At 69.7% G+C, this 57671-nt stretch carries 48 protein-coding genes, 1 other RNA gene and 2 pseudogenes (1 of these 51 running past the window's edge); 22 read left to right on the top strand and 29 right to left on the bottom strand.

Annotated features, from left to right (window positions below; all coding sequences use genetic code 11):
* From D473_RS0107090 to D473_RS0107070, 5 genes are all read left to right on the top strand, one after another.
* Positions 1-136: the end of a multifunctional oxoglutarate decarboxylase/oxoglutarate dehydrogenase thiamine pyrophosphate-binding subunit/dihydrolipoyllysine-residue succinyltransferase subunit gene (locus tag D473_RS0107090; RefSeq protein ID WP_033352889.1), read on the top strand. 3503 nt of this gene lie to the left of the window's left edge; the window shows 136 of its 3639 coding nt (coding positions 3504-3639); its start codon lies off the left edge, out of view; it ends in the stop codon at positions 134-136.
* A gap of 19 nt (positions 137-155) precedes the next feature.
* Positions 156-335 carry a DUF6104 family protein gene (locus D473_RS0107085; protein ID WP_017608382.1) on the top strand — a complete coding sequence of 60 codons (180 nt, stop codon included), beginning with the start codon at positions 156-158 and terminating at the stop codon, positions 333-335.
* 197 nt (positions 336-532) lie between these two features.
* Positions 533-1384 carry a DUF4097 family beta strand repeat-containing protein gene (locus D473_RS0107080; RefSeq protein ID WP_017608381.1) on the top strand — a complete coding sequence of 284 codons (852 nt, stop codon included), beginning with the start codon at positions 533-535 and terminating at the stop codon, positions 1382-1384.
* Positions 1385-2362 (top strand): PadR family transcriptional regulator, encoded by a 978-nt coding sequence (locus D473_RS0107075; protein WP_017608380.1) that lies wholly within the window; start codon positions 1385-1387, stop codon positions 2360-2362.
* Positions 2363-2486: 124 nt separating this feature from the next.
* The gene (locus D473_RS0107070) at positions 2487-2687 is read left to right on the top strand and encodes a hypothetical protein (RefSeq protein WP_017608379.1); all 201 of its coding nucleotides are present in this window, start codon (positions 2487-2489) and stop codon (positions 2685-2687) included.
* 70 nt (positions 2688-2757) lie between these two features.
* Here the strand turns inward: D473_RS0107070 and D473_RS0107065 are convergent, their stop codons facing one another.
* A complete protein-coding gene (locus D473_RS0107065; RefSeq protein ID WP_017608378.1) occupies positions 2758-3954 on the bottom strand; it encodes an NAD(P)-dependent malic enzyme in 1197 nt (398 codons plus the stop codon).
* A 377-nt stretch (positions 3955-4331) separates the two neighbouring features.
* Between D473_RS0107065 and D473_RS0107060 the strand changes: the two genes are divergently transcribed.
* From D473_RS0107060 to D473_RS0107030, 7 genes and pseudogenes are all read left to right on the top strand, one after another.
* Entirely contained in the window at positions 4332-5186 is an 855-nt protein-coding gene (locus D473_RS0107060; protein WP_017608377.1) for an ABC transporter substrate-binding protein, read from the top strand.
* 120 nt (positions 5187-5306) lie between these two features.
* Positions 5307-6266, top strand: coding sequence for an amino acid ABC transporter permease (locus D473_RS0107055; protein ID WP_017608376.1), 960 nt, complete (start codon positions 5307-5309; stop codon positions 6264-6266).
* On the top strand, positions 6266-7084 hold the full coding sequence (locus D473_RS0107050) for an amino acid ABC transporter ATP-binding protein (RefSeq protein ID WP_017608375.1): 819 nt from the start codon (positions 6266-6268) through the stop codon (positions 7082-7084). Before D473_RS0107055 ends, D473_RS0107050 begins: the two co-directional genes overlap by 1 nt.
* A 138-nt stretch (positions 7085-7222) precedes the next feature.
* Positions 7223-7815 (top strand): annotated as a pseudogene (locus tag D473_RS25565) (class I SAM-dependent methyltransferase).
* 83 nt (positions 7816-7898) lie between these two features.
* The gene (locus tag D473_RS0107040; protein WP_026126688.1) at positions 7899-8390 is read left to right on the top strand and encodes a GNAT family N-acetyltransferase; all 492 of its coding nucleotides are present in this window, start codon (positions 7899-7901) and stop codon (positions 8388-8390) included.
* A 124-nt stretch (positions 8391-8514) separates the two neighbouring features.
* Positions 8515-8940 carry an ATP-binding protein gene (locus D473_RS0107035; protein WP_017575160.1) on the top strand — a complete coding sequence of 142 codons (426 nt, stop codon included), beginning with the start codon at positions 8515-8517 and terminating at the stop codon, positions 8938-8940.
* A gap of 41 nt (positions 8941-8981) precedes the next feature.
* Positions 8982-9740 carry an RNA polymerase sigma factor SigF gene (locus D473_RS0107030; RefSeq protein WP_017608372.1) on the top strand — a complete coding sequence of 253 codons (759 nt, stop codon included), beginning with the start codon at positions 8982-8984 and terminating at the stop codon, positions 9738-9740.
* 605 nt (positions 9741-10345) lie between these two features.
* Here the strand turns inward: D473_RS0107030 and D473_RS0107020 are convergent.
* A complete protein-coding gene (locus tag D473_RS0107020; protein ID WP_017608370.1) occupies positions 10346-10747 on the bottom strand; it encodes a hypothetical protein in 402 nt (133 codons plus the stop codon).
* 45 nt (positions 10748-10792) lie between these two features.
* Here D473_RS0107020 and D473_RS0107015 point away from each other — a divergent pair, with 45 nt between their 5' ends.
* Positions 10793-11725: a diacylglycerol/lipid kinase family protein gene (locus D473_RS0107015; protein WP_017608369.1), complete on the top strand. Its 933-nt coding sequence runs from the start codon at positions 10793-10795 to the stop codon at positions 11723-11725.
* A gap of 260 nt (positions 11726-11985) precedes the next feature.
* Positions 11986-12243 carry a WhiB family transcriptional regulator gene (locus D473_RS0107010; RefSeq protein WP_017608368.1) on the top strand — a complete coding sequence of 86 codons (258 nt, stop codon included), beginning with the start codon at positions 11986-11988 and terminating at the stop codon, positions 12241-12243.
* Between the two features lie 129 nt (positions 12244-12372).
* Here the strand turns inward: D473_RS0107010 and D473_RS0107005 are convergent, their stop codons facing one another.
* Positions 12373-13923, bottom strand: a complete 1551-nt coding sequence (locus tag D473_RS0107005) for a sensor histidine kinase (protein WP_017608367.1) — start codon at positions 13921-13923, stop codon at positions 12373-12375.
* 88 nt (positions 13924-14011) lie between these two features.
* Here D473_RS0107005 and D473_RS0107000 point away from each other — a divergent pair, with 88 nt between their 5' ends.
* A complete protein-coding gene (locus D473_RS0107000) occupies positions 14012-14776 on the top strand; it encodes a GntR family transcriptional regulator (RefSeq protein WP_017608366.1) in 765 nt (254 codons plus the stop codon).
* Here D473_RS0107000 and D473_RS0106995 read toward each other — a convergent pair.
* From D473_RS0106995 to D473_RS0106980, 4 genes are all read right to left on the bottom strand, one after another.
* Positions 14751-16013 carry an HD-GYP domain-containing protein gene (locus D473_RS0106995; protein WP_017608365.1) on the bottom strand — a complete coding sequence of 421 codons (1263 nt, stop codon included), beginning with the start codon at positions 16011-16013 and terminating at the stop codon, positions 14751-14753. The two genes, D473_RS0107000 and D473_RS0106995, sit on opposite strands and share 26 nt — an antisense overlap.
* The gene (locus D473_RS0106990) at positions 16010-17302 is read right to left on the bottom strand and encodes an HD-GYP domain-containing protein (RefSeq protein ID WP_193373262.1); all 1293 of its coding nucleotides are present in this window, start codon (positions 17300-17302) and stop codon (positions 16010-16012) included. Before D473_RS0106990 ends, D473_RS0106995 begins: the two co-directional genes overlap by 4 nt.
* An 809-nt stretch (positions 17303-18111) precedes the next feature.
* Positions 18112-18420, bottom strand: a complete 309-nt coding sequence (gene rsrA / locus D473_RS0106985) for a mycothiol system anti-sigma-R factor (RefSeq protein WP_017608363.1) — start codon at positions 18418-18420, stop codon at positions 18112-18114.
* Entirely contained in the window at positions 18420-19085 is a 666-nt protein-coding gene (locus D473_RS0106980) for a sigma-70 family RNA polymerase sigma factor (RefSeq protein WP_017608362.1), read from the bottom strand. Before D473_RS0106980 ends, rsrA begins: the two co-directional genes overlap by 1 nt.
* A 363-nt stretch (positions 19086-19448) precedes the next feature.
* On the opposite strand from D473_RS0106980, the gene D473_RS0106975 reads away from it, so the two are divergent.
* Positions 19449-20270, top strand: a complete 822-nt coding sequence (locus D473_RS0106975; protein ID WP_017608361.1) for a class I SAM-dependent methyltransferase — start codon at positions 19449-19451, stop codon at positions 20268-20270.
* Between the two features lie 54 nt (positions 20271-20324).
* Here the strand turns inward: D473_RS0106975 and thiC are convergent, their stop codons facing one another.
* The 8 genes from thiC to D473_RS0106935 all read right to left on the bottom strand — a co-directional run bounded on the left by thiC (position 20325) and on the right by D473_RS0106935 (position 33998).
* Positions 20325-21992, bottom strand: a complete 1668-nt coding sequence (gene thiC / locus D473_RS0106970) for a phosphomethylpyrimidine synthase ThiC (RefSeq protein ID WP_017608360.1) — start codon at positions 21990-21992, stop codon at positions 20325-20327.
* Between the two features lie 220 nt (positions 21993-22212).
* Positions 22213-23061 carry an SOS response-associated peptidase gene (locus D473_RS0106965; RefSeq protein ID WP_017608359.1) on the bottom strand — a complete coding sequence of 283 codons (849 nt, stop codon included), beginning with the start codon at positions 23059-23061 and terminating at the stop codon, positions 22213-22215.
* Positions 23062-23071: 10 nt separating this feature from the next.
* Positions 23072-24142 (bottom strand): DUF3068 domain-containing protein, encoded by a 1071-nt coding sequence (locus tag D473_RS0106960; protein ID WP_017608358.1) that lies wholly within the window; start codon positions 24140-24142, stop codon positions 23072-23074.
* On the bottom strand, positions 24139-28629 hold the full coding sequence (locus D473_RS24320; RefSeq protein ID WP_017608357.1) for an alpha-(1->3)-arabinofuranosyltransferase: 4491 nt from the start codon (positions 28627-28629) through the stop codon (positions 24139-24141). The genes D473_RS0106960 and D473_RS24320 overlap by 4 nt, the downstream gene beginning before the upstream one ends.
* Entirely contained in the window at positions 28626-29957 is a 1332-nt protein-coding gene (locus D473_RS0106950; RefSeq protein ID WP_017608356.1) for a glycosyltransferase family 4 protein, read from the bottom strand. Before D473_RS0106950 ends, D473_RS24320 begins: the two co-directional genes overlap by 4 nt.
* A 284-nt stretch (positions 29958-30241) precedes the next feature.
* Positions 30242-30382 carry a hypothetical protein gene (locus D473_RS27615; RefSeq protein ID WP_017608355.1) on the bottom strand — a complete coding sequence of 47 codons (141 nt, stop codon included), beginning with the start codon at positions 30380-30382 and terminating at the stop codon, positions 30242-30244.
* Positions 30379-32205 carry a hypothetical protein gene (locus D473_RS0106940; protein WP_017608354.1) on the bottom strand — a complete coding sequence of 609 codons (1827 nt, stop codon included), beginning with the start codon at positions 32203-32205 and terminating at the stop codon, positions 30379-30381. Before D473_RS0106940 ends, D473_RS27615 begins: the two co-directional genes overlap by 4 nt.
* The gene (locus D473_RS0106935) at positions 32205-33998 is read right to left on the bottom strand and encodes a GDSL-type esterase/lipase family protein (protein WP_033352905.1); all 1794 of its coding nucleotides are present in this window, start codon (positions 33996-33998) and stop codon (positions 32205-32207) included. The genes D473_RS0106940 and D473_RS0106935 overlap by 1 nt, the downstream gene beginning before the upstream one ends.
* A 220-nt stretch (positions 33999-34218) precedes the next feature.
* Between D473_RS0106935 and D473_RS0106930 the strand changes: the two genes are divergently transcribed.
* A complete protein-coding gene (locus D473_RS0106930; protein ID WP_017608352.1) occupies positions 34219-35148 on the top strand; it encodes a hypothetical protein in 930 nt (309 codons plus the stop codon).
* 55 nt (positions 35149-35203) lie between these two features.
* Here the strand turns inward: D473_RS0106930 and D473_RS0106925 are convergent, their stop codons facing one another.
* A complete protein-coding gene (locus D473_RS0106925) occupies positions 35204-35719 on the bottom strand; it encodes an NADPH-dependent FMN reductase (protein WP_017608351.1) in 516 nt (171 codons plus the stop codon).
* Between the two features lie 638 nt (positions 35720-36357).
* On the opposite strand from D473_RS0106925, the pseudogene D473_RS25560 reads away from it, so the two are divergent.
* The 3 genes and pseudogenes from D473_RS25560 (at position 36358) to D473_RS0106910 (ending at position 38762) form a co-directional block, all read left to right on the top strand.
* Positions 36358-37441 (top strand): annotated as a pseudogene (locus tag D473_RS25560) (N-acetylglucosamine-6-phosphate deacetylase).
* Between the two features lie 103 nt (positions 37442-37544).
* Positions 37545-37853: a hypothetical protein gene (locus D473_RS0106915; protein WP_026126685.1), complete on the top strand. Its 309-nt coding sequence runs from the start codon at positions 37545-37547 to the stop codon at positions 37851-37853.
* Positions 37854-38003: 150 nt separating this feature from the next.
* Entirely contained in the window at positions 38004-38762 is a 759-nt protein-coding gene (locus tag D473_RS0106910) for a helical backbone metal receptor (protein ID WP_017608348.1), read from the top strand.
* 202 nt (positions 38763-38964) lie between these two features.
* Here D473_RS0106910 and ssrA read toward each other — a convergent pair.
* The 13 genes from ssrA to D473_RS0106845 form a co-directional block, all read right to left on the bottom strand.
* Positions 38965-39340, bottom strand: a transfer-messenger RNA (tmRNA) gene (ssrA, locus tag D473_RS26380).
* Between the two features lie 365 nt (positions 39341-39705).
* A complete protein-coding gene (locus D473_RS0106905; RefSeq protein ID WP_017608347.1) occupies positions 39706-41646 on the bottom strand; it encodes a penicillin-binding transpeptidase domain-containing protein in 1941 nt (646 codons plus the stop codon).
* Between the two features lie 23 nt (positions 41647-41669).
* Positions 41670-42134 carry an SsrA-binding protein SmpB gene (smpB, locus tag D473_RS0106900; RefSeq protein WP_017608346.1) on the bottom strand — a complete coding sequence of 155 codons (465 nt, stop codon included), beginning with the start codon at positions 42132-42134 and terminating at the stop codon, positions 41670-41672.
* A gap of 76 nt (positions 42135-42210) precedes the next feature.
* Positions 42211-43122, bottom strand: coding sequence for a permease-like cell division protein FtsX (gene ftsX / locus D473_RS0106895; protein ID WP_017608345.1), 912 nt, complete (start codon positions 43120-43122; stop codon positions 42211-42213).
* A gap of 79 nt (positions 43123-43201) precedes the next feature.
* Positions 43202-43891, bottom strand: coding sequence for a cell division ATP-binding protein FtsE (ftsE, locus tag D473_RS0106890; RefSeq protein ID WP_017575189.1), 690 nt, complete (start codon positions 43889-43891; stop codon positions 43202-43204).
* Positions 43892-44243: 352 nt separating this feature from the next.
* Positions 44244-45353, bottom strand: a complete 1110-nt coding sequence (gene prfB / locus D473_RS0106880) for a peptide chain release factor 2 (RefSeq protein ID WP_017608344.1) — start codon at positions 45351-45353, stop codon at positions 44244-44246.
* A 134-nt stretch (positions 45354-45487) separates the two neighbouring features.
* Complete coding sequence (locus D473_RS0106875) at positions 45488-50356, bottom strand: NAD-glutamate dehydrogenase (RefSeq protein WP_017608343.1); 4869 nt, start codon at positions 50354-50356, stop codon at positions 45488-45490.
* 335 nt (positions 50357-50691) lie between these two features.
* Positions 50692-51384, bottom strand: coding sequence for an HAD family hydrolase (locus D473_RS0106870; protein ID WP_017608342.1), 693 nt, complete (start codon positions 51382-51384; stop codon positions 50692-50694).
* A 180-nt stretch (positions 51385-51564) separates the two neighbouring features.
* Positions 51565-52017, bottom strand: a complete 453-nt coding sequence (locus D473_RS0106865) for a DUF6912 family protein (protein WP_017608341.1) — start codon at positions 52015-52017, stop codon at positions 51565-51567.
* 48 nt (positions 52018-52065) lie between these two features.
* Positions 52066-52728 (bottom strand): HAD family hydrolase, encoded by a 663-nt coding sequence (locus D473_RS0106860; protein ID WP_017608340.1) that lies wholly within the window; start codon positions 52726-52728, stop codon positions 52066-52068.
* A 109-nt stretch (positions 52729-52837) separates the two neighbouring features.
* Positions 52838-54505 carry a glycoside hydrolase family 3 protein gene (locus tag D473_RS0106855; protein WP_017608339.1) on the bottom strand — a complete coding sequence of 556 codons (1668 nt, stop codon included), beginning with the start codon at positions 54503-54505 and terminating at the stop codon, positions 52838-52840.
* A gap of 95 nt (positions 54506-54600) precedes the next feature.
* Positions 54601-55089 (bottom strand): PTS sugar transporter subunit IIA, encoded by a 489-nt coding sequence (locus D473_RS0106850; protein WP_017608338.1) that lies wholly within the window; start codon positions 55087-55089, stop codon positions 54601-54603.
* 94 nt (positions 55090-55183) lie between these two features.
* On the bottom strand, positions 55184-55420 hold the full coding sequence (locus D473_RS0106845) for a glucose PTS transporter subunit EIIB (RefSeq protein ID WP_017608337.1): 237 nt from the start codon (positions 55418-55420) through the stop codon (positions 55184-55186).
* Between the two features lie 233 nt (positions 55421-55653).
* Between D473_RS0106845 and D473_RS0106840 the strand changes: the two genes are divergently transcribed.
* Both D473_RS0106840 and D473_RS0106835 read left to right on the top strand, forming a co-directional pair.
* Positions 55654-56793, top strand: coding sequence for a Kelch repeat-containing protein (locus D473_RS0106840; RefSeq protein ID WP_017608336.1), 1140 nt, complete (start codon positions 55654-55656; stop codon positions 56791-56793).
* Positions 56794-56954: 161 nt separating this feature from the next.
* Positions 56955-57671 (top strand): NAD-dependent epimerase/dehydratase family protein (locus D473_RS0106835; RefSeq protein ID WP_017608335.1); only part of this gene is annotated, 717 nt, incomplete at its 3' end.

The raw sequence follows: 57671 nt of genomic DNA, 5'->3' as shown, positions 1-57671 counted from the left end.
CTTCTCCGAGCAGCTCGACCGTCCGTTCACCCGGATCTCGCGTCCGGCCTCCTCCTCGCCCGCAGCCGGTTCGGCCAAGCGGCACGAGGCCGAGCAGCGGGCCCTGGTGGACACGGTCTTCCCTCCCGCCGAGTAGCCGGCGAAGGGACCGGAACATGTACTACACCGACCGCGGGATCGAGGAGTTGGAGAACCGTCGCGGCGACGAGGAGATCAGTTTCACCTGGCTCTCCGAGCAGTTGCGGGTCTTCACCGACCTGAACCCCGAGTTCGAGACCTCGGTCGACCGGCTGGCCACGTGGTTGGCCCGGTCGGACGACGAGGACGAAGAGTAGGCGAATGCCGGGTCAGGGCCCGGGGCCGAGCACTGGGAACCATGTGTTCGGCCCCGGGCCCTTCCGTGTGTCGGGGGTCCCCCGGAGGCGCCCCCGAGACACCCCGGAGCACCCCCTGAGGATCCGCGACATATCTTGAGATCACTCCACTCGCGACATATCGTGAAGGGGACGGAGCGAGCGAAGGGACCTCACAGATGTCACACTGGACCGTCGACACGCCGACGACCCAGACCTTGGACGGCATCGTCGCGTTGCGCGTCCGGATCATCGGCGGCCATGTCAACATCCTGCCCACCGACGACCCCGTGACCTTCGAGATCACCGACATCATCGGCGAACCGGTCACGGTCTCCCAAGAAGCGGGCATCCTCACCATCCACTACGAAGACCTCACCGCCCAGGGCCTGCTCGACCGGCTCAAACCCGTGCAGCTCAGCACGTACAAGGGCGTGGGTTCGCGCCGGGCCACGATCAACCTGCGGGTCCCGGCCCAGTGCCCGGTCGAGGTCACGACCGCGAGCGCTCCGGTCGTTGCGGCCGGCCTGACCGCGCGGACCAACATCAGGACCGCCACGGGCGAGGTCACTCTCGACGACGTCTCCGGCGACACCGACATCAACACCGCCTCGGGCGACGTGTCCGTGCGCGGGCCGGGCGGCAGCCTGGGCTTCAACAGCGCGAGCGGACAGCTCGCCGTGGCGGGCGGTCGTCTTTCCTCCCTGCGCGCCAACACCGCATCGGGACAGATCCTGGCCGACTCGGACCTGACGCCCTCGGCCAAGGTCCGGCTCAAGACGGTCTCCGGCGAGATCGCGCTCCGGGTGCCGGCCGAGACCTCGGCCTCGGCAGAGCTGCGTTCGGTCACCGGCCGGCTCGACTCCGACTTCGGACTGGACCGCAAGACCGCGACCGCACGCAACTCACTCAGCGGCACGGTCGGCATCGGTGCCGATCCCGCCTCCATCACCACCAACACCGTGTCCGGCCGTACCGCCCTGCTGCGGCGCGCGCCCGAGGCACCTGCGGCGATCCCCGAGGGGGCCTGAATGAGCACCATCTTCGGTCACGGCAGGCTCCGCCTGTATCTACTCAAGATGCTGGACGAGAGCCCCCGGCACGGCTACGAGATCATCAGTCTGCTGCGCGACCGGTTCCTGGGGGTGTACTCGCCCTCCCCCGGCACCATCTACCCGCGGCTGGCCCGACTGGAGGAAGAGGGCCTGGTCACCCACACCGAGGAGGGCGGACGCAAGGTCTACCGCCTCACCGACAAGGGGCGCGAGGAGCTGCGCAAGCGCGAGAGCGACCTGGCCGAGCTCGAGCAGGAGATCACCGACTCGGTGCGCGACGTCGCCCGCGCGGTCAAGCAGGACGTGCGCTCCACGATCAGCTCGCTGCGGGAGGAGCTGAAGTTCTCCCAGGCCCGCCGCGAGGGGGGACCTGCGGACGGCCCGGAGAGCCCCGACCCAGCGTCCGAACGGGACGAGGGGTCCGGATCGCAGGGCCCGGAAGGATCGGGACAGGCCGGCTCGAGCCTGGCCGAGGAGTGGGGGCGTTTCGCCCGCTCCTTCACCAACCTGGGCGCTTCCTGGCGCGGTGGCACCCGGGAACACGAGGAGACCGAGAAGACCGGGGAGCACGAAGAACGCTCGTCCGACGGCGAGCGGGCCGACGAGTGCCGCAACGTCTTCGACCGGGAGCTGCGCGACTTCAGCGACCGGGTGCGCGACGTGGCCCGCGAGGCCGGCCACATCGGCGGTGCGGCCGCGGGTGACCTGCGGCGCATCCTCGACGAGACGGTGGAGGTCATTCGCCGCGACATGCGCACCTGGGGCCCGCCGCGCGAGGGGCCCGCCGACGAGAGCGGCACCGGGGAGCCCCGCCCGGACGACGGGGGCGAGCGGTCCGGACCGGAGGCCGGCAGCCGCAGCACCGACGAGGGTTCGGGCGGCGGCGGGGCCGCTTCCGGCGACCCGTGGAGCGCGGTCGCCGACGAGGACGGCGAATCCACCAAGAGGGACTGACACCGAGCCCGATCACGGAGGAGCCGGGAGGCGACGCGGGGGCGCGCCTCCCGGTTCTCCGTGTGCGGGTCGACGCAGCCCGCGAAAACAACGGTCTTCGACACACCGAAGGATTGGAGCGCCGATGACGCAGGTCCCGGCTGTCCCGTACACGCTCGAACAGGACGAGGACGGAGTCTGGTGCGCCCACGCGCAGCTTCGCCCCGGGATCGGGGCCCGGGGCCAGGGGAACGACCCCGACTCGGCCGTGGCCGACCTGCACCGGGCCCTCACAGGGCTCGTCGAAGAGTTCGGCCCGCCCCGGGAAGGACCCGCGTCCGTCTGAGGCGCCCCGGGAACGACGAAAGACGGGGCCGACTCGTCGGTCGGCCCCGCCCTGGTGTTCGTGTCCCGGGTCAGGCGACGCCGTCGGCGCGGGCCTGCTCGGCCACGGCCGTGGCGACCGCGGGGGCGACCCGCGGGTCGAAGGCGCTGGGGACCACGTAGTCGGCGGACAGGTCGTCACCGACCAGCTCGGCCAGCGCACGCGCGGCGGCCTGCTTCATGTTCTCGGTGATGTCCCGGGCGCCGGAGTCGAAAGCGCCGCGGAAGATCCCGGGGAAGGCCAGAACGTTGTTGATCTGGTTGGGGAAGTCGCTGCGGCCGGTCGCCACGACACTGGCGTACTTGCGTGCGACGTCGGGGTGCACCTCGGGATTGGGGTTGGCCATCGCGAAGACGACGGCGTTCTCGGCCATGGAGGCCACGACCGACTCGTCGACCTCCCCCGCGGAGAGCCCGATGAAGACGTCGGCGCCTTCGAGGGCGGACTCGGTGGAGCCGGTCAGACCGGACTTGTTGCTGATCTCGGCGAGCTCGCGCTTGGTCGGGGTCAACCCTTCACGGCCCTGGTGGATCAGGCCCTTGGAGTCGGCGACGGCGATGTCGCCGATACCACCGTCGACGAGCATCTTGGTCACGGCCACACCGGCGGCGCCGGCGCCGGAGACGACGGCGCGCAGGTCGCCGATGCTGCGTCCGGTCAGGCGGGCGGCGTTGTGCAGGGCGGCGACGGTCACGATCGCGGTGCCGTGCTGGTCGTCGTGGAAGACCGGGACATTCAGGCGCTCACGCAGACGCGCCTCGATCTCGAAGCAGCGCGGGGCCGCGATGTCCTCCAGGTTGATGCCGCCGAAGGAAGGCGACATACGGGCGACGGTCTCGACGAACTCGTCCACGTCGGAGCAGGTGAGAGCGATCGGCACGGAGTCGACGCCGGCGAACTGCTTGAAGAGCAGGGACTTGCCCTCCATGACCGGGAGGGAGGCCTCGGGACCGATGTTGCCCAGGCCCAGAACGGCGGTTCCGTCGGTGACCACGGCCACCAGATTGCTCTTCCACGTGTAAGTGTCGACGAGCTCGGGCCGGTCGGCGATGGCGTCGCACACGCGGGCGACCCCGGGTGTGTAGGCCAGGGACAGGCCTTCGGGGTCGTTGACGTCCACGGACGAGGTCACGTGCAGCTTTCCGCCCCGGTGCAGGGCGAAGGCCGGGTCCTCGTCCAGCTTTGCTGTGGAGGTCTCTGGATTCTGGGAATGCGGAACGGTGGTCAACTCACTCAAACCCTTCAGGTCTGTACTGCCGCCTGTCGTCGGCCATGACGGTCAGCGGTCGTCGAACGCGGCCCGCGTGCAAAGACGTGGGGTGCTAGGGGAGCTCCGCCGGCGCCGGTCGGCCATGACCGGTGGTGTCGCCGGGGAGTCGTGCTTCGCCGGACTCCTATACGAGTACTGCGCGGCCGCCTCATCGGTCGGGGATGACCCGTTACCCAATCCTCTCACAACGGTGATCGGAGAAAAATCGCGGGTCGCCAGGATGAGTCGGCACCGACGATTACCGTCACGACCCGTATGTCGCACAGATCTGGGCGGTGGACCCTCAACCCGTCTCCGACCAGTCACTTCGTGCAGAAGGAAGAAGGAGACTGCACATGGCCCTGCTCACGACGCGAGCCGCCCGCCGGTACGCCCTCGGTGCCCTGCCCCTGACCGCCGCCCTCGTCCTGGCCGGTTGCAGCAGCAACGGAGAGGGCGGCTCGGCCGCCGGCGAGACCGTCACCATCGGCGTCGAGGCGGAGTACCCGCCCGGTGAATACCTGGACACCGACGGCGAGACCGTCCTCGGTTTCAACGTCGAACTCGTCGAGGCGGCGCTGGCCGAGATGGGGTTGGAGGCCGAGTGGGAACCGGCCAACTTCGACGCCATCATCATCGGCGTGAACTCCGGTACCTATGACATGGGCTCCTCCTCCTTCACCGTCACGGAACAGCGTATGGAGGAGGTCGACATGGTCAGTTACTTCTCCTCCGGCACGCAGTGGTTCGCCCAGGAGGGCAACCCCGCGGATGTCGGCCCCGACGATGCCTGCGGCATGCGCATCGCTGTGCAGACCGGGACCACGCACGACGACGACATCGAGGCCCGCAGCGAGGCATGTGTCGAGGACGGCGACGACCCGATCACCATCGAGAAGTTCCCGAACCAGCCGCAGGCGACCGAGACCGTCGTCTCCGGTGTCAACGACGCGTCTCTGGCAGATATGCCCACCTCGGCCTACGCCCTGGACCAGACCGGCGACGACGTCCTGGAGTTCATCGGCGATCAGTACGCCGCCGCTCCCTACGGTGTCGTACTGCACCAGGACGACACCGAGCGTGCCGAGGAGCTGGCCGAGGCCTTCAACACGATCATGGAGAACGGCACCTACGACGAGATCCTCGAGGAGTGGGGGATCGACGCCGGCTCCATCGAGGCCGCCGAGGTCAACCCCTCCGTCGACGAGTAGGGTTCCCCTCCCCCGCCCCTCTTTCCCCGGCCCGGGCGGGCGCGCGCCAGGCTCGCCCGCTCTCTCCGTGACCACCGGTCGGCGGCCCGGCCGCCGAACACACGAGTGAAAGACCGATCTGTGTCCACACCGACCGAACCGGCGGAGGGCCCGGCACCGGAGAACCCCCGGCCGAGCCGTCCCGCCGAACCGATCACAGCCGTCCCCGTCCGCTATCCGGAACGATGGGTCGCCGCGGGTGTCGTCCTGGTCCTCGCCGCGATGTTCGTGCACATGCTGTTCACGAACGACGCCTTCAACTGGCCGTTCATGTGGGACAACATGTTCTCCGAGCCGGTGGTGCGCGGTGTCGGGGTGACTTTGAGCGCGACCGTGCTCTCGATGGTCATCGGCATCCTGCTGGGCATCGTCCTCGCGGTGATGCGCCTGTCCGGCAACCCTGTGCTGGTGACCGTGGCATGGATGTACACGTGGTTCTTCCGCGGTGTGCCCCGGCTGGTCCTGGCCGTGCTCTTCGGCAACCTCGCGATCCTGTACGCGACGATCCAGATCGGGTTGCCCTTCGACAACTACTGGATGCCGCTGCTGGGCCTGGAGGGCGAGGCGCGCTTCTTCGAGATCGACGTGCGCACCGCCCTGAGCGGATACATGGCCGGGCTGTTGGCGCTGTCGCTGTCCGAGGGCGCCTACATGGCCGAGATCATCCGCGCGGGCCTGCAGTCGGTCGACAAGGGCCAGACGGAGGCCGCCCAGGCACTCGGCATGAACCGCGGCAAGATCCTGCGCCGCATCACCCTGCCCCAGGCGATGCGTGTGGTCATCCCGCCGACCGGCAACGAGACCATCGCGATGCTCAAGGACACCGCGTTGCTGGCGTACGTGCCGGTGACGATCGAGTTGTTCTACCAGCTCCAGGCCATCGGCACGAGCACCTACCAGATCTTCCCGATGCTGGTGGCAGCATGCCTGTGGTACCTGGCCATCACGAGCGTGCTGATGATCGGCCAGTACTTCATCGAGCGCCGGTTCAATCCCGAGCAGCGCGGCGCCAGGATCCGGACGGCCGGAGGGGCACACTGATGAGCGAGAACAACGAGGCCGCCGTCGAGACCGCGAAGAGTCCCGGCCCGGGGACCGACGCACTGGTCGTGGCCGAGAACGTGCACAAGAGTTTCGGGCGCCTGCAGGTACTCAAGGGCATCGACCTGGAGGTGCGCCGCGGTGAGGTCATGTGCGTCGTGGGCCCGTCCGGTTCGGGCAAGTCCACGTTCCTGCGCTGTATCAACCACCTGGAGAAGCTGACCGCGGGCCGCCTGTGGTTCAACGGCGAGCTCATGGGGTTCCGGCAGAAGCGCGGACGCCTGTACGAGCTGCGCGACCAGGAGATCGCCGCTCAGCGCAGCGACATCGGCATGGTCTTCCAGCGGTTCAACCTGTTCCCGCATCTGACCGCCCTGGGCAACGTCATCGAGGCACCGATCCAGGTCAACAAGGTCCCACGGGCCCAGGCGACCGCGCGCGGCTCGGAACTGCTGGAGCGGGTGGGCCTGCCCGACAAGGCCGACGTCCACCCCGAACAGCTCTCCGGCGGGCAGCAGCAGCGTGTCGCCATCGCCCGCGCGCTGGCCATGGAGCCGAGCCTGATGTTGTTCGACGAGCCCACCAGCGCCCTGGACCCGGAACTGGTCGGTGAGGTCCTCGACGTCATGCGGGACCTGGCGCGTGGCGGGATGACGATGGTCGTGGTCACACACGAGATGGGTTTCGCACGCGAGGTGGGCGACTCACTGGTCTTCATGGACGACGGGACGGTCGTGGAGTCCGGGCCGCCGGCGGACGTGCTCAGCGACCCGCAGCACGAACGCACCCAGGCGTTCCTGTCCAAGGTGCTCTTCTGAGCCACCCCCGACCGGGCCCCGTGCGCGAGCGCGTGCGGGGCCCGGGGAGCGGCAGGGGAAACACCCTGGGTCTACTCTTGACCAGGAGACGCAGGGGAACCAGAGTCATGGTGTGGACATCCCCTTCCCAGGAGTGGCATGGCATCGCGCTCGGAGCGCAGGCGCCGGGACGACCCGGCCGACCGGCAGGACCACGGTGAACGTGTACCGGGACAACTCCTGCACCGGACCAGGGAACTCCTGTGCGCGGGCGCGCGTGGACGCACCCTCGAGGTCGGTGTGGGATCGGGCCGCAACCTGCCGTTCTATCCGCCCCAGGTACGTCTGACCGCGATCGACCACGACCCGCAGAAGGTCGAGCGGGCCCGCGAACGCGCTGCCGAGTCGGCCCTGCCGGGCCGGTTCCTCGTCGGTGACGTGCAGGACCTCGATTTCCCCGACCACTCCTTCGACACCGTCATGTGCACCCTCACGTTGGGTGCGGTCGAGGACCAGGAGCAGGGGATGCGGGAGATGTACCGGGTTCTGGAACCGGGGGGCCGACTGCTCATGGTCGACCGGGTCGGCCGGGCCCGTTCGCCTCTCCGCTTCTTCGAACAGCGCCGCCGCANCCCCGCCGCACCCCCCGCCGTCTGCCGCGCGAGGTAGCGGTGGAGGCGGGTTTTCGCGTGGGGCACCACGACCGGCTGCTGCTGGGGACGATCGAGCGTGTGGTCGCGCACCGGCCGTGACCGCCGGAGGCCCCGGTGCCGCCCCGGCCTGCGCATACCCTGGCAGGGACCGTTCGCATCCGCCCTTGACCAAGGTGATCCGTTTGATCCGCCCCGCCCGCCCCGAGGATGTTCCGGAGATCCATCGTCTGATCGGGGAACTGGCCGAGTACGAGAAGGAGCCGGACGCCGTCGAAGCCACCGAGGCGGACCTGCACCGGTCGCTGTTCGCGGACACCCCGGCGGTCTTCGCGCACGTGGCCGAACACACCGGAGAGGACGGTGCTCAGGTCACCGCAGGGTTCGCACTGTGGTTCCTGACCTACTCCACCTGGACCGGTCGGCACGGGATCCACCTGGAAGATCTGTACGTGCGGCCCGAACACCGGGGACTGGGACACGGGTTCGCGTTGTTGCAGAACCTGGCACACATTTGTGTGGAGCACGGCTACCGGCGATTGGAGTGGAGTGTCCTGGACTGGAACACACCTGCGATCCGTTTCTACGAGTCCCTCGGGTCGGTCCCGATGGACGGTTGGACGGTCCGCCGCTTGGACGGCGACGCGCTGGACTCGTTGGGCGCTTCCGGTGGCTGAGCACAACCGTTCGTCTCGTGTTCGTGCGTCGCCGTACGGACACGATCTGCTATCCCTTGCGCCAGTGGCAGGGTGAAACGAGATACATTGCTCTCAGGTGGCAACCCCGCCCCGAAGGAGGGACGTGACCGAAGAAACCGCCGTGCCCACGGCCGACGCGGCCGGTGTCCGCGACGCTGTCACCGTCAACATGCCCGCGGACAGCGCCTACCTGTCCGTGCTGCGGACGGCGACGGCGGGACTCGCCGCGCGACTCGACTTCACCCTCGACGAGATCGAGGACCTGAGGATCGGCGTCGACGAGGCCTGCGCGATGCTGCTCTCCCAGGCATTGCCCGGCACAGAACTGACCACCGAATTCGAACTGACCCCCGAGGGGATGCGCATCTCCGTGTCGGTCCTGACAGCCGACGGACGCCTCCCCGCCCGCGACACGTTCGCGTGGACGGTCCTGTCCGCGCTCGCGGGTGACGTCGACGCCGATGTCGGCCCCGACGACCGCGTCTTCATCGTTCTGTACAAGCGCCGCGGCACGCTGGAGCCGACGTGAGCGAAAGGGGGCCCGCTCTGACAGCCAAGACCGAACACGCGGTGCCCGACCGGGCACGCGCCAGAGAGTTGTTCGAACGCCTGGGTGAACTCGACCCGGAGTCACCGGAGCGGCGACGGATCCGCGACGAGCTCGTGGAGCTCCACCTTCCACTGGTGGAGTACCTGGCCCGCCGGTTCCGTAACCGCGGCGAGTGGTTGGACGATCTCACCCAGGTCGCGACGATCGGGCTCATCAAGTCCATCGACCGTTTCGACCTGGACCGGGGCGTGGAGTTCTCGACCTACGCCACGCCCACGATCGTCGGTGAGATCAAGCGCCACTTCCGGGACAAGGGCTGGGCGGTGCGGGTTCCCCGACGCCTCCAGGAGCTGAAGCTCTCGCTCACCAAGGCCGTCAGCGACCTGTCCCAACGGGAGGGGCGTTCACCGACGGTCGCCGAGCTCGCGACCCACCTCAGCATGTCGGAGGAGGAGGTGTTGGAGGGCCTGGAGTCCGCCAACGCCTACTCGACGGTGTCCCTGGACGCCCCCGACAGCGGGGACGAGGACGCCCCCGCTGTCGCGGACTCCTTGGGGATCGTGGACGAGTCCCTGGAGGGGGTGGAGTACCGGGAGTCCCTCAAGCCGCTCCTGGAGCAGCTTCCGCCGCGGGAGAAGCGCATCCTGCTGCTGCGCTTCTTCGGCAACATGACGCAGTCCCAGATCGCCCAGGAGCTGGGGATCTCGCAGATGCACGTGTCCCGTCTCCTGGCGCGGACACTCGCTCAGCTCCGGACGGCACTGACCACGGAGGACTGACCCGGCGCCGGCGGTCGCCGAGAGGCGGCCGCCGGGGGGGCGTCCCCGGTCCGGGTTCCCAACTGCGGCGTGCCCGGCCGGTAGGTACCGCCGCAGCCTACGGACACAACACGATCCCCGCTGTGGGCAGCGTTCCGTACCCGCGGATCGTCTGTCAGGCCGAGACGCACCAGGCGCATCCGGTGAAGACGGCGGGCAACGCACGCCCGGTAGCGATGTTTCGGCCCCCTCGGCCACGGAGACGCCCCGGACCCGCCCGGCTCGCGGGGCGCCGCCCCCAGGAGGTTCCGTGCATTCCTGCACGGGCACCATGAACACCGGCAGGACCACCATCACCACACTCGCTCCCCGTTCCCACGGCATCCGGTACAGGAGTTCCTCGGCCGAGCCCACCGGCGGTTGCTGAAACGGCCCGACCCCGTACAGGACGGCGCCTGCGGGGAATCACGGGCCCTGTGCCGCAAGAACGGCATCAGCACCACGGCGTGGCCCCCACGGCCGTGGAACTGCACCCCCGGCGCGCAGCAGGCGCCGGCGGGACCGACGCGGTGCGCGGGCGTGGACCACGACGTCCTCGTGTGTCCGTCATGCGCCGAGCGGGCGCCTCAGCGCTTCTTCCGCGGTTCCTGAACGGCCGGGAAGAGCGCGGCGGTCGTGGGCGGGGAGAGCACCGCGGCGCCGGCGGCCACCGCGACGGCGCCGAGCAGGACCGCGGCGGCGTACTGCTCGCCGGTGAACATGTAGTACGCGGTCACCGCGAGGAAGAGCTGGGTGAGGAAGACCGGGGTACGGGCCCAGTCGTCGAGCCGCCAGAGGCCGCGCGCGACGAACACCAGCAGCGCGCCGACGCCCAGGCCTGCCGCGGCCAGCGGGATCGCCGACATCACGTCGTTGACCTGGCCGGTGACGGCCGAGTAGAGGCTGTACAGGCCGCCCAGGGCGGCCGCCAGGCCGATCAGGGCCTGGAGGGCGGCGGCGATGACGATGGTGAAGGGACGCGAAGACACACTGCGAGCTTATCCGCGTACTCGGGATACCCCTACACTGGCCGGGTGCGCGCCCTCTTCATCGTCAATCCCAGAGCGACCACGACCACGTCCAGGTCACACGAGGTCATCGAGGGCGCCCTGCGCTCGGAGCTGGACCTGACCACGGTGGTCACCACACACCGCGACCACGCGCGCGAACTCGCCGGGGCCGCGGCCGAGCAGGGCTACGGCCTCCTCGTCAGCCTCGGTGGCGACGGCACCGTCAACGAGGTCGTCAACGGTCTTCTGGAGACCCCCTCCCATCTGCCCCGCCCGCGTTACGCCGTCCTGCCCGGCGGCAGCGCGAACGTGTTCATCCGTTCCCTGGGGGTACCGGCGGACCCGGTCGAGGCGACCGGAACGGTCCTGAAGGCCTTGCGCGAGGGCAGTGAACGCGAGATCGGCCTGGGTCTGGTCGACGACGGTGCGGCGAACCGCTACTTCACCTTCTGTGCAGGTTTCGGGTGGGACGCCGATGTCGTGCAACGGGTCGAGGACGAACGGCACAACGGCCGCAGGGCCACGCCCGCGCTGTACGCGGAAGTCGCGATGAAGCTGTTCTTCCAGGGTGATATCCGTGATCCGTCACTGAGTGTGTCCGGTGGTGGAACATCACGCGACAACGTGTATTTCGCGCTGGTCACCAACACGACACCGTGGACCTACGCGGGTGCACTGCCGCTGCAACCCACCCCGGCGTCGCGTTTCGAGTTGGGCCTTGACGCTTTCGCGTTGACGCACTCCTCGACCGCTGTGACGGGGTGGATTCTCTCTCAGATGTTCTTCCCCAAAGGCCTGCCCGAGCGGGGCGAGGGGTACCTGACCTGGCACGACGAGGGATCGCTGACGATCACGTCCGATCATCCCAGGGCCTTCCAGATCGACGGTGAATACCTGGGGGACCGAGAACAGGTCAACTGCCGATCACTACCGAATGCGTTACGAATCGTCTGCTAATTGCGCCCCGAGAACGAATTCATGAGCACTGTGACGCATGCGACACCGTGATCAGGACCTTTGCCCTCGGGACCTCTTGCATGGGTCGTTGAACCCTGCCACGCTCAAGATATCGCCGCGAGTTACGGGCGAGTTAACTTGGGCGCCCCCACACGGTCGTGGGNCCCCCTGCCGGGCTCCCGATGCACATCCGCGCACGCACACGATCGATCGTGAAAGTCTTCACAACCCCCGATCGCCTCACGTGAGGAGTGGACCGCATGGACTGGCGCCACGACGCAGCCTGCCGTGACGAAGACCCGGAACTCTTCTTCCCCATCGGCAACTTCGGCCCCGCCCTGATCCAGATCGAGGAAGCCAAATCGGTCTGCCGACGCTGCCCCGTCAGCTCGGCCTGCCTCCAGTGGGCCCTCGAGAGCGGACAGGACGGTGGTGTCTGGGGCGGCACCAGCGAGGAGGAGCGCCGCGCGCTCCGCAAACGCGGTGCAGGCCGGCGCCCGATGGCCCGCAGCCACTGAGGCCCGGCAGAGACCGCACCACGACAGCAGGCCTCCACCGAACAGACCTCGACCATGACGGCCCCCGCCAGGCGCAGCGGGGCCCTCATCCCCCCTCGGCAGGGTGACGGGACGGCCGAAACGGCCTCCCTACCTGCGGAGCGTCTCCCCTTCTTCCCGGTCCAGCGGCAGAGTGATCGCCACCTCCGTGCCCCCGCCGTCCTTGGGCTCGATCTCCAGAGACCCGCCCAACTCACCCACGATGAGGGTTCGCACGATCTGCAGCCCCAGGCTCTTGGTCCCCTCCAGGTCGAAGTCCTCCGGTAGGCCGCCCCCGTCGTCGGAGACCGCCAGCTCCAGCCGGCTCGACCCCGGGAAACCCGGTCCCGCGTCGTAGCGGCGCACCCGCACCTCGATGCGCCCCGGGCCCTGCCCCAGACCGTGCTCCACGGCGTTCTGCACCAGCTCCGCCAGCACCATCGACAACGGTGTCGCCACCAGTGCGTTGAGCAGACCGAACCCGCCGGTCCGGCGCGGGATCACCGAACCCTTCGTGGTGGAGACCTCCGCGGCCATCTGCATGACCCGGTCGGCGATGTCGTCGAAGTCCACGACCTCGTCGGGTGTGTGCGAGAGCATCTCGTGCACGATCGCGATCGAGCCCACGCGCCCGACGGCCTCGTCCAGGGCCGTGCGCGCCTCGGGCACGTCCAGGCGCCGCGACTGCAGGCGCAGCAGCGCCGCGACGGTCTGGAGGTTGTTCTTGACCCGGTGGTGGATCTCCCGGATCGTGGCGTCCTTGGTCATGAGTTCACGCTCGCGGCGCCGCAGCTCGGTGACGTCGCGGACCATGACCAGCGCGGCGATGCGCACCCCGTCGATCACCAGCGGGATGGCGCGCAGCTGCACGGTCACCCCACGCGCCTCGACCTCGGCCTCCTGCGGCGCGCGGCCGCTGGCGGTGTAGGTGAGGTTCTCGTCACGCGCCTCGCCCTGTACGGCCAGTTCCGAAGTGGTGCGGTCCAGGCGCCCGCCGACGAGGTCGGCTGTCAGACCCAGGCGCCGGTAGGCCGAGAGCGCGTTGGGGCTGGCGTAGACGACCTCGCCGTTCTGGTCCAAGCGCAGCAGCCCGTCCCCGACCCGGGGCGAGCGGACCATGAGCGGGCCCTGGTCACTGAACGGGAAGGCACCCTCGGCGATCATCTGCGCGAGGTCCCCGGCGCTCTGCAGGTAGGTCAGCTCCAGGCGGCTGGGGGTACGCGCCGAGCTGAGGTTGGTGCTGCGTTGGATGACCCCGATGAGCCGGCCCTCACGGCGTACAGGGACGGTCTCCTCGCGTACCGGGACCCCGCCGGACCAGTCCGGGTCACCGTCGCGGCAGATCCGCCCCTCCTCCCAGGCCCGGTCGATGAGCGCGCGCCGTCCCACGACCCTGGGGAGCGAGCGCGGGTCGACGCCGCTCATGTCGTCGCACAGGACGGTCTCCACCAGATCGTCCTGGAAAGCCGTGGGGCCGGTCGTGGGGCGCATCTGGGCGATGGCCACCCACCCGTCGTCTCCGCGCAGCCGGACCCACAGGACCAGGTCGGCGAAGGAGAGATCGGCCAGCAGCTGCCAGTCCGAGACCAGGGAGTGGATCCACTCCAGATCGGCTTGTTTGAGTGACGTGTGACGCCTGATGAGATCACTGAGGTGAGGCACTCACAAATCATCCCATGAAGGAAGGCATACTCAAGGGGTACGCACTCAACCAGTGGTCCATACCAATCGGTGTCGCACGAGGAGACGGATGACCGGCCGGCAGACAGTCGACGGCAACCCCAGGGTGCCGAAGTACTACCTGGTCAAAAAGCAACTGCTCGAACTCATCGAGGCGATGCCCGCGGGCAACCCGGTGCCGCCCGAGCGCGCCCTGGCCAACCAGTTCGGCACCTCGCGCACCACGGTGCGCCAGGCCCTGACCGAGATGGTGGTCGAGGGGCGGCTGCTGCGCATCCAGGGCAAAGGCACCTTCGTGGCCAAACCCAAGGTCGCCCAGGTCCTCCAACTGACCAGTTACACGCAGGAGATGCGGGCGCACGGCCTGCATCCGGCCACCCGCATCCTCGATGTGAGCTACATCAACGCCGACGACCAGCTCGCCGAACTCCTGGCGATCCGGTCGGGCGGACGTGTGCTGCGCATCGAACGGCTCCGGCTGGCCAACGGTGAACCCATGGCCGTGGAGACCGCCCACCTGGCCGCACGGCGCTTCCCGGGACTGCGCCGCCAGCTGGACCGCTACGCGTCGCTGTACGAGGCCCTCGCCAGCGCCTACGACGTGTCTCTGGCCGAGGCGGAGGCCTCCATCGAGACGGTGCTGGCGACCCCGAACGAGGCCCGACTGCTGGGTGTGGACGTGGGACTGCCCCTGGTCCTGCACTCCCAGCACAGTTTCGACGCCGACGGCCATCCCGTCGAGTGGGTGCGCTCGCTCTACCGGGGTGACCGGTACAAGTTCGTCACACGCCTGCGGCCCCCGGAGCCCCTCACATCCTCGTCAGGACCCGGGTGAGGGCGTCGACGACCTCGGGGTCGTACTCGGTGCCCGCGTCCATACGCAGGCGCTCCACGACCGCTGCCCGGCGTTCGGCCCCGCCGCCGGAGCCGACCAGGTCGTCGAAGGCGTTGGCGACCTTGATGATGCGGCTGGGCATCGGGGGCTCGCCCGCGCGGCCGTCCCCTCCCACCGGTTCGCACTGGCGCCGTACGGTCTCGGCCACGGTGTCGAGCACACCGGTCTGGCGGATGATCCCCGAGCCGAGTTCGGCGATGCGGCGCTGTTCGAGGGGCGAGGCGAGCACGGTCGCCCCGCCGGCGATGGGTTCGCTCAAGGACAGTTGGCCGATGTCGTGCATGAGGGCGGCGTACTCCAGGCTGAGCAGGTCGGCCTCGGAGAAACCCATCTCGCAGGCCACGGCGTGCGAGAGGCGGCTGACGCGGCGCGAGTGCCCGTTCTCCACATAGCCGCCGACCTCGGTGACCCGGGACAGCGCCCGCACGGTCTCCAGATAGGTGCGGCGGATCTCGGCGTAGCGGCGGAAGGCCACATGGGAGACGAGCAGCGGGGCGGAGAAGACGAGCAGTCCCACGAGCCCCGAGACGCTGCAGGCCAGTGCGATGAGCACCGCGCTGGAACCGACGACACCGCCGACCGCGAACTGGGCGCGCATCTCGTCGCGCACCGTGACCCACAGACGGGTGCGCAACCGTTCGGCGCGCAACAGGGCGGCCAGGGTGGAGTCCACGACCCAGACGGTCCCCACCAACGCCAGCATCAGGACGGCACCGGTGACCGACAGGCCCGACAGCGACAGTTCCCCGGCCATGGGACGGAAGGTCCACGCCAGGAGCATGACGGTCAGCAACCGGCGGGCGACGTCCTCGCTCCTGGGGCCGCGCCCCACGGCCACGTGCGGGAGCTGACCCATGAGCACACCGATCGCGGTGACCGCGACGACCTGGGCGGCCGAGTGCTCCAGCGCCCCCTCCCCCAGGCTGACGACGAACGCGTAACTGATCGCCCCCGCAGAGGCCACGGGGGCGACCTCGCGGTCACCGGGCAGGGTGATGCGGGCCAGCTCGCCGCCGGCCACGAAGAGGCAGAAGACGAGGGCGACGACGGGTTCCTCGACGCCGTTCAGAGCGGTCCACAGCAGAGCAGCGACCGAGCCCGCCGCGGCCAGGGACAACAGGGCCGCGTGCAGGGGGCGGCGGGTCCAGTCCTCGTCCTCCTGGCGCGTCGGCATCATTCCCGCCCGCCCGGTCCGGTCCGGCCGGGACCGGCGAGGTCGCTCGAGCCCGCGTTCGCCGCCGCGACCTGCCCGTAGCAGCCGCCGGGCGGTTCCTCGATGTCGGGTGTGCTCCAGCCCTCGCGCTCGACGGCGCGGACCAGGGCCTCGACCATCCGGGGATCGAACTGGGTCCCGGCGCAACGGCGGAGTTCGACAACGGCTGCCTCCACGCTCCAGGCCTCGCGGTAGGAGCGTGTGGAGGTCAGGCAGTCGAAGACGTCGGCCACGCTGATGACCCGCGCCGACTCGGGGATCTCCATCCCCAGCAGACCCATGGGATAGCCGCGGCCGTCCAGGCGCTCGTGGTGGTGGCGGATGCCGGCGAGGGCCTCGTCGAGGAAACCGATCTCGCGGACGATCTCGTACCCCCGCGTGGGGTGGAGCTTGATGGCGGCGTACTCGTCGTCGTCGAGTTTGCCGGTCTTCTGCAGGACCTTGGTGGGAACGCCGAGCTTGCCGATGTCGTGCAGCATCCCGGCGTAGCGGATCTTCTTCACCCGTTCGGCGGACATGCCGAGTTCGCGGGCGATCATCGCCGACCCCTCGGCCACGCGCATGCAGTGCCCGCGGGTGTAGTGGTCCTTGGTCTCGACCGCCTGGCAGAGGGTCTCCAGGGTGGCCTCGTGGGCGCGGACCTCGTTGGCCTGCTGGGTGAAGGTCCACCGGGCGATGAAGAGGGGGAAGAGGACGACCAGGGGGGCGATGACCCCGACGCCGGACCAGATCGCCGCGATGGCCAGACCGATGATCTGGTAGCCGAGCGAGGTGAGTTCGACGACGGCCAGGGGGCGGCGGCCGAGCACGTCACGGCTCAGGTGCCGGACCGCCCCTAGGGTCCACAGCAGGGCGCTCATGAGCGCCAGGTTGACGACGGTGTGGGTGGCCACCGCCGCGAGGTAGGGCGCCAGGACGCCCGGGAAGTCCTCCCCTTCGGGGGACCCCACCGGTCCGCCCAGCATGATGTAGACGAGTCCGGCGGTGTAGGCCGAGAGCGCGAATTGCGCCCCGTTGAAGGCCCGTTTGACCAGCGCCAGCCGGCGGATCACGAGGCAGGCGGAGAACCCGACCATCGCGGCCCCGACCGGCCCCAGCAGGACCACCGAGGCCAGTGCGACCGCGGAGCTCGGAGAGATCCCGGCCCGAACGTCGGACAGGACCGTCGTACCCACCGATTCCGCGACGACGAACAGGACCGCGAGGAGCACCAACGTCTGTACGCCGATCCCCGTGTGGGGACCGATCAGCACCATGGCCGCCGCACTGACGACAACGACCGCGACGTAGACGCGAGCGCCCCCTGGAAGAGCCCGCACCCGTGTTCACCCCCCACCGACTGGCGACCGGACCGTCATGATTTCACCGGTTCTGTTCTACCACCAGGACCATCCGTTGAAGGTGGATGCGGCCCCCACAGTGGTAGCCGTGCTGAGCATCGAGCGAACGAACATCTGGAACTCCTCCCTTCAGAGCGCGGCACCCCGGTGGCACCGAACACGCCGCGCAAATTACCGCATTCGTTGGATATGGAGTCCAGTTTAACGGCCAGTCACGGCAGAGCGATTACCACCATCCCGAACCACTACCCCCTCCACCCCGAAAACGCCCTCTTGTTTTCGCCATATGGAATTACTAATTCAGATCGTAATTTCACGCAACTACCGTGCGTAACCTCACGCACGGACACACAGAGGCCCGGCCCCCCGAATCCTCCGGGGGTTTCGTCGGCCGATGACACGGGAGCCAGCAGGGACAACTACCATCTGTAACGAACTGGAAGCAGAAAAAGAAATTGGGTAAAAAGATTTCCAGCGAACAACGACCTGGGAGAGTTCCGCCCCTTCGGGCGTGTCGCCGACCCCGCCGACGCCACCCGCAAAGGGGCACCTGACCAAAATCGGGAACGCCGGACGAGCCCTGGCACAGGATTCCCACAAACCCCGCAAAACGGAACAACACCCACCACACCGGGACAGAATTAATTCATGCCATCCAAAGGGACACAAAAAAGGCGACGGCCGAATAATTCGACCGCCGCCCCGAGTCAGGTGTGCCAGAGTCAGGCCGGTGTGTTCGGGGGCTCTGCCCCGGCCTCCTTGGCCAGCTGCTCGTTGCGCGCCTGAGCCAGGCGCGTCAGCACCTTGTCACGCAGGTCCAGCGGGACCGGGTCGCACCCGCAGTGCTTGGCGACGAGCTTCTTCACGGCCTCTTCGAGCCCGTACTCCTCCAGGCAGGGGGAGCAACCGTCGAGGTGCTCGCGCACCACACCGTAGTTGCCCGCCTCCAGCTCTCCGTCGATGTAGGTGTAGAGATTGTCGAGGACCTCGCTGCACGGGGTCTCGTTGTCTTTGCCGTGCCCGACGCTCATCACCGGTCTCCTCGATCCGACCCAGCCGTCTTCGTCCGCCCGCTCGCGGACCCCGTCGCCGCACCCGCGGTCTCGGCCGCACGCGCGGCAGGGAGGAAACCGCGGTCGACCGCGTACTCCTCCAACAGCGTGCGCAGCTGGCGCCGACCACGGTGCAGACGGGACATGACGGTCCCGATCGGCGTCCCCATGATCTCGGCGACCTCCTTGTACGCGAAGCCCTCGACATCGGCGAGGTAGACCGCGATCCGGAAGTCCTCGGCCAGCTCCTGCAGAGCCCGCTTGACGTCGCTGTCGGGCAGATGCTCGAGCGCCTCCGCCTCGGCCGACTTCAGACCGGCCGCCGTGTGGGAGGCGGCCTGGGCCAGCTGCCAGTCCTCGACGTCCTCGGTCCCGGCCTGCTTCGGCTCACGCTGCTTCTTGCGGTAGGAGTTGATGAAGGTGTTGGTGAGGATGCGGTACAGCCACGCCTTCAGATTCGTTCCCTGTTTGAACTGATGGAACGAACCGAACGCCTTGGCGAAGGTCTCCTGAACGAGGTCCTCAGCGTCCGCGGGGTTCCGGGTCATCCGCAGTGCCGCAGAGTAGAGCTGGTCGAGATAAGGCAGTACATCCCTCTCGAAGCGCTGATCCCGCTCCTCGGCTGTCTCCTGCTCCTGGCCCATTTCCAAGCCTGTCGGCCTCCTCGCGCTGTTCCCCACTGGGACATCCGTATCGTCCCAACGATACGTTCCCACAGGTGGGGCCGGGGCACCGGCGTCGCGTGACGTCACCCGCGTCTTCTCGCGCTCCAGGCACGACCCAGCTGTCGGCATTTCGCAGCCGCCTCCTCGGGGTCTCGTTCTGGCCCCGGACGGCTCTTCCCGGGGCTCGGTGTCGTATCACAACAACCGCCCCCGCGGACACATTCCGTCCGTTCGTCTGCGCAGACCGAGGACCTCCTGCCGGGGAACTTCGCCGTTCGCCCCCGTCGTTGAAGGTGAGGCATGGCAGAGTGCGGGTAGGACCACTCGAAGGATGGGAGAGGAGTGCACGTGCGACCGTCCTCGACCCCGGCTTCGGACCGTCCCCGTTCACCGGCGGCACAGTTCGCCGCGCCCGACCGGCTCTCGGACTACTGGCGGTTCTACTGGACAGTGGCCGAAGCACAGATCGCCCGGTGGCTCCCTTCCGCTCCTTCACGTCTGCTGGACCTGTCCAGCCCCGACTTCCAGGGCACCCCGCGCGCGGTAGCCGCCGGCCACGACGTGGTGACCCTGCTGCCCTCGGCCGACATGGCGGTGCGCCGTCCGCTCACCCTGGTCAACGGGCGCTCCCCCGTGCCGCACCCGGCCCCTCGCGGACGGCTGCGCCACGTGGTGGGCGACTCCGCGCTCCTGCGCGGGTTCGCCGACTCCTCCTTCGACGGGGTCATCGCCGACAACCGGGTGCTCTCCCGCCACCTGGCGACCGAGGCCTCCGTGGCCGAGGTCGCCCGGGTACTGCGCCCCGGCGGCCGGGCGCTCCTGGTGGTCGATTCCGTCGTGCTCGGTATGGCGCTCCTGGCCGAACAGGACCGCTGGCCCGAGCTCAGCCACGCCCCCAGCGCCGACGTGCTGCTGGTTCCGTGGCCCGACGGGTCCATCACCCGGTGCTTCACCGCCGAACAACTCACCGAGACCCTCGCCGACTCCGGTCTGGAGCTGGAATGGGTCAAACCCCGCACCGTACTCTCGGTCTCCACCGTCGAGATGATGCTGGCCCGCGATCCCCAGTCCATGGCCCATCTGGTCGAGATGGAGCTGCGTGCGACCGAGTCCGACGACTACGTCGGGGTGCACCTGGTCGCGAGCGCCCGCAAGCCCGCCTGAGCCCGCAGGAGCGGGGTGTGGGCCCGGCACCGCTCCGCGCCGGGCCCGTAGGGGTCAGTCGGTCAGGGGCAGGTGGACCCGCTTGCCCCGGTCGACGAACTCGGCGGACTTGTCGGCCATCCCGCGTTCGATCGCTTCGGCCGTGTCCAGGCCGTGTTCCTCCGCATAACGGCGCACGTCCTGTGAGATGCGCATGGAGCAGAACTTGGGTCCGCACATGGAGCAGAAGTGAGCGGTCTTGGCGGGTTCGGCCGGCAGGGTCTGGTCGTGGAAGGACTGGGCGGTCTCGGGGTCCAGGGACAGATGGAACTGGTCGCGCCAACGGAACTCGAAACGCGCCCGGGAGAGCTCGTCGTCCCATTCCTGCGCCCGGGGATGGCCCTTGGCGATGTCGGCGGCGTGCGCGGCGAGCTTGTAGGTGACCACGCCGGTCTTGACGTCGTCGCGGTCGGGCAGGCCCAAGTGTTCCTTCGGGGTGACGTAACAGAGCATCGCTGTGCCGTGGTGGCCGATCTGGGCAGCACCGATCGCGGACGTGATGTGGTCGTATCCGGGTGCGACGTCGGTGGCGAGGGGGCCGAGCGTGTAGAACGGCGCCTCACCGCACAGCTCTTCCTCCAAGCGCACGTTCTCGGCGATCTTGTCCATGGGGACGTGACCGGGGCCCTCCACCATGACCTGCACGTCGTGGGAGCGGGCCACGTGGGTGAGTTCGCCGAGGGTACGCAGCTCGGCGAACTGGGCCTCGTCGTTGGCATCGGCGATGGAACCGGGGCGCAGCCCGTCGCCGAGGGAGAAGGTGATGTCGTACTCGCGGAAGATCTCGCAGAGCTCCTCGAAACGGGTGTAGAGGAAGCTCTCCCGGTGGTGGGCCAGGCACCAGGCGGCCATGATGGAGCCGCCGCGCGAGACGATACCGGTGACCCGTCGGGCCGTCATCGGCACGTACCGGAGCAGGACCCCGGCGTGGACGGTCATGTAGTCCACACCCTGCTCGGCCTGCTCGACGACGGTCTCTCGGTAGAGCTCCCAGGTCAGCCTGGTGGGATCACCGTCGACCTTCTCCAGCGCCTGGTATATGGGCACGGTCCCGATGGGCACCGGGGAGTTGCGGAGGATCCGTTCGCGGGTCTCGTGGATGCGTTTGCCGGTGGACAGGTCCATGACGGTGTCGGCGCCCCAGCGGGTCGCCCACACCATCTTCTCCACCTCCTCGGGGACGGAGGAGGTCACGGCGGAATTTCCGATGTTGGCGTTGACCTTGACCAGGAAGTTCTTACCGATCACGGTCGGCTCGGACTCGGGGTGGTTGCGGTTGACGGGGATCACCGCGCGGCCGAGGGCGATCTCCTCGCGGACGAACTCGGGGTCCATGCCCTCGCGTTCGGCCACGAAACGCATCTCGGGGGTGAGGGTGCCGGCCCTGGCATGGGCGAGCTGGGTGTGTGCCCCGTCGACCGGGGGCAGGGCCCATTCCTGCCTGGTGGCGGTCAGGCCCCGGTGGACGTCGATGTCGGCCCGCTCGTCGGTGTAGGGGCCGGAGGTGTCGTACAGGTCGAAGTGGCTACCGTCGCTGAGGTCCACTCGGCGTCCGGGGACACGCAGTCGGTGTCCTTCGGGGGTGTCGAACTCCCGGTGGATCTTGTGTGAGCCCGTGATGGGACCAGTGGTCACACGGTTTCCGGATCCACTCGTGACGCCGCGGTCGTGGGTAGCGGTCATGGCATGCCTCCCTACGTCGGAATTACCCGAACAGGTTCTGCGGTCGGCGGCACCGTCGAGCCGCCCTCTCAGCCCGCCATGGCGCGAGCTCCCGCTGCGTATTCAGATGTATGCACACACGCATGTGGCGTGGCGTGTGTGCGCACCCGGGGGTGCGCGGCCCTTGTGGCCCCGGACACCATAACTCCGTGGACACCGGCCGTGTCCACAGTGCGCAGGGTCAGAAAAGTGTCTCGGGTCCGCCACCCCCGTCGGGCAGCGGGGCCAACAGGCCGGGGTTGTTGTTCTTGACGCTGTTGACCTCGGTGGAGACCTCGTCGACGGCGAACCGGTCCACGGGGGTGTCGCCCATCAGGTGCGCGAGGTCCTCGGCGCCGGCGCCCGGGTCCAGCCACGCGGCCCAGTCCTCCTCGGGCAGCACGACCGGCATGCGCTCGTGGATGTGGGCGAGCTCGGGCGCGGCCTCCGTGGTGATGACGGCGCAGCTCCACAGCCATGCGTCGGGGTCGTTCTCGTCGGCCTCGGGATCGCGCCAGCGCTCGAAGATCCCGGCCATGGCCAGCGGGCGGTCCTGGGTGTAGCGGATCGCGTACGGCTTCTTGACGGAACGGGCCTTGCGCTTCTTGTGGGCGGCGTCGGTGACCGGGGAAGTGCTGGCCTCGGCGCGGCCGTCCCGCCCGATGAGCTGCCACTCGTAGTAGGCATCGGCGGGCAGCAGGCAGCGCCGGCGCCGGAAGGCCGCACGGAAGGCGGGCTTGTCGGCGACGGTCTCGCTGCGGGCGTTGATCATCCGGTAGCCGATGTTGCGGTCCCCGGCCCAGGAGGGCACCAGGCCCCAACGCATGGTGTGCAGGGAACACGGTCCGGAAGCACCGTTGCCCTCCCCCTGCGGCGGCGGACCGAGCACGGTCTGGACGGGGCGGCCGGGCGAGATGTTGTAGTCGGCCTCCAGCTCCTCCAGCGGAGGCCAGGACCGCGGATCGGTGTCCTCGGCCGGTGTCTGTTCGGGCAGGCCGAAGGCGATCCGGAGCTGGTGGACGTTCCGGGACTGGGCATAGCGACCGCACATGAGCGTGATCCTACGGCGTCGTCGGCCGGGAGTCGTCCTCGGCGTGCTCCTCGCGTCCGTCCTGCTCCGGTTGCCCGTCGGTCCGCTCCTGCGCCCTGTGGCTGCGAGCGCGCAGCAGGCCGCCGGCCAGGGCCAGCACGCCGAGGGGAGCCAGGGTCCACGGTGCCCAGTCGTGGAGGGAACGCAACAGGACCGAACGCACGCGGGCCTGTTCGGCGTACCCGTCGACCTGGGCGTCGGCCATGGTCAGATCGGCCTCCAGGAGAGGCACCGCGTCGTCGCTGTTCTGGACCCGCAGGGTCTCGCGGCGGGTCTCCTGCATGTTGACCACCGTGCCGCTGACCGGCTCCACCCACAGGGTGCGGGTGAGCTCCAGCCACCGGGTCGCGGTGACGGTGCCCTCTGCCTCGGAGGTGAACAGGTCGGCGGGCACGTCCCGGGCGGAGTCGGGGACCTGGGTGGCCTCGATCGCCTGGGAGTAGCGGCGTGCCGGCACACCGGCGATCTCGTCCTCACCCTGGAACTCCATCGACGGGGCCGAGCGCACCTCCGCGTCGTAGAAGGGATAGGAATCGGCCCCGGCACCGGCCGGGAAGTGATGCACGAGCCCGGCCTGGCGCACGGCGCGATCGCCGTCGACGTGTTCGCCGCAGCAGTTGACGGCGCGGGCGGTGGCGCGGTCGACGATGACGCGTCGGCTCCAGTGGTCGACCATCCGGTCGGGCACGGAGGTGTCCACGGTCATCTCCCAGGCCGACCACTCGCCGCCGTTCGCGGTGGCGTCGACGGCGGTGTTCCGTTCGACCTCGGTGTGGTCCACCCACGACCAGTTCGCGGTGTTGAGGTAGGCGGCGTCCCCGTCCACCAGGCGCAGCTCGTACTCGGCTGCGGCGGGCAGGAGCGCGACCCGGTCGTGGACGTACAGCGGCAGCATGACCGCAAGGGTCAGCAGGAACGTGCCGGCCGCGACCAGGAGGGTCCCGGCCGGGACCGACCGGCGTGGCCGGCGTTGCGGGCCGACCTGGCTGTCGACCGGCCCGCGGTCCCGGGGTGCGGTCCCGAACTGGGACACCGTGCTCACGTGCGCGCCTCCTCGGTGCCGTCCCGCGGCTCGCGTGCTCCACCGCCGGGTCCGTCTCCCCCGGTTCCGTTGTCCGCGGGATCCCGGCCGGGCCCTTCGTCTCCGGGGCCGTCGTCGCTGCCGCTGCCCTGTCCGCCGCCGCGATCCTGCTCACCGCCGTGGCCGGGGCTCGGGCCGGACACCTGTTCGGCGGACCGGGGCGGATCGGCGTCGGCGTCCAGGCCGTCCCCCGGCTGGCCGAGGGAGAGCATCAGGCGGGCCAGCGCGGGCAGGCACAGCAGTTGGGGGATCCAGCTGCGCAGGCCGCTGTCCAGGAGCTCGGTGACGTCGTGGAAGGGCTGGTACATGGCCAGGTAGGTACCGCCGGCCATCGCCGCACCGGCCAGGGTCAGCGTGACCGCCACCGTCCAGGGCGCGGCCAGGTGGCGCAGCACGGGTCCGCCCAGTGTCGGGGTTCCGGGACGTGCGTGGCGGAGCCGCTCGGGTGCCGCGCGCCCCAGCCACCACATGGCGAGCAGGATCAGGCCGACGAGGGCGGCGCCGGCCGCCCCGGCCACCCACACGCCGAAGGCCAGGCCCAGAGGCAGAACCGCCCGGCGCGCGAGCCATCCGGGACCGGCCTCGGGCAGGTCCCGGTCACCCACGGGCTCTCCGGCGCGCAACCGTTTCCCGCCGGGCAGCCAGCGGCGGGGCCACATCGCCGATACGGCCAGGAGCACGACCAGGCCCGCTCCGATGCCGAGGGAGGCGTGGTAGGAGGTGTCGGGGGTGTAGGAGAGCGTGACGGTGCCGCTGCTCCCTTCTGGCAGGATCCAGGCCTGTTTCCAACCTTCCAGGCGCTGGGGTTCCAACGGCCGGTCGGAGCCCTCGAGGGCGGCCTCCCAGCCCTCGTTGAAGTTCTCGTTGACCACGAGCAGGCTCTCGTCCTCGACGTCGACGTCGAAGCTGCGTCCGCTGGGTCCCCACCCGTGCAGGGTCTCGACCTCGTTCATGGACACTTCGTCGCGGGCGCCGACCGGGTCGGCGGACTCCACGAGCGCCGAGCGGACCTCGTAGCGGTTGCCGGGTTCGACGACCACCTGGTTCTCCCCCGGTTCCAGGTCGAGACCCGTGCAGGCCTCGTAGGGCAGGGGGCGGCCGGTGAGCTGGTCGGCGAGGGTGCCGCCGCTGATCCGGGTCTCCACCCGTTCGCCGTTGACGCGCAGGGTCGGACCCAGGCCGCACGTGGTGGAGGCCTCGCCCTCGGGCAGCGCATCGACCTCGCTGACACCGGGCAGGGAGATCCCGCCGACCTCCAGGGCCTGCCCCTCGGGGCGCTCGAAGGTCACCCGCAGCTCGTCGGCGGTCAGGGCGCTGAAGTCGACACGGCCGCTGCCGTCGAGCCAGCCCTCGCGGACCTGTTCGTCGCCCTCGACGGTGACCTTGATCGGCCGCATCACGCTGTCGGCGCGGGGGAAGTCGACCTCCAGATGGTCGATCTCGGTGGCCTGGCCGAGCTCGAGGTCGAGCCAGGGGCTCTTCTCCTCGGGGTCCGGGTACCAGACGGTGCCGTCCTCGTCGTCCAGGGCGCCGCGCCCCATGGCGGCGGGATGCTGGACGGCGGTCGATGAGGCCGTCACGTGTGGGTAGGGGCTCGCCCGGTTGGCGGAGTTCTCGGCCTCCCGGGGATCGGTGAGCACGACCTGGCCGGAGATGCCGTGGGATTCGGCAGCAGCCTGGTCCGACAACGCGAAGGTGCGGTCGAGGCCGCGGGCGTCTTCACCCTGGACCTGGAGTCCGGGGTTGCACACCCAGGCGTGCGAGCCCTCCATACAGCCGGGCACGGTGCCGGTGGAACCGGTGAAGAGCAGGGTCCCGGTGTCGTCGGGTCCGGGCACGTTCAGGGTGCGGCCGGCCTCCAGCCCGGGCAGGGCGATGTCGGAGATACCCACGCGGGTCCCGAAACGGTACTCCGGTTCCCAGGCGAGTTCGTCCACCCGTACCCGCAGCGTGCTGGTCTCGCCGGTGGGGGCGGTGACCTCCTGGGGTTCGTCGGTCTCCTCGACGGTGACCTCGGAACTGCCCTCGTCGGTGATGAGGCTGACCGTGGAGGGCGGGGGCTCCTCGGCGAACTGTTCGAAGGTGAGGGTGAGCCCGTCGAGGTCGCGCGGTTCGGCGAACTCGATCTCCACCCATTCGCCGATGGCGCCGGTGAAGACACTGGAGCGCCAGGACGTGCTCAGGTCGTCGTCGAGCGCGGCGTGCGGGGCGCGCCCGGGGTCGCGGTCGGAGGGGCGGGCGTCGGCGCCGCTCTCGGTGGAGGAGGCACGCACGGACTCGATCCCGAGGTCCTCGGCGTGGCCGACGTAGTCCTCCCAGGCGGGGTCCATGATGTCGGGCGCGGGGACGTCGCGTTCGAGTTCCTGGTCCTCGGTGAGGGTGGCGGAGACGTTGTTGCGCACGTCGGGGTAGACGACCTCGCGGCGGCGCGCGGAGTCGGTGACGATGGTGTCCTCGGCGGGCAGGTCCTCGGCCCGGGGGTCGTCGCCGAGCACGACGGGCCGGTCGTCGCCGAGCACGCCTGCCTCGGCCAGGTGGAGCATGGATTCGGGGCCGCCGGTCACCCGCACCGCCTCGTCGGCGGGCACGGTGCCGACCGCTGGTGCGGCCTCCTCGACCTCGTAGACGGTCAGGGAGGGGTGGGGCTGGTCGAACCACTGCGAGGCCGACCGGTGGTCGAGGGAGCCGACGGTCGCCCCGAAGGTCTCGGCCTCGGTGATGCCCGGTGACTCCTGCAGGGCCTGGTGCACGCGGGAGGGCCAGGCGCCGTTGAGGTCCACGCGCTGCAGGTCGTTGCGGACGACCAGGTGGGTCACGCCCATGCGGGCCAGGGTGTCGGACAGCCCTTGGGAGCCGCGGCCGGAGGAGACACGCTGGTCGATCTCCTGGGTGAGCCGGGAGGCGCCGGCCGACCCCCAGGGGATGATCTGGTGGTTGGTCCAAGCGCCTTCCAGGAGCGGTTGGAGGGGTTCGTCCATGGGGCGGCCCCACTCGTACTCGCCGCGGGCCGATCCCGGCACGGCCATGGTCATGCCCGGGTCATCGGAGTTCTCGTCGAGCCAGTCGGCCGCCTCGTGCCAGTAGTCGGGGATCGCCTCGTAACCGCCGGCCGGGGCGATTCCGACGGTGCCGATGGGGATGAGGGTGATGAGGAAGACCGACGAGGTGGCCCCGGCGACGGTGCGCCGTACCCGGCCGGAGACCTGTTCACCGCGGCGCTCGGCCCGGTCGCGGGCGACGACGACGGGCAGGTGCGCCAGCCCCAGCACGACGGGCAATCGGATGAGCGCGTCGAATTTGTGGATGTTGCGGAACGGGGCGAGGGTTCCGTCGAAGAGGTCCCGCATGGTCTCGGCGAAGGGGCCGGTGAGGGGCCCGGTGTAGCCGGCCACCACGATCGCGGTCCCGAGCAGGAGCGTGGAGATGAGGAAGAGCCGTTCGGGCGTGCGCCGGTTGATGAGACCGGCCAGACCCAGCCCGGCCACGAGCGCGGTGGCGGCGATCAGCCACGGGGTGGTGGACAGTTCCGCGCCGGCGGGCAGGGCGGTGTTGCCCTGGTCGGGCAGGAACCCCATCCAGTTGGAGGTTCCGCGCAACGAGTTCAGCAGCGAGGTCACCTCGGTGGTGACAGCGGCGTCCTCGGTGTAGGGCATGAACGAGTACACGTACCGCGACATGAGCAGCAGCGGCACGATGTACCAGAACGAGGCCAGGACCAGGGCCAGGGCCCACCAGCCCATGAGGCGCCACTTGCGGGGCCCGTTGGCGCGGGTGAGCAGGTAGATCCCCGGCACGGCCAGGACGGCGAGTTCGGAGGCGGCGTTGGTGCCGCCGCACATGAGGAAGGCCAGGCCGGAGAGCAGGGCCATGCGCGCGGGCGGGTACCCGCGTCTGGCGCCCAGGATCAGTGGGAGCAGGATCCACGGCATGAGCAGCATGGGCTGCAGTTCCGCGGAGTTGTAGGACAGCAGCGTGAGCACACGCGGGGCGAGCGCGTAGGCGAGACCGGCCAGGATGCGGGTGTTGACGGTGCCGACGCCGAGCGCCTGGGCGACCTTGTAGGTGCCGACGAAGGCGGCGACGAGCAGCACGGCCATCCACAAGCGCTGGATGAGCCAGTCGGGCATGCCCACCACGTCGAAGAGGGCGTGGAAGGGGCCGTTGGGGAAGAAGTACCCGTAGGCCTGGTTCTGGATCTGCCCGAAGTAGGAGGCATCCCACAGGTGCAGGGCACGTTCCATGAACCCCAGCGGGTCCGCCGTCATGTCGAGCTTGGTGTCGCTGACGATCTTGCCGGGGTCGATGCTGGCCGCCAACGCTCCCAGGAGCAGGCACACCGTGAGGACCTTCAGCCGCGCGAGCAGCTTGTCGTCCAGGGGTCCGCTGGGGGCGGACGGTGTACCGGGGTCCTCCGGGCCGCGCTTGGCGGAGGGGGCCGCCGTAGTCACGTGGTCGTTTTCCTACCCGCTGGGTTGTTCGGGCCGCCGGGGGGCGTGCTGTCGGTGAGTGCGAGTTCCCTCGCGACCAGGCGGGTCATGCACGCCCCGCTGGCCTCCCAGGTGAACCGGGCGGCCCAGGCGCGGCAAGCGTGACGGACCTCCTCGGCACGCCGGGGATCGGACAGTTCCTTGAGGGCGCGGGCGACCACGTCGCTGAGGCTCTCGCCGTCGCGGACGAGCCACCCGGTCTCGCCGTCACGGACCGAATCGCGAAGTCCGTCCACATCGTAGGCCACTGTGGGGACCCCGAGACGGGCGGCCTCGATGACGGTGAGGCCCCAGCCCTCGAACTCCGAGGCGGTGACGTGGAGGGTGCAGGCGCCCAGGAGCGCGTTCTTGTCCTCCTCGGGCAGGAAGCCGTGGATGCGCACACGGTCGGCGTTGTCCTCGCGGTGGATCTGCTCGTCGAGGCGCTCCCCCTCGGGGCCGCGGCCGATGACGTGTACACGCAGATCGGGGTGCTGGTCGCGGAGCAGACCGGCCAGCGCGGCGACCCGGTCGACCCGTTTCTGGACGACCAGGCGGCCGAGGCTGACCAGGGCGGGGCTGCCGGCCTCCTCGGGGGTGGGGGCGTCGTCGAGGGGTCTGCGGTTCCCGGGCAGGCCGCCGTTGTGCACGATCTCGACGGGGGCGCGCCAGCCGAGCTTGTCGCGCATGGCCCGGCGGGAGGACTCCGAGACGGTGACCGTGGTGCAACGGCGGTAGACGAAGGAGGCGACGGTCGACTCCATGAAGCGCCCGAACCAGGCCAGGGGCGCGGAGAAGTAGGCGTCGAACTGCAGGTCGTGGACATGGTGCACGACGCTGACGACCCGGGTGCGGCGGCGCAGCACGAGGCGGGACAGGAACGGGATGCCGTTCATGCAGTCGAAGGCGAGCTGGTACTCGCGGCGCCACAGGGCGAGCCAGACCATGACCCGGGGGTAGACGGTGAAGCGGCCTCCCATGCGGCGGATGACGATGCCGTCCTTGGTCTCCACCCGGGCCTGGTCGGGCTCACGGCTGGTGAGGAAGGTGACGATGGCGCCGCGTTCGGCCAGGTGGCGGCTGATGCGCCAGGCGTACTCCTCGGCCCCGCCCGCGGCGGACTGCCAGGGGTCGCGCCAATTGATCATCACCAGCCGGACACCGTCGAGACGTGGTCCGAGGTCGATGGGGACCTCCGTGGGGGCGGGGGCGGACGCCGGGGCCGCTGGAGGCGCGGGGAGCATGGCGGTGGGCTCGGTGGCCGAGGGAGGATCGGCCACCGACCGATCGGGGGTCTTGGAGAAGACCACGCACTCTCCTTCCGCGCGGGATTCCCGGTGGGAGCCATGAGCATGATGACAACGCGTGACTTTCCGGGCACGCGGAGCAAGGGGGCGGGGGTGTGCAGACCGCGCGCCTGACAGGCCCTCGACCGGACGTCGACGGGTCAGCGGCCGGGGCCGCCGGGGATCGGGGCGGGCGCCCCGCCCGGGGGCGAGGCGCCCTCGGTCCTCCGCTACGACGTCCCGGGATGTGTTCGGCGGGCACCATGGTCCTGCTGCGCATCGCGAGGAAGGCGCCCACCGGACACGTCCTAGCGGTCGCCGTAGTTGTAGAGGGTTTCGTTCACCGGCTCCGCCGTGGCGGTCGACTCCGTGGCAATACTGGTCGCCACGAAGGCGGCGCCGCCGGCGAGGGCTGCGCCGATGGCGCAGGCGGCGATTACTTTGATCACTTGGGGATCTCCTTCCGAGCACTCCGCCCCACTTTGGGACCGGGGCACTGGAGAACGAGACTAGAACCTGATCTAGCTACAGACCAGATGATTGCCACAACTGTAACTAACCCGCCAGTAACTTCCAACCCCGTTATGCCTGGTTTGTCGGCCTTTACCCGCGCTTCTGGCACACGAAGCAAGGTCAATTCGGTTCCTTCACGCACGGCCTCGAAACCCTGGCCCTCATACCAGAACCCGTTATCGACCGGATCGGACACAAGGACGTACCGCGCCCCGAGACCGCCGAGCCCGGCCGCGAGGTCCTCCGCGCGGGGCAGACCCGTCCCCGGGGCGGGGTCCAGGACCTCGGCCACTTCCCGGGCCAACGGGTCCTCACCATCGACCACGACCGTGCCGCCGTCGGCGGTACCCACGGACAGGTCGTCGTTCCAGAGCGTGCGCCGATCGAAGAGTTTGGTCGCCGGGTCAAGGGACACGACCGTCTCTCCCGACCAGTCCAGCCCCCGATAGGCGCTCCAGGGCAGCACCACGACCGACCCCGGGACGTCGTCGGCGGCCACCTCCTCCTGCACTTGGTGCCACTCGTGCGGGTAGTCGACCGGGGCCAAGCGGCCGCCGGCGCCCCAAGCCAGCCCCGGAAGCACCACCACCGGAAGCAGGGCCGCGAAAACCCCGGTCCCCATACACCACACCGAGGCACGCGCGGCGCCGGCCAGGTACCACACCGCGAACGCGATCCCCAGGGCCTGCAGGAGACCGAACGGAGCCACGTACAACTGAGCGTCCCGCAACGGGCCGAACCCGGGCCACAGGCCGATGAGCCCCGCCGTGAGCGCACGCCCGGACTCGACGACCCCCAGGAAGGCGATCACGAACCCGACCGCGGCCCCCGCCGACAGTCCCACTCCGATCACCGGACGGTCCTGCCGCCACATCCACCACGCCCACGCCGCCAGGGCGAACACACACAACGCCAGCCGCAGCAGCGCCGTGACCGGCTCGCCGTACCCGGGCGGAACGGCAGCGGCGTTCCAGACCCCGCCCAGAGCCAGCAGCGACCCCAGCTCACCGAAGGGTGTGTCCGAGCGCGGAGCGAAGGCCTCCGCCCCGCGCGGGTCCGTCACCGCTCCCCCGCTCAGGGACGGAACCAGCCACGGCAACGACACCAGGAGCAGTCCGGACACGAACAGCCCCGCACGGGACCACCACCGCGAAGTGGTCGGACCGCGGCGCCACAGCGCGACCGGACCGGCCGCCAGCGCCGAGATCAGCACCGAGGAGAACCCCCCGATCGCGGCCGGGATCAGCGCGCACACCAACCCGGCCAGGCCCCGGCCCGGCGTGCGGTCGGCAAGACGCGCGGTGGCCGCGACCACCCACGGCAGGCCCGCGTACCCGAGCAGCACGGCCCACTGCCCCAACAACAGGCGCTCGGCCACGAACGGGTTCCACACGTAGGCGACACCGGCCGCCACCGCCGCGACCGCCGTGCCCGGCCCCGGCGGCCCGTGAACGCAGAGCAACCACAGCGACAGACGCGCCGCCCCTGCCCCGCCCAGGGCGAAGACCGCCAACAGCAACCCCGACTGCACCAGGTCGCTCGGCACGACCGCCGACAGGGCCGCGACCACCACGTCGCTGGGGATCGCCCGGGGGAACCCGTCCGCACCGGCCAGCGCCGCCCCCACCGACGGGTCCGGCACGAACACCATGTCGTAGCGCAGCACGAAACCGCGCCCGAGTGCGGGGCCGAGCGCGAGCACACCCGTCACCAGACCCACCGCCCACGGCAGGAGCCGAGCGGTCCAGGAGCCGCGCATCAGCCCTCCAGCAGCACCGGGTCGGAGAACCCGCCCCGGACGTAGTCGCGGTAGGAACGCACGACCGCCTCGTACGGGCCGGACACGGTCGGCCTCCACAGGAGATCGGAGCCGACCGGCCCCTGGCTCGCCCAGCCCCCGCCCTCGTTCGGGCCCTGCCCGTCACGGGGTTCACAGACCCGCTCACCGCTTCCCGGGGGTTGCGGGGGCTCCTCCGGAGCGGGCGGCGGCGAGGGCTGAGGCGGGGGCGAGGGTGAGGGCGAGCGCGGCGGATCGGGGGCAGGCGGAGCGGGCTCCCCCTGGTCGCCGTCGAGCCCGTCGCTCCCGTCGTCATCGGTGTCCCGTCCGGGCGGTTCGAGCGGAAGCGGCCGACGGCTCTCGTCGCGCACCGAGCACTCCAAGGCGCGCACCCACACCTCGTAGTGGGAGGCGTCCGCGACCTCGTTCCACACCACCGTGCCGTCCCGGCGCACCGAGAGGCCGTCCGGCCCCGGAGGCGGATCGTCGTCGTAGACCAGCTCCAGGAGGTCGGAGGCCGCCCCGGCGTCCCGTCCCTTGTACGGGTGCACGACGAACTCGTAACCGGCCCCGCTGAGCAAGGACCCCACGAGCACCGACCTGCTCCCGCCGTCGCGTTCGACGTCCAGGGACAGCACGGTGGCCTCGTCCGGGTCGGGTCCGGTGCGCCGCTGTTCGACGCGGTAGTCCGTGGCACCGGGGACCTGCTCCCAGGAAATGCGCAGCCCGTCGTCGGCCTCCTCTGCCTCGAGCTCGGGCGGGGTCCGCGGCCCGGCCGGCATCTCCGGGAGCGGCCGGGGAAAAGGGTCGCCCACGGCCAGCGGCTCGGCGAGCGCGTCGGCGAAGGCCGCGGCGATCTTGACCTCGCCCCGGGTGTTGGGATGGACCTCGTCCCAGCTGTCGTACTCGGGCGCGTAATCCTGGGCGACCTGGGCGACCACGACCGGGGAAGCCTCGGAGGAGAGCTGTTCGGCCAGGTCCACCAGCCCCATGTTGAAGCGGTCGATGCGTGCGTTGACGGCCTCGTCGTCGCCGGTGCCCTCGGCGTGGGGCAGCTCGCCAACGACGAAGCGGGCCTTCTCGAGCGCGACCCGCACGGTCGAGACGGTCTCGCCGATGCCTTCGAGGACCTGGTCGGGGTCGTCGCCGGAGAGCAGGTCCTCGGAACCGGCCATGACCAGCAGATAGTGGGGTTCGTGCTCGGAGGCGACCTCGGCGATCCCGTCGGCCATGTCGTCCACGCTCTGTCCCCAGCGGGCGGCGTGGTCGGTGTCGAAGTCCGGTTCGGCGTAACTGTGGTCGCCGTGGGCCTCCTCCTCCAGGGAGTACATGCCGTCGCGGGGGCCGACGAAGGAGAAGTCGACACCGCTCTCCTCCAGGTGGGACCACAGGTGGTAGCGCCAGGTGTGGTCGCCGCTGCTGCCCTGGGTCAGGGCGTCACCCACCGGCATGACCCGGAGTTCGCCGTCGGGCGGCCCCGGAACGCTCGCGGGAGGGCCGTCGGCCTCCTCGCCGGTCGCGCCGAGACCCGAGGAGCCGTACTGGATCACGAGCAGGGTCACGGCCATGGCGGCGAGCATGACACCGAGCAGGCCCAGCGGCCCGGGTTCGAAACGGCGGGGGCGGCCGCTCACCGGGAGAAGGCCGCGCCAGGTGCGTCCGCGACGACCGGAGAGGGCCTGCCGGGCGCGTTCCCGCAGGCGGGAGGTGTCGAACCAGGCGGCCGCGCGCGACCACCACGAGGTCCGCTCCTCCGTTTCCCGTGGCTCCTGCACAGTGCCCCGATCCTCGACCTTCACCGCTCGCGCGTTCCGGAACAGGTTCTCACGAAGGGAACCGCCCTCTCCTCGCGCGCCTGCTCAGGCGAGCATAGGCGCACTGGTCGCGCAAAGATAGAACTGGTTATATGGAGAACGCCCCGTGCCGCCGCTCCCAGTGGCCGGGCCGCCCGGGAGGAACACCCCCGCACCACCGTCGAGCCGGAAGGCCACCCCCGTGATCGGACTCCTGGTCGCACTCCTGTCCGCCGTGACCTACACGCTGGGCCTGTCCGTGGAACAGCGTGCGCTGCACGGTTCGGAGTCGATCTCCATCCATCGTCCCCTGCACCTGGCGCGGGTACTGCTCGGCAACCCGCGTTGGGTGTTCGGATGTGTCTTCGCCGCGCTCGGCAGTATCGGGCTCATCGTGGCGCTGGGGCTGGCTCCGGTATCGGTCGTCCAACCCGCTTTCGCCGCCGGTGTGGCCTGTTCGCTGCTGGTGGTCACGATCGTCATGGGTGAGCGCATCACCCGGGGCGAGTACGCGGCCCTGGCGATCATGCCGGTGGCCCTGGGGCTGTTGAGCCTGTCGACCGGTGACGGGGCCGAGACCGGGACGACCGCGAACACCCCGCTGCTCGTGGTGGTGAGTGTGCTGACGGTCCTGGCGTGCGTGGCCGCCATGGCGACGGCCGGTGGACGCGGCAAGTACGTGTCGGCGGCGGCGATGGGCGCGGCCGCCGGTCTGGCGCAGGGCAGCGCGGGGGTCCAGGGCAAGGGCCTGGGCGGGCTGCTCGCCGACCACGGGGTGTGGGGCGCGGTGCTGCCCGCGCTGATGTCGCCCTACCCGTACCTGTACGCGCTGGGCTGGGCCGTGGGCATCGTCCTGTTCCAGACCTCGTTGCAGCGCTCGCGTGCCTCCATCACCGCACCGGTGGCCAACGTGGTCGGCAACGTCTTCACCGTCGTGGCGGGCACGGTCCTGTTCGGGGAGAGCCTGCCGGAGGACCCGGCCGCGGCGGCGCTGCGGATCGGCGGTTTCGCCCTGACCCTCGTGGTCGTGGTGCTCGTACGCGGCAACGTCGCCCAGGCCGAAGCCGACACCAGCGCCGAACGGGCGGCGCACTCCGGGGGGGTCGTGGCGGACCGGCCCCGCGACACGTGAGAGCCCCGGCGGGCTGTGCCCTGCCGGGGCTCGCGGGATCAGCGCGGCCGGGGCCTCAGGCCGCGACGGAGACGGCCTCGCGCAGCCCGGGGGCGGCGACGTCGGCCCAGGCGCGGACCACACGCTCGGGCCCGGCGGTCTCGTCGCTGGCCAGGACCAGGCCGGGTTCGGCCACCCACGCGCCCAGGTCGGCCAGGAGCACCCGCAGGTCCTCCTCGATGCCGCGGCTGCTGCGCAGGTCGTCGACGACCGTCAGAGGGACGGCGACCGCGTGGCCCAGGCCGAGCTCGGGCAGGCGGTCGAGGAAGACCTTGAGCAGGCCGGTGTAGGTGCCGTGGGCCTGGGGCGAGGCGACCAGCAGCACGTCGCTCTCGGCGACGCGTTCGAGGGCGGTCTCCAGGGCGGGCGAGGCCTCGGCGAGCAGGTCGGCTCCGAGGCCTGCGAGGTCGATGACCTCGGGGGCGCTGTGGACGCCGGCGCGGGCGCCGATCTCGTCGGCGGCGCTCAGGGCGGCGTCGTACACGGAGGAGCGGGGCCGGGGGTCGGCGACGAGCACGGTGAAGCGGGTCATGCGTAACTCCTGGGTTCGGTCAAGAACGAGCCGGAATCGACCGGAAGAAACCTCGGGGGTGGAACGGGATCGGGGCCGCTCCGCCTGGCGGCGGTGGGCCGTCGTGGGACACCGGGGAAGGCATCGATCCTCGGCCCGACACACGTGTGGACCTCGTCGTCCACAGGAGACAGGGATGGCGTGTCGGCCGACAGGGCGCTCCCGGGGCCCGGTGGGAAACGGGCCCCTGACCCAGAAGGGGATGAGCGTCCGGTGTCTGCAGAAGGCACGGGAGGAACCCGTGGCGCGGGGCGGGGCCCCGCGAAGGCGCTAGCTACGACAGAGCGCGCTCGCCTGCTGTCGGAGATCGACGTGCAGGCGCTGGACAAGCAGCTCACCGGCGGACATGCCCTCCATGATGGAGCGCTGCGGGTGCCGGAGTCAATGCACCCCCACCCGTGGGAGGCGGCCGCGGCCACCGCCCGGGACGGTCCAGCCATCGGACGGATGTCTCGGGCGGCGGGATTGCCCTGTTCCGAGGGGCGCGGTGGCCATGATGGGACAGGCGTACGACAGCATGTCCACACGGATGTAATTTGCAACACACCACGCTCTCCACGAACACCGAGACCCCGGCCACGAAGGAAGCAGGCCCCCGCATGAGTCCCACACCCGTCACCCTGACCAACGCCCGCACCGTGACCCCCGAGGGCACCCACGAGGGCTGGGTGCACGTGGACGGCGGCCGCATCACCGCCCTCGGCACCGGGGAGCCGCCCCGGGGCGCCGTCCACGACGCGGCCGGACGCTGGGTGGCGCCGGGTCTGGTCGACACCCACGTGCACGGCGGTGCCGGCCACGGATTCCCCGAAGCCGACCCGGAGGGCGCCCGGAAGACCATCGCCTACAACCGCAGGCAGGGGGTGACGTCGATGGTGGGCGGCCTGGTCGCGGCCTCGCCCGAGGACACCTTGCGACAGGTCTCTGTGCTGGCCGACCTGTGCGATGNGCGGCGCGCACGATCCCGAGCTGCTGCGCGATCCGGACACCGCCGAGTTCGACCGGTGGCTGGAAGCAGGTCGCGGGCACGTCCGCATGATCACGGTGGCGCCGGAACTGCCGGGCGCCCTGGAACTGATCCGGGCCGCGTCCTCTTCCGGAGTGGTCTCTGCGGTGGGCCACACCGAGGCCACCTACGAGGAGACCGTGGCCGCCTTCGACGCGGGCGCGAGTGTGGCCACACACCTGTACAACGCGATGCGCCCGCTGGGGCACCGCGATCCCGGTCCGATCGCGGCGGCGCTGGGCGATGACCGGGTGGCGGTGGAGCTGATCCTGGACCTGGTGCACGTCCACGCGGGGGCGGCGCAGGTGGTCGTGGACGCCGCCGGCCCGGGGCGGGTCTCGCTGGTCACCGACGCGATGAACGCGACGGGTCTCGGCGACGGAGAGTACACACTGGGGGGCCTGCGCGTGCGGGTGAGCGGCGGAGAGGCGCGTGTGGCGGAGACCGGGGCGATCGCCTCGAGCACCATCATGTTGCCCCGAGCGGTACGTAACGCGGTGCGGCACCTCGGGGTTCCGGTCGCGGACGCGGTGCGGTCGGCCTCCTCCGTCCCGGCGGGCGCACTGGGCCTTCCGGACGTGGGCCGGGTCGAGGCGGGCGCACCTGCGGACCTGGTGGTGCTCGACGAGGAGCTCGCGGTCGCCGAGGTGATGTATCGCGGGGCGTTTGTCGGGTAACGGCGTGTCGTAGGCACAGTACGGACCAGTAACTTAACAGTGCGTGACAATGGCGGTAGGGCATCGAGGAGAAAGCCCCATGCTCGACAGGAAAGGATCTGCCATGGCCCAGTCGAGACAGGCAAAGGACGAGCAGCCGACCCGAGTGCCCTCCGAGGAGAGCGGACACCTCGGCAAGCTCGCCACCGAGTTGTCCGGCTACGGTGTCGAGGCCGACGTCGTGGACGCCGACCCGCCCTACCTGCGCGTGAGCAGTCCGGACAACAAGTACGCCGTGGAGGACGTCATCTGCGAGCGCCGCGAACACGATTGCGTGTTCATCGCCTCCTTCGGCGTCCACTTGGGCAGCAGCGGCAGCCTCGGCGTCACAGCGCACAAGCTCGCGTGGCTGGTCGGGGCGACCGTGCCCTGACGCATCGTCGTACTTCGGCGGGGCGGCGTCCGGTCCGGCGCCGCCCCGGCACCGGTCGGGGACGGTACCCTCCGCTCCCATGATCGACGACGCGGATCCTCGAGCCCCACTCGACATGGTCGAGACGCTCTCCGAAGGCCCTGGACGAACATGATCACCTCTGAGGACGACCTGGGACATCCGGTCCCCCTGGACTCGTCCCCACGCCGTGTGGTCTCCCTGGTGCCTTCCCTGACCGAGACCCTCGCCCACGCCCGGCCCGGCCTGTTGGTCGGCGCGACCGTATGGTGCACCCACCCGGCCGATCTGGACGTCGAACGGGTGCGCGGCACCAAGAACCCGCACCTCAGCCGCATCATCGAGCTCGCCCCCGATCTCGTGGTCGCCAACCGCGAGGAGAACCGGCGCCGCCACGTGGAGGCCCTGCGCGCGGCCGGGATCACCGTCTGGGTGACCGATATCCGTACCGTCACCGACGCCTTCGTCTCCCTGCGCCGCTTGCTGGCCGTGTGCGGCCTGCCCGTACCGGCCTGGCTGCCCGAGGCCGAGCACCTGTGGTCCGCTTCCCCGACCGAGGGCCCTCGGGTGGCCGTCCCGATCTGGCGGGACCCGTGGATGTTCGTCGGCGGCGACACCTTCGCGCACGACGTGTTCGCCCGTCTGGGCGCCGTCAACGTGTGCGCGCACCGCGAGGGGCGTTACCCCGCCGTTTCTGCCGAAGAGGTCCTCGGCGACGGCACCGAGCTCGCAGTTCTCCCGGACGAACCCTATGCCTTCGGGCCCGACGACGGCCCCGAGGCCTTCCCCGGCGTGCCCTCGGTGTGTGTCTCCGGCCGGGACCTGACCTGGTACGGCCCGTCCCTGGTCCCCGCCCATACGCGCCTACGCGCCGCGCTCCACGCACCGTGACCACAGACGGCCGCACGGAACCCCACCCGAGCCGGCCTCCGCCCCGAGAAGCAACGGACGAGCAAGGGACCGGCCACCCCGGCCACGACAAACCCCCGGGCGCGAGCGCAAGCGAGCGCACACCGGGGGCACGGGGGGTCGTTCCCCCCAAAAAAAGAAGGGCCCTGCGCGGGCGGACGGAGTCCGCCGAGCAGGGCCCGTCTCGTGGAGGTGGCGGGAATCGAACCCGCGTCCTTCAGTGTCGAACCAGGGCTTCTCCGGGTGCAGTACGTCGTATCGTTCTGCTCGGCCCCAGCGCTTGGACGTACACATCGCCGACAGGCCCAGCCACGTGGATGTCCCGTCCGGCCCCGTGGCCTGATCCGGACGGTGAGTCATCTAGCTGGTGCCGGTACCTGAGCCGATGACGAGCTCAGACCGACAGAGTCGCGATCGCTACTTAGGCAGCGAGGGCGAACTCAGTGCGCTTGGAATTGGCACTTGTGTTTAGCGCGAATGCATGATTAACGAGGCGGCAAACGCGATCCTCGACCCGCTTCCCCTCGGCACAATCACCGAAGTCGAAACCGATCACCCCCTGTGGAGTTGTCAAAGCCACCCCCGTGGGGGCGACCGACGCGTGAGCGACGCATGCTCACGTCTCTCACTCTACCCCTAGAACGGTGTGGGCACCAAGTGCATTCCCGATGGCCGGTACTGGATGCCGGAACAAGGAGAAACCCCCGTGAGCGCGGACTCCAGAGGCGGTCGACGCGGCTCACGGGGGCGGCCGGCAGGGTCGAACCAGCCTCGGGATACCGGCAGGGCCTCCCCCGAGTTGAGGTCCTGCCCTCGCGGTCGGATCGCAGACCCCTCTTCGCGAACCCGACTCACCTGGTAAGACGCACTCGGGCCCCCGGAGGGTTGCTCCGGGGGCCCGAGATGAAGATCGGTTCCGCCTGCCCTACTCGGGCCCGGACAGGTCGGCCTCGGTCGGCTCCTGGGCGGGCAGTCCCTGCTCCTCCACGCCGGGGGAACCGAGCTCGGTCAGGAACGACTGCACGCCCATGACGGCATAGGGCTGCCACAGCGACACCGAAGGGTCCACCTCGGCGACCAGGGCGAAAGCGACGCCGTCCTGGTATCCGACGAACCAGTGGAGGGAGAGGTCATCGCCCTCGACCCGCGACCACTGGCCGTGCAGGTCGGGCCCGCCCACGGCCAGCTCCGGCATCATCCGCTGGTCGACGGCGTCGCGCATGCCCTCGCGGACGACCTCGAGGTGTTCCTCCTGGAAGGGCGAGGTCTCCTCCTGCTCGGGGCCCTCCTCACGGATGAGGGTGGGGGCGTGCCAGTTGCCGTCGGCGATCGCACCGGCAGCCAGCGCCATGGACAGCGGGCTGACCTCGATCCCGTGCTCGCCGATCATCGCGGAGGCCACGTCGGCCTCCTCGTCGTTGATGTCGATCGAGCCGGGGTCGGAGGGCAACGGCATCTGCCAGTCCGCTCCGATACCGAAACGCCCCGCTGTGTCGGCGATGTTGTCGGCGCCCACCTGATCGGCGAACTGCGCGTAGGCGACCGTGCAGGCGTAGGAGAGGTTGCGCACCAGGTCGGGCTCGCCGGCGAGGTAGCCCTGGCTCGGATTGACGAAGGTACGCCCGCCCACCTCGGCCTGTGCGGCGCACTCGGAGGTGGTCTCCCGAGTGACCGTGCCCGACTCCAGGGCCGCCATCGTCGAGATGAGGGTGAAGACGGGCCCGGGCGGGAAGGAGCCGTTGAGCGCACCGTCGTCGGTGGCGCTCTCGGAGCCGTTGGCGGCGGCGAGGATCTCCCCGTTGTCGGGGTCGACGGCCACCATGTAACCGTTGTCCGGCAGGGTCTCCACGGCCGACTCGGCGGCGCTCTGGACCCCCGAGTCGAGGGTGGTCTGGATCTGGCCGCTGAGCTCGCCCTCCCAGGAGTCCAGGACGTCGGTGACCTCACCGCCGGCGTCGAGCGCCACGACCTGGGTGGTGGCCGATCCGGCGAGCTCGTTCTGGAAGATGCTCTGCAGCCCGTTCAGCCCGACGGTGTCCCCCGCCTGGTAGGGGCCGGGAACGCGGGCCGAGACACGGTGCTCGGAGGTGCCCGCGACATCGCCCACCAGGGAGGGTGCCAGCGCGGGAGTCATGTTGACCTCGACCTCCTGGGTCTCCGCACCGGCGATCTGGGAAGCCTGGCGCAGCAGGGAGGCGTCGACGTTGGCGTCGCGGAGGAGCACCAGTGGTTGGAACTCCTCCGGTGGGGCCGACCGTACGCGCTGCAGCAGCGGGTCCGGGTCCTCGTCGAGGAGGTCGGCCAGTTCGGAGACGCCCTCCTCCTTGTCGTCCATCGCCGAAGGCAGCACACCGAAGGCGGTGACACTGTCGGGGGTGACCAGGGAGGAGCCTTCGCGGTCGAGGATCTGGCCGCGCTCCTGGCTCTGGTAACTGACGGCGAGGCGTTCGCCCTCGCTCAGTTCGGGGTGGACCACACTCGGGGACCAGGAGATCTCCCAGCCGTCGGGGCCCCACTGCAGGGGCATCTCACCGGTGTAGGTCCAGGTGGGATCGCCGATCCCGAGGTCGGCGTTGGCCTCGAACTCGGCCGTGGCGCTCTCGCCGTCCTCCGAGATCAGGCCCAGGTCGAACCTGAGGGAGGCCAGGTCGAGCTGGTCGTGCACGTCCGCCAGGGTCGACTCGACCTCCGCGGCCTCGACGTCGGTGTAACGAGCGGCCTCTGCGTAGTCGCCGTCCTGCCACGCGAGCAGGAAGGACCTGACCGCCACCTCGGGACTGGGGTGGGGCGTGCACGCCACGAGGCTCACGGTGGCGAGCAGACCGGTTCCGGCGGCCGCGATGCGGCCCAGGGGACGGGGGGACACCTTGTGTGTTCCTTTCAGGCGCCTCAGCGGCGGCGGCGAAGCGCGCGCTCGATGTCTCGCTTGGCCTCGCGTTCGGCGATCGCATGGCGCTTGTCGTACTCACGCTTACCGCGGGCGAGGGCGATCTCGACCTTGGCCTTGCCATCACTGAAGTAGAGCGACAGGGGCACCAGGGTGCGGCCCGGCTCCCGGGTCTTGCCGATCAACCGGGAGATCTGCTCGCGGTGCAGGAGTAGTTTACGTGATCTGCGGGAGGAGTGGTTGGTCCAGGTTCCCTGTGAGTACTCCGGGATGTGGACGTTGTTCAGCCACACCTCGCCGTCGTGGATGTGCGCGAACCCGTCGACCAGTGAGGCACGGCCCTGCCGCAAGGACTTGACCTCGGTACCGGTCAGGACCATGCCCGCCTCGTAGGTCTCGTCGATGTGGTAGTCGTACCGGGCCCGCCGGTTCTTCGCGATGGGCTTGCTACCGGCTTCCTGCGCCACAGTGAGCTCCCTTCATGGCGTCGGGGGGTCCACACCTGGGACCCCCCGGATCAAACCCTGTGCGCACTCTCGATCGTCAGACCTTGAGGTAGCGGCGCAGGGTGAGGAACGAAGTGATCGTACACAGCAGCACACCGAGGATGATCGACATTCCGATCACGTAGAGCAGCGAGCCCGTTCCGAGGGACACGTCGAACTGGAACCAGCCCTCGATCTGGGTGAGGAGCGTGAACCTGGTCGCGACGATGAACCCGGATGCGATCATGCCACCGATCAGACCGGCGATGGCGCCTTCCAGCAGGAACGGTAGCTGGATGTAGAAGTTCGAGGCACCGACCAGACGCATGATGCCGGTCTCCCGCCGTCGGCTGTAGGCCGACAGGCGGATGGTGTTTCCGATCAGGAGCGCGGCTGCGGCCAATTGGACGCCCGCGAGCACAAGGGCGGCCCACTTGAGTCCGTCCAGCAGTCCGAAGAACTGCTCCAGCACGCTCTGGTCGTCGGAGACCGAGTCGACACCCGAGGCACCTTCGACGGCGTTGCGCACGGTGTCGTACTCGTTGGGATCGGCCAACTGCACCCGGAAGTTCTCCGGGATGTCGCCCTCCTGGGCGGCACCGGCCAGGGCCTCGTTGGTGGAGCCGAGACGCTCCTGGAAGTCCTGCCAGGCCTCTGCCTCGGAGAGGAACTCGTAGTCGGCGACCTCGGACTGTTCCTCGAGGATCGACTCCATGTTCTGCCGGTCCTCGTCAGTGGCGGGACCGTTCTCCTGGCAGGCCGGGGCCGGAGAGATCTCGTTGCACATGTAGACCGTCAACGTGATCCGCTGGTCCCAGTAGTTGCGCATCTCGGTGACCTGCTGATTGACCAGCAGGCCCGCCCCGAAGAGCGCCAAGGAGATGGCCACCGTCGTGATGACGGAGATGGTCATCGTGAGGTTTCGACGCAGGCCGATCCACGTCTCGGAGAGAACGAATTGTGCTCGCATGGTCTGTTAAAGGTCCGTCCTTCGGGGCTTCGCCGCGTCGTTCCTCGATACCGGGAACCCTTGTGCGGGTCGGTCCGGGTCAGTACGCCTGGCCGTAGACGCCGCGGGACTGGTCGCGTACGACGAGCCCCTCTTCCAGTTCGATGACGCGCTTGCGCATCGAGTCGACGATGGCCGCGTCGTGGGTGGCCATGACCACGGTCGTGCCCGTGCGGTTGATTCGGTCCAGCACCTTCATGATGCCGATGGAGGTCGCGGGGTCGATGTTTCCGGTGGGCTCGTCGGCCAGCAGGATCTGCGGGCGGTTGACGAAGGCGCGGGCGATGGCCACGCGCTGCTGCTCACCACCGGAGAGCTCGTGGGGCATCCGGCCGGCCTTGCCCTCGAGGCCGACGAGTTCGACGACCTCGGGCACGACCTTGCGGATGAACCGTCGGGGCTTACCGATGACCTCCAGCGCGAACGCGACGTTCTCGAAGACGTTCTTGTTCGGCAGCAGGCGGAAGTCCTGGAACACGCAGCCGATACGGCGGCGCAGGTGCGGCACCTTCCAGTTGGACAGGCGCGCGAGGTCCTTGCCCGCGACGTGCACGCGCCCCTTGTCGGGCTTCTCTTCCTTCAGTACCAGGCGGAGGAAGGTCGACTTGCCGGAGCCCGACGGGCCGACCAGGAATACGAACTCGGCCTTGTCTACGTCAATGGAAACGCCGTCGAGCGCGGGGCGCTTCTGGGTCGTGTAGACCTTGGTGACGTTGTCGAAGTGGATCACAGGCGCATCACAAGGTTCTCGAAGGTATGGGCGGCCGCGGTGGAGCGAGGCTCCGCGCGGGGTCGTACCGGCCACGTGGCCAATCGACAGTGTAGAGGGGGAAAGGGCCCGGATTGTCCAGGGTCGCCCCTGCCCCTCGCGGCGGAACACCGCCAGACAACAGCCATGAGCATATCGGAGTCGTCAACCGATAATAACGTTCACATATAGTATTTTTGGCGGAGCCCCGGTGACGTGTGCGTCACCGTGCGCAAGCGTCGTCCGGCATCACTCCATCATGCGGACCCCTGCGGCCCGAAGAGACGCCGGGCGTGTCCTCTCCCCGGTGCGGGAGAACACACGCCCGGCCTCCTCAGTTCTCGCCGTTCTTCTCACGGCTGCGCATCCACCGGATCTCGGCGTCGATGAAACCGTCGATCTCGCCGTCGAGCACACCGCTGGTGTTACCGGTCTCCATGCCCGTCCGCACGTCCTTGACGTTCTGGTACGGGTGCAGCACATAGTTGCGCATCTGCGTGCCCCAGCTGCTGAAGGACTCACCGCGGATCTCGTCGATCTCGGCCTGTTCCTCCTCGCGCTTGCGCGCCAGCAGCTTGGCCTGGAGCATCGACATCGCCGTCGCCTTGTTCTGCAGCTGAGAACGCTCGTTCTGGCACGAGACCACGATGCCGGTCGGTACGTGGGTGATGCGCACCGCCGAGTCGGTGGTGTTGACACCCTGGCCGCCGGGGCCGCTGGCGCGGTAGACGTCCACCCGGAGTTCGGTCTCGTCGATCTCGATGTGGTCGCTCTGCTCGACCACCGGAACCACGTCCACGCCGGCGAAGGAGGTCTGGCGCCGGTTCTGGTTGTCGAACGGGGAGATGCGCACCAGGCGGTGCGTGCCGTGTTCCCCCCGCAATGTGCCGTAGGCGAACTGCGCCCTGACCACGAAGGACGTGGACTTGATACCCGCCTCCTCCGCGTAGGAGGTCTCGTAGACCTCCGCCGGGAAACCGCGCCGCTCGGCCCAACGCAAGTACATGCGCTGCAGCATCTGCGCCCAGTCGGCGGCGTCGATCCCGCCCGCTTGGGAGTTGATGCTGACGATGGCCGCGCGTTCGTCGTAGGGGCCGTTGAGGAGCGTGCGCACCTCCAGATCCCCGATGTCCTTGCGGAGCTGTTCGAGCTCGCGGTCGGCCTCGCCCCGGGTGTCGGGATCGTCCTCGGTCCGGGCCAGCTCGTAGAGCACCCCGAGGTCGTCGAGCCGTTGGCGGATGCCTTCCACCTTGCCGACCATGGACTCCAAAGCGGAGAGCTGACGCGTCACCCGCTGCGCGTTGGCCTGGTCCGACCACAGTTCCGGGTCGGCGGACTGCTCGCGCAGCTCGGCGATCTGCGTCTGCATCGCATCCATGTCCAAGACGGCGGTCACGCTCGTCAGGGTCGCCGCGAGTTCCTTGATCTTCTCTGCTGGGTCCATGTCTGCCACCCCGCCAGTCTAGAGGTCTGTGAGACCCCGGATGGACCCGGAATCCACCCGGGGCAGCGCGAGGGGCGCGCGGCCCCGGCCGCGCGCCCCTCGTGGTTCTCTTGTCGTTCGTCGCCGTGACCGGCTCAGTCGACCAGACCGCGGAACGAGCGCAGCGCCACCGACAGGGTGGCCAGGTCGAACCGCTCGTTCTCCTGGATCTCCGACAGGGTGATCCCGGTCCGGCCGATCTTGTCCTCGTTCTGCTTCGACCACTGGTCGATGAGGTCGGACGTCGAGTCGCCCTCCCCGCCGGACTCCAGGACCCGCCCGGTCAGGTCGGCGTGCACGGCGTACAGGTCGTCGCGCAGCGCCGCCCGTGCCGTGGTGACCCAGCGGTCGTCGCGCGGCAGGTCGATGATGCGCTCACGCCACCAGCTGATGTCGAGCCGGTCGGCGAGCTCGAAGTAGAGCTCGGCGACCTGCTCCAGCGAACGGCCGGTGCGATGGGTGATCTCCACCAGGTCCAGGGAGGAGTAGGCCGGCACCATGGCGGCGACCCGCTCGGCGAGCCCGGTCGGCACGCCCACGGCGGTGTAACGGTCGCGGCGCTCCTCGAAGGCCTCCCGGTCGCGGCCGCGCAACAGCCCGACCATGTGCGACAACACCTCCCCGATGCCCTCGGAGAAGTAAGCGGTCTCGCTGCGGATGTCGAACGGGAAGGACCGGTGCCGCAGCACCCACCGTGCGGCCCGCTCGGCGAGCTTGCGGGTCTCCAGCAGCAGGGTGAGCCGGGCGTCGACACTGACGTCGTGCTCCAGTGCCTCGACCTCGTCCCAGAAGCCGCGCAACCCCAGGGCCTCCTGGACGACCAGGTAGGCGCGGGCGATGTCGGCCTGGCCGGCGCCGAGCTCCTCGTTGAGGCGGAACGCGAAGGTGATCCCGGAACGGTTCACCATCTGGTTGACCACCTGGTTGACGATGATCTCCTTGCGCAGCGGGTGCGCGGCCACACCTTCGGCGAAGCGCTCCGACCGCAGCGGCGCAGGGAAGTAGTCCGTCAGTGTCTGCTCGAGGTAGGGGTCGTCGGGCAGGTCGGACAGACCGATCTGCTCCTTGAGGGCGATCTTGGTGTAGGAGACCAGGGTGGCGAACTCCGGACCGGTCAGCCCCTTGCCGGCGGCGCGGCGTTCCGCGATCGCCTTGTCGGAGGGCAGGTTCTCCAGCTTGCGTTTGAGGACCTTGTTGCGCTCCAGGTGGCGCATGTAGCGGCCGTGGACGTGCAGCATCGACCCGGCCTGCTTGCGGGCGGCCGCGAGCAGGTTGTTCTGCGCGTAGTTGTTCTCCAGGGCCAGGTCGGCGACCTCGTCGGTCATGTCGAGGAACAGCTGGTCGCGGTCGGGCTTTTCCATGTTGCCCGCACGTACCTCGCGGTCCAGCATGATCTTGATGTTGACCTCGTGGTCGGAGGTGTCCACACCCGCGGAGTTGTCGATGAAGTCCGCGTTGACACGTCCGCCGTTGCGGGCGAACTCGATGCGGGCCGACTGGGTCAGACCCAGGTTGCCGCCCTCACCGACGACCTTGGCACGCAGGTCGGCGGCGTCGACGCGGACCTGGTCGTTGGCCTTGTCGCCGACCTCGGCGTGCGTCTCGGCGGAGGACTTGATGTAGGTGCCGATACCGCCGTTCCACAGCAGGTCGGTCGGGGCGGTGAGCACGTACCGGATGAGTTCGTCCGGGGTGACCTCGTCGACGTCCTCGTCGATGCCCAGTGCCGCCTTGATCTGCGGGGTCGGGTGCACGGACTTGGCGGTGCGCGGGTACACACCGCCGCCCTCGGAGATCAGGGACAGGTCGTAGTCCTCCCAGGTGCTGCGCGGCAGACGGAACAACCGCTCGCGCTCGGCCCAGGAGGTGTGCGGATCCGGGTCCGGGTCCACGAAGACGTGGCGGTGGTCGAAGGCGGCCACCAACCTGATCTCCTTGGACAACAGCATGCCGTTGCCGAACACGTCACCCGACATGTCGCCGATGCCGACCGCGGTGAAGGGCTGGGTCTGGGTGTGCACGCCCATCTCGTCGAAGTGGAACTTGACCGATTCCCAGGCACCCCGGGCGGTGATGCCCATGGCCTTGTGGTCGTAGCCGACCGATCCGCCGGAGGCGAAGGCGTCACCCAGCCAGAAACCGCGCTCCACGGAGATCTCGTTGGCCGTGTCGGAGAAGGTCGCGGTGCCCTTGTCGGCCGCCACCACCATGTAGGAGTCGTCGCCGTCGTGCCGGACTGTGCGCTCGGGGTGGATGACGGAGCCGTCGGCGAGGTTGTCGGTCACGTCGAGCAGACCGCTGATGAACTGCTTGTAGCAGGAGACGACCTCGGCCATGACCTCTTCGCGGCCCGCGCCCTGGGGCAGGCGCTTGCAGACGAAGCCGCCCTTGGCGCCACTGGGCACGATCACCGAGTTCTTCACCATCTGGGCCTTGACCAGGCCGAGAATCTCGGTGCGGAAGTCCTCGAAGCGGTCGGACCAGCGCAGGCCGCCGCGGGCGACGGAACCGAAGCGCAGGTGCACGCCCTCCACCCGCGGGGAGTAGACGTAGATCTCGGACCGGGGCTTGGGCTGCGGCAGGTCCGGGATCGTCTGCGGGTCGAGCTTGAGAACCAGGTACGGGCGGCCCTGGTAGTGGTTGGTGCGCAGCGTGGCGTTGATGGCCGCCAGGAACAAGCGCAGAATGCGGTCGTGGTCCAGGCTGGCCACGGAATCGAGTTCGGTCCCGATCTCGGTCAGGAGCGCCTCGACGCGGTCCTGGCGGCCCTCGTTCTGCTGGTCGGGGTCGAACCGGGCCTCGAACAGTTCCATGAGCAACCTGGCGATGCCGACGTTGCCCACCAGGACGTCGGCCAGGTAGTCGGGCGTGAAGGTCGACCCGGTCTGGCGCAGGTACTTGGCGTAGGCACGCAGCACGGTGAGTTGGCGCCAGTCGAGTCCGGCCCGCACCACGAGGCCGTTGAAACGGTCGGACTCGCCCAGCTCGCGCCAGGAGGCGTCGAAGGCGTGCTCGAAGAGTTTCTTCAGGCGCGCCGGGGGCAGGTCGGAGCCCCCGACGGGGCCCAGGCCGAAGTCGTAGATCCACACACGGCCCAGGTCGGACACGTTGAGTTCGTAGGGCCACTCGTCGTCGACCTGGACACCGAGGTCCTCCAACAACGGCAGCACCCGCGAGAGGGTGACGGGCTCGCCGATGCGGTAGAGGCGGAAGCGCCACGTTCCGGGCTCGGCGCCCTCGGGCCGGTAGAGGCTGGCGGAGAGCTCACCGTGGCTGTCGGCCCCGACACGCGCCGACAGCCGTTCGATCTCGCCGATGTCGCGGGCGGCGGTGACGGGGTCGTTGTCGACCTTGTAGGCCTCGGAGATCCCGGAACCGTAGTGCTTCTTGTACTCGGTGGCGCGGACCGGGCCGAAGGCGTCGGTGAGGGCGTCGTCGAGGTCGGCATCCCAGGACCGGGCGGCGCGGCGGACCTTGTCCTCCAACGCGGCCTGGTCGATGTCGGGCAGCGTGCCGCCCTCCTCGGCGCGCGCGACCAGGTAGAGGCGGGCCAGGGGGGCACCGCCGATCATGACGTTGTGGTCGGTGCTGGCTCCCTGGAAGGCCTCGGCGAGGACCTTCTGGATCTCCAGGCGCACACGGGTGCTGTACTCGTCACGCGGCATGTACACGAAGCAGGACATGTACCGGCCACCGTAGGGGTCGCGGCGCATGAACAGCTTGGTGCCGCGGCGGTCGCGCAGGCGCAGGACCCCGCGGACGATGCTGTAGAGCTCGTTGACGGGGATCTGCAGGAGCTCCTCGCGCGGGAAGGTCTCCAGCAGCTCGACGAGGTCGCGGCCGTCGTAGCTGTCGGCCTCGAACCCGGACAGCGCCAGGACCTCGGCCTGTTTGCGGCGCAGGATCGGGATCTGGGAGATGGAGGTGCTGGTCGCCTGCGGGGTGAACAGCCCCAGGAAGCGCCGCTCCCCCACGATGTTGCCCTCGGTGTCGAACTTCTTGACCCCGACGTAGTCGAGGTACTCGGGACGGTAGACGCTCGCGCGGGAGTTGGCCTTGGTGAGCACCAGCACGAAGGGCTCGCGAGCCTTGGCGCGGATCTCCGGGGGCAGGGCGGCGAAGCTCGTGGAGGTCCGGGAGTCCATGCGCAGCAGGCCCAGGCCGGTTCCGGGTTCGGGGCGCAGGGTGTCGTCACCGTTCTCGTCGGTGACGAGACTGTACTCCCGGTAACCCATGAAGGTGAAGTGGCTGCCGGCGACCCAGCGCAGGAATTCGACGCTCTCACCGACGTCGCGCGAGTCCACTCCCCCGGCCACGAGGTGATCGGGGTGGGCGGCGAGTTCGTCGGCGACGCGGAGGGCCCGTTCGCTCATCTTCGCAGCGTCCTCGTCGACGTGGCGCACGTCGGCCAGGACCTGCTCGAGGCGGTTGGTGAGCTCCTTGATCCGCTCGGGATCGGACTGCCGGTCGATCTCGATGTGCATCCAGGACTCGTCGACGGGCAGCAGCTCCCCGCCCCCGATCTCGGGGTCCACGGCGAGCAGATTGCCCTCGATGTCACGGGAGACGGTCAGCTGGGGGTGGACGACCAGGCGCACACCGGCGCCGAGGCGGTCCAGCGCCATGGTGGCGGAGGAGACCAGGAAGGGCGCGTTGTCGGTGACGATCTCGACGACGCTGGTCTGCTGGTCCCAGCCGTCCTCCTCCTCGACGGGGGTGTGGAGGCGCACCTTGGCCCGGCCGGGCTGACGCGTGCTGCCGAACGCGCGGTGCTGGAAGACCGTTCCGCAGATCTGCTCGGGGCTGCGCCCGGCGATGTCCTCGGGATCGGTGTGGCGGTAGTAGAGGGGAAGGAGCCGACGGACCTCGTCTGCCTCCGGGACGCTGACCCGCGGCCCCGGGGACCACGCGGCAGCCGCGTCGCTGAGCAGTTTCTGGAGGTAGGCATCGGTTTGCCCGGACATAAGGATCTCTCACTCCTTTGTGAGCAACGTCGCAGAGCTTTTGCCTGAACACAGGGTCATGTGACCTGTGAACGCATGTGAAGCGGTGTGAGGAAGCGTGAAACCATCGGGCCGCACGCGACCACGGTCGGGTTCTGGGTCGGGTGTTACCTGTGCGCACAGGCGGCGGATCGGACGAATCCGGGCCGCACGACGCCATTGTCGCGTGCCCCCGGAGCGAAGAACCCCGGGTCCGTCCACGCACCAGGCTACTGGTTTTACCTCGCGAGCACACGGCCGACACCGTTACATGGAGGTTACCGACCGTAGGAACCCAAATGTGAAGACAGGCAGGTTCACGTACTCGCCTGGGCCACCGCAGTCATCACCGCGCGGGGATCTCCCAGGTCGGGCAGCACGTGGCGCGCCCCGGCGTCCCGCAGCTGCCCCTCCGTGGTGGCACCGTTGAGCACCGCGACCGGGGTGGCACCGCCGATGAGCGCGGCCCGCACGTCCGGCGCAGAGTCGGTGACGAGCACCGTCTCGTTCTCTGCGTAGGGGCGCATGTCCTCCCCCGCCGCGTGCAGCCGGATCGACTGGATGAGGCTGGACTTGGGGTAGTTCACCGAGCCGAACCCGCCGATCGACAGGTCCAGGTAGGCCTCGAGACCGAAAGCCTCCAGCTTCGCGGTGGCGTTGGCGCGGGTGCTGCCGCTGACCACGGTCTGGATGGTCTCGGGCATGTTGGCGACCGCGGAGAGGGAGGCCGCGGCACCGGGCATGGCACGGCCCTTGGACCTCAGCTCACCCCTGCGCTCGGCGAAGGAGACCTCCAGTGCCGTCAGGAACTGTGCCAGCGCGTCGCCGTCGGGTTCGATGTCGACGTAGTTGCGGGCGCAGAACTCGAAGAACATCTCGGAGTCGGTACGCCCCGACGCCGAGGTCAGGTAGACCAGCGGTTCACCGGTGACCTTCTCGAAGGCCTCCGCGTAGGCGGCGCGCATGACTTGTCCGACGTCGAGGAGGGTGAGGTCGACGTTCCATAGCACCAGGCGGCTGATGGCTGCCTCCTCGGAGGGTGTCGGGGACCGGGGCCGCACCTATTGTGCCGCACGTGCGGCACGCCTCAGGATTCAGGCCCCTCGAACACCGGACACGGCACCGCCGGGAGCTCGGCGGCCCCGTTCACCGGGCGGGAGGTCTCGGCGGCCCGAAGGCACGGGGCCGGGTCAGGCCTCCTCGATCAGATGGCGCAGTTCCTGGACGGCGTACCACATGAGCTCGTGGTCCTCAGCGGCGTCGGAAGCCGGATCCGCGGCAGCGGCGGCGATGTCGTCCGCGGCATCGGGGTCGTCCACGTGCGCGGACTTGAGTTTCTTGTAGGGGACGGTGCCGGTGATGCTCACCCGGGACACGTCCTGCCCGGCCCTGCCCTGGGGGTCGACGAGGTGGTCGGGGATCTCGGCGGCCAGCACCACACGGCGGCGGGGTGCCCCGGGGGCCTCCCCCAGGAGCCGCAAGGACTCCTCGGCGGCCGCATGCATCGCCTCGTACTCGGCCTCCTCCGTGTCGGAACCGGGGGCGGGGTCTGCGGTGAAGGCGGTCGCTCCGGCACCGTCCACGCGCCTCTCGGCGAGGACTTCCGCGAGGGCGGGGACGGTGCTGGGCAGGAAGACGTACATGCGCTGCTCCGGAACGGTGACGGGAACGGTCTTCCGAGTCTGCCAGGGTCAACGGGCCCCGGGTGCGCCCTGGACCGTCTCCGCGGCCAGGAACCGGTCCAGGGCCCGCTGGGTGGAGACGACATCGGTGTGCAGGATGCCGGTCATGCCCAGGCCCTCGGCGGTGCGGACGTTGCGTTCGAGGTCGTCGATGAACACACAGTCCTGCGGGCGCAGGCCCAAGCGCTCGCACGTGTGCAGGTAGATGCGCTCCTCGGGTTTGCGCATGCCGACCTCGCCGGAGATGACCACCTCGTCGAAAGCGGTGTCGAAGTGTTCCCGGGGATAGCCGTTGCCCCACGAGTTGGACAGCAGCGCCGTGCTGCCGCCACCGCGGCGCACCGCGCGCAGGGCGTCGTACATGTCGTGCACCGGGTGGAAGCGGGAGAACATCCGGTGGATGAGACCCTCTGCGCTGAGGGGACGGCCGTCGGTCCGGCGCAGCAGCGGGGCCAGATCGCGTTCGAAGTCGCCGGTCTCGATCTCGCCGCGTTCGAGGGCGTGCACCGGGTTGGCGCCGGCCAGGCTCCCGTCGAAGTAGGGGCGCATGACCTCGTGGTAGTGGTCCGGATCGATCCGGTCGGCGTGCAGCCACGCGCGGATGCTGTCGGCCAGCGGCGAGGTGAGCACCCCCGCCCAGTCGCAGATGACCCCTCGGCGGATGCTGTCCATCCGATCCCTCCTCACGTCGTTCGGTGTCGGTCCACCGCCCGATCGCTCGGCTGCCCGAGGGGCCGGGCGGGGCACGGTTCTTCCCGTTCCCCGCCCGGCTCAACCCGGTTCAGAGACCGGTCCCGAACTCCACGTCCGCGTCCGGGATGGACACGGGCAGGGTTCCCTGAGGGTCGATCTCGCCGGCGATGGCCTTGGCGGCGGCCACGCGGGAGACCCCGACCGCGGAGTAGAGCGCCAGGAAACCGTCGACGTCGGGGAGGACCTCCAGGTCGTAGGGCACCCCCTGGGCGACGGCCACGACCGGGGTGCCGTCCGCGCCCGCCGACTCCACCATCTGCTGCTGTTCGGCCGCACCACGGGCCCCGTCGGTGCCGACCACGGCCACGTCCGGGGCGTTGTCGGTGACGGTGACACCCAGGTCGGTGAGGGCCTCGGTGATCTCGTCGGCCCCGACACCGCTGACGCTCACGCTCTGCCCCTCCGACAGGGGCAGGAGGTCGTCCTCGTTGCGCAGCATGGTCACGGACGCGTCGGCCACACGCTGGGCGGCCTCGGCGTTCTCGGAGCTGCCCACGGTCTCGGCGGCGGCCGAAGGGTCGACGGGTTCGGCGTCCAGGACGCCGCGCTTCTCCTTGAGGGTGAGGATGCGCAGGACGGACTCGTCGATGCGCTCCTCGGTCAGGCGGCCCTCGTCCACGGCAGCGCGGACGCCGTCGAAGGCGGCGCCGGGGTCGGCGGGCATGAGGAGCTGGTCGACTCCGGCCTCCACCACACGTACGGCGATCTCCTCGTCGGAGTGTTCCTGGCGCACACCCTCCATGTTGAGGGCGTCGGTGGTGACCACGCCGTCGAAGCCCAGTTCCTCACGCAGGATGCCGTCGATGATGGTGGGCGAGAGGGTGGCCGGGTCGGTGGTCTCCTCGCCCTCCAGCTCCGGCATGAGCACGTGCGCGGTCATGATCGCGTCCACATCGGCGTCGACCGCGGCGCGGAAGGGCGGAAGGTGCTCCTCCTCCCACTCCTCGCGCGGCAGCTCGATGACGGGTAGCCCGGTGTGGCTGTCGACGTCGGTGTCGCCGTGGCCGGGGAAGTGCTTGGGCACGGGCACCACACCGTGTTCGGCGTAGGCCTCGGACTCGGCCAGCACCATTTCCGAGACCAGGTCGGGGTCGGAGCCGAAGGACCTGTTGCCGATGATGGGGTTGTCCGGGTTCGTGTTGACGTCGGCGTCGGGAGCGTAGTTGAGGTTGATCCCCAGGGCCGCGAGTTCCTCGGCGGTGGTCGAGGCGCGCAGGGCGGCCAGCTCGGTGTCCCCGGTGGCGCCGACGGCCATCGCGTCGGGGAAACGGGTACCCACGGGCAGGCGCGAGACCAGGCCTTGTTCCTGGTCGATGCCGATGAACAGCGGCACCCCCTGGCCGGTGTCGGCGGCGGTCTCCTGGACCCCGGCCGACATCCGGGCGATCTGCTCGGTCTCGTTCAGGTTGGCGTCGAAGTAGATGATCCCGCCGGGGCTGTACGACTCGATCATCTGCGCGTTCTCCTCCGCCGAGGTCCCCTGGGCGGTGAGAACGAGCAATTGGCCGATCTTCTCGTCCAGGTTCATGTCGGCCAGGATCTCGGGGGCCTGGACCGGCTCGAAGGGTTCGGAGCCGGAGGTCTGGTCTTCGGTGTCCTCCTGCGAGGAACCCACCTCCTCGTTCGTGCACGCGGTGAGGGCGAGCAGGAACGCCGTGCCGGCCGCGATCAGGGTGTACGGAAAGGTCGGTCTCATGAGCAGGGATCATCTCCGGCGACGGGCTGGGTTCGACGCCGGAGACTACCCGTTGGCCCCCACGTCAGGGACCCCATTCGGTGCGTGTCGGCTCTTCATTCCCACACGAAGAGGGGGTCCCCACGCACGACGGCGCCGTGGGCCTCCTCGGTGAGCGCGTCGGCGGAGGCTTCGAGGGCGACCACGGGCACGACGGAAGGTTTTCCGGCCGCGGCCACGGCCCCCGGGGACCACCGGATGACCGGCACCCCGGCCTCGACCCGTTCCCCCTGAGTGGCCATGAGGTCGAAACCCTCGCCGGCCAACTGCACGGTGTCGATGCCCAGGTGGACGAGGACACCACGGCTGCCGTCGGAGGCCATGACCACGAAGGCGTGGGGGTGGAGTTTGACGAGCATGCCCGTGATGGGCGAGACCGCTTCCTGCTTCCGGTCCTGCCCGCCCTCCTGCCCGGGCTCCGGGTGGATCGCGACCCCGGGACCGACCATCCCGGCGGAGAAAGTGGGGTCGGGGACGGATTCGAGGCCCATCGCGGTGCCGGGGACGGGAGAGACCACGCGTAGGGTGTCGATGGCTTCTGACATGGCAACGGTCTTCCCATGAAACAACGCTTCATCCTGATTCGGGCAAGCCGAAAACAACCAAGGGCCTGTTCCTCCCAGGAGGCACCCGCAGAGGTCAGCCCAGGAGGTCCTGGATGTCGTCGGCGAGCGTGTCGGCCTCGGGACCGACCACCACTTGCACGACCGAACCCGAGGTCAGCACACCGTGCGCCCCGGCCGATTTGAGCTCGCTCTCGCTGACCAGTGCAGGGTCACCGACCTCGGTGCGCAGGCGCGTGATACAGGCCTCGACGTCCTCGATGTTTCCTGCTCCGCCCAGGCCGGCCACGATCGCCGCCGCCTTGTCCGCCATGTGTCCTCCGTGCTCGCCGGGGCCCGGGGCCGTCCCGGGCCTGATCGAAGCTTAGGCGTGAGCCGCTCCACACACCAGAGCCGTGGGGGCCGATCCCCACGACCGCGCACCGGGCGCCCCTCCACTGTTGGACCTCCGTGCCCGGCCCCCGCACCATCGACTGGTGAGTACGAACGCATATACCCCGCGACCCCCCCCGGAAGCACCCGGGCCGGAACGGAAGACGCCATCGGATGAAGCCCCTCCTCAGGGCCGGGGCGCCGGTCCTGCTCCTCCTGGGGACCGTGTCCTGTTCGCTCCCCGGCGAAGAAACAGAAGACGTCCGGGTGGAGGCGGAGGAGCTCCGAGCCGCCCCCGTCGATGTCCGCCAGGACCACAGCCTCGCCTGGTCCGGTGACGAGCTCCTGGTCTGGGGCGGGCATGACGCGGACCAGCATGTGCCCTTCGCCGACGGGGCCGCCTACTCTCCCCGCACGGACTCATGGCGTCCTCTCCCTGAGAGCGGACTGGAACCGAGGACACGTCACAGCACGGTCATGGTCGACGGTCGGATGCTGGTATGGGGCGGTTTCACACCGACCGCCTCCGGCCCGCCCGACGGACACCTGGCCCGGGACGGAGCCGTCTACGATCCGGACGAGGACACCTGGGAGCCGATCACGCCGGCCCCGGAGGGCAGAGCCCTGGCGCGCGGGGCCGTCGTCGGCGGTCATGTCGTCTTCGGTGGCGGGAACACCGGGCAGGACGCGGAGGGCTTCCTCGTGTACTCGGTGGAGGAGGACACCTGGAGCACCGTCGCGCTTCAGGACGGGAACGAGGATCTCACCGTGTACGATCTCGCGGTCACGGACGGCACCGTGGTGGCCGTCGGAGGCACTCCGTCGGCCCTTCACACGGCTGTGTTCGGAGTGGACGACGAAACGGCCCTGGTCCGGAAACTGGCGGGAACCACCGAGTCCGGTGAGGTGAATCTCTTCGCCGGCCTGGCGGTCACCACCGAGGAGGACCTGCTCCTCGCCCTTCGGGGCGACGAGAGCGCGAACCTGTACGAGGTAGACGAGTACTGGCGGGTGGACTCGAAGGACACGTTGCCCTACACCGCTTTCCGCCCGCCCGTCCCAGCGATCACGTATCCGTTGGAGGCCGGGGAGATGGACTTCGTCGCCGGGCTGGGACTCCTCGCCACAGGGCCGGGAGAGTTCAGCATGTGGGCCCCTGGAACCGGGCAGGCCCACCGGTTCCAGGGCGGAGCGCTCTCCGAGTACTGCGGCCCCCTCGTCCCCGTGTCCGACGACGTACTGCTCGGCTGGGGCGGCAGAGGATGTACCACGACGGGGGTCAAGGTCGATGTCGTCCGAGGCGAGAGAGCCTGAACCGGCTCCCTCGACCCCGGCGCCCCTCAGGGCGGGATCTACGCCGACCCCGCCCACTCGCTCGACCGGTTGCGTGAGTGAGGGCAGACGCGGGCTCAGGAAGCAAGGGGCGGCACGGAATCCGCTGGACGCGCAAGCACCGAAGCCCGCACCATCAACCCATGGAGACGAATGAACCCGCGTGGTGCGTGACCGGTGCCGCGGGCCGAATCGGGCGTGTTCTCCGTACGCACTTGAGTGAGCGCGGCGTTCCGACGGTCTCGCTCGACGTGGCCGAGTGCGCCCCGGTCGGCCCCGAGGACCGCGTCCTGCGTTGCGACCTGCGCGACCTGACCGGGCTCGTCACGGCCTTCCGTGGGTGCTCCGGGGTCCTCCACCTGGGCGGCATCCCGGACGAGGCGGACTTCCACGACCTGGCCGACGTCAACGTCGTCGGTATCTACCACGTCCTCGAGGCGGCCCGGCGTGCGGGCGTCTCGCGGGTGGTATTCGCGAGCAGCAACAGGGTGACCGGTTCCTACCCGGTCTCGGAGACGGTCGGCCCCTCGGACCCGCCGCGACCCGACGGGTTCTACGGGGTGTCCAAGGTCGCCGGGGAGGCCCTGTGCCGGTTGTACGCGGACAAGTTCGGCCTGAGCACCATCAGTGTGCGCATCGGCAGTTTCGAGGATCGCCCGGGGGACGCGCGCCATTCCCGCACCTGGTTGAGCCACGGGGATGCGCTCAGGGCCTTCGCCGCTGCAATGGCGACGGAAGTGCACACCGCGGTCTTCTACGCCGTTTCCCGCAACTCCGAACGGTGGTGGAGCCTCGAAGAGGGGGAACACCTGGGGTTCGATCCCCAGGACGACGCGAGCGCATTCATCGACCCCGGCGCT

This window comes from Nocardiopsis xinjiangensis YIM 90004 (assembly GCF_000341145.1).
GTDB lineage: Bacteria > Actinomycetota > Actinomycetes > Streptosporangiales > Streptosporangiaceae > Nocardiopsis > Nocardiopsis xinjiangensis.
This window is presented reverse-complemented; position numbering and strand designations above follow the sequence as displayed.

Coding starts and splice junctions, on each gene's coding strand:
- D473_RS0107085 (WP_017608382.1), top strand. CDS start 156: ATGTACTACACCGACCGCGGGATCGAGGAGTTGGAGAACCGTCGCGGC.
- D473_RS0107080 (WP_017608381.1), top strand. CDS start 533: ATGTCACACTGGACCGTCGACACGCCGACGACCCAGACCTTGGACGGC.
- D473_RS0107075 (WP_017608380.1), top strand. CDS start 1,385: ATGAGCACCATCTTCGGTCACGGCAGGCTCCGCCTGTATCTACTCAAG.
- D473_RS0107070 (WP_017608379.1), top strand. CDS start 2,487: ATGACGCAGGTCCCGGCTGTCCCGTACACGCTCGAACAGGACGAGGAC.
- D473_RS0107060 (WP_017608377.1), top strand. CDS start 4,332: ATGGCCCTGCTCACGACGCGAGCCGCCCGCCGGTACGCCCTCGGTGCC.
- D473_RS0107050 (WP_017608375.1), top strand. CDS start 6,266: ATGAGCGAGAACAACGAGGCCGCCGTCGAGACCGCGAAGAGTCCCGGC.
- D473_RS0107010 (WP_017608368.1), top strand. CDS start 11,986: ATGGACTGGCGCCACGACGCAGCCTGCCGTGACGAAGACCCGGAACTC.
- D473_RS0107000 (WP_017608366.1), top strand. CDS start 14,012: ATGACCGGCCGGCAGACAGTCGACGGCAACCCCAGGGTGCCGAAGTAC.
- D473_RS0106995 (WP_017608365.1), bottom strand. CDS start 16,013: ATGATGCCGACGCGCCAGGAGGACGAGGACTGGACCCGCCGCCCCCTG.
- rsrA (WP_017608363.1), bottom strand. CDS start 18,420: ATGAGCGTCGGGCACGGCAAAGACAACGAGACCCCGTGCAGCGAGGTC.
- D473_RS0106980 (WP_017608362.1), bottom strand. CDS start 19,085: ATGGGCCAGGAGCAGGAGACAGCCGAGGAGCGGGATCAGCGCTTCGAG.
- thiC (WP_017608360.1), bottom strand. CDS start 21,992: ATGACCGCTACCCACGACCGCGGCGTCACGAGTGGATCCGGAAACCGT.
- D473_RS0106965 (WP_017608359.1), bottom strand. CDS start 23,061: ATGTGCGGTCGCTATGCCCAGTCCCGGAACGTCCACCAGCTCCGGATC.
- D473_RS0106940 (WP_017608354.1), bottom strand. CDS start 32,205: ATGCGCGGCTCCTGGACCGCTCGGCTCCTGCCGTGGGCGGTGGGTCTG.
- D473_RS0106925 (WP_017608351.1), bottom strand. CDS start 35,719: ATGACCCGCTTCACCGTGCTCGTCGCCGACCCCCGGCCCCGCTCCTCC.
- D473_RS0106915 (WP_026126685.1), top strand. CDS start 37,545: ATGGCCCAGTCGAGACAGGCAAAGGACGAGCAGCCGACCCGAGTGCCC.
- D473_RS0106910 (WP_017608348.1), top strand. CDS start 38,004: ATGATCACCTCTGAGGACGACCTGGGACATCCGGTCCCCCTGGACTCG.
- ftsX (WP_017608345.1), bottom strand. CDS start 43,122: ATGCGAGCACAATTCGTTCTCTCCGAGACGTGGATCGGCCTGCGTCGA.
- prfB (WP_017608344.1), bottom strand. CDS start 45,353: ATGGACCCAGCAGAGAAGATCAAGGAACTCGCGGCGACCCTGACGAGC.
- D473_RS0106875 (WP_017608343.1), bottom strand. CDS start 50,356: ATGTCCGGGCAAACCGATGCCTACCTCCAGAAACTGCTCAGCGACGCG.
- D473_RS0106865 (WP_017608341.1), bottom strand. CDS start 52,017: ATGTACGTCTTCCTGCCCAGCACCGTCCCCGCCCTCGCGGAAGTCCTC.
- D473_RS0106860 (WP_017608340.1), bottom strand. CDS start 52,728: ATGGACAGCATCCGCCGAGGGGTCATCTGCGACTGGGCGGGGGTGCTC.
- D473_RS0106855 (WP_017608339.1), bottom strand. CDS start 54,505: ATGAGACCGACCTTTCCGTACACCCTGATCGCGGCCGGCACGGCGTTC.
- D473_RS0106850 (WP_017608338.1), bottom strand. CDS start 55,089: ATGTCAGAAGCCATCGACACCCTACGCGTGGTCTCTCCCGTCCCCGGC.
- D473_RS0106845 (WP_017608337.1), bottom strand. CDS start 55,420: ATGGCGGACAAGGCGGCGGCGATCGTGGCCGGCCTGGGCGGAGCAGGA.
- D473_RS0106840 (WP_017608336.1), top strand. CDS start 55,654: ATGAAGCCCCTCCTCAGGGCCGGGGCGCCGGTCCTGCTCCTCCTGGGG.